This window comes from Micromonospora sp. DT41 (assembly GCF_049841715.1).
GTDB classification, from domain to species: domain Bacteria; phylum Actinomycetota; class Actinomycetes; order Mycobacteriales; family Micromonosporaceae; genus Micromonospora; species Micromonospora profundi.
Window position 1 is genome coordinate 1 of the sequence record NZ_JBNCKU010000006.1, and the last position, 56,753, is coordinate 56,753.

The following is a 56,753-nucleotide window of genomic DNA, read 5'->3' on the forward strand; positions in this document are numbered from 1 at the left end:
GCAGGCGGCCACTGCGGCTTCGGCCTGCTCCAACGCGTCAATCACAACCAAAGTTTAGAACGCATGTACGACAATTTTCCGAGCCGACCAGCCGTCGCCACTCGGTGCTTACCGCATGGCGCACACCGAGCCACCGGCCCGCCGGACCTAACAACAAGCCGATCCCGTGACCTACCGACCACCTGCTTTGGCCACAAGCCACCGAGGTGCCGAGCAGTCGAGTGCCCGACCCACCAACGACCGAGCTGCCGGACCACCGAGAGGCCGAGAGGCCGAGAGGCCGAGAGGCCGAGAGGCCGAGAGGCCGAGAGGCCGAGAGGCCGAGAGGCCGAGAGGCCGAACCACCAAGCGACAGAGAACCCGCGCCACGAGCGGCAGGGCCACCGAACCACCGACAACCGACCCGATCATGCGGCCAGAACCACAGCCGCCGACCCGCCGACGCCCACGCATTGCGGATCGCGTTGATGCTCACGGCGCAAGGTCGAGGCGGCCAGCGCAAGCCCTGCCGCCCGGTAGCGCGGCCGTCCGCTTACAGCAAGACCAGGTCAGGCGCCGTCCTCGGGGGAGCGCTTGGCGCGGCTGGGCTGCACGCGCTTGGGCTCGCCGGGCATCTTCGGGTGGTCCGGAGGGTACGGCAGGTCGCCCTGGCCGGCGGCGGCGTCTCGGTCGGCCCACTCCAGTAGCGGGGTGATGTCGTACGGGGAGTGGTCGATGCCGGCGTGTGGGTCGCCGCGCTCGACAAGCCGGGCGGGCACGCTGCGCAGGTCGAAGTCGTCCGGGTCGACGTCGGGCAGTTCGTCCCAGGTGACCGGGGTGGAGACGGTGGCTCGTGCGGTGGCTCGCAGGGAGTACGCGCAGGCGATCGTCCGGTCGCGTGCCATCTGGTTGTAGTCGACGAAGACGCGGCTGCCGCGCTCTTCCTTCCACCAGGCGGTGGTGACCAGGTCGGGCTGACGGCGTTCCACCTCCCGGGCCAGCGCGATGGTGGCCCGGCGTACCTCGGTGAAGGTCCATCGGGGCTGGATGCGCAGGTAGACGTGCACGCCCCGGCCGCCGGAGGTTTTCGGCCAGCCGGTGGCGCCCAGTTCGTCGAGGAGCGCGTGGACCTCGCCGGCGGCCCGCGCCGCGTCGGCGAAGTCGGTGCCGGGCTGTGGGTCCAGGTCGATGCGCAGCTCGTCGGGGCGGTCGGTGTCGGCGGCGCGCACCGGCCACGGGTGGAACACGATGGTGCCCATCTGCGCGGCCCAGGCCACGTGCGCCAGGTCGGCCGGGCAGAGTTCGGCCGCGCTCCGGCCGCTCGGGAAGGTGATCTGCGCGGTCGTCACCCATGGGGGGACGCCCCGGGTGGGCACCCGTTTCTGGAAGAACGCCTCGCCCTCGATGCCCTCGGGGAAACGTTGCAGCGTGGTGGGCCGGTCCCGCAGGGCGCGCATGATGCCGTCGCCGACCGCGAGGTAGTAGTGGAACACGTCCGCCTTTGTGAAACCCCGCTGCGGGAAGATCACCCGGTCCGGACTGCTCAGCCGTACGCTGTGCCCGGCCACCTCGACCTCGGTGACCGCTGCCTTGGTGCCACCCATCCCGCGACCTTATGCCACACCCCCGACGTTCGACGTACCGTTGAGGGGTGAGTCTTGACGACAGCGAGCTGCCCCAGACCGAGGACGAGTGGCGCGTCCGGTTGACCCCCGAGGAGTTCCACGTCCTGCGGGAGGCCGGCACCGAGCGCCCGTGGACCGGCGAGTACGTGGACACGAAGACCCAGGGCGTCTATCACTGCCGCGCCTGCGGGTTGGAGCTGTTCTCCAGCGACACGAAGTTCGACTCGCACTGCGGGTGGCCGAGCTTCGACGACGCCATCCCGGGCCGGGTCAAGGAGATCGAGGACCGCAGCCTCGGCATGGCCCGTACGGAGATCCGCTGCGCCCGCTGCGACAGCCACCTCGGGCACGTCTTCCACGGCGAGGGCTTCACCCCGAAGGACACCAGGCACTGCGTCAACTCGATCTCGGTCCGGCTGGAGCCGAACTGATCTGAGCCGCGTACCCCTGGAGGAGCTCGACCTCGGCGGTCCGGGACTGCTCGATGCGCCGGGCCAGGTCGCGGACCCGCTCGTCGCGGCCGACGCCGACCTGGGCCCGGGCCAGGTCGGCCGCCGCCCGCTGGTGGTCGGCGAGCACCTCGCGCAGCACCCGGTCGACGTCGGCGTCCGGGGCGGCCCGCAGCCGGTCCAGCGCGTCGTCGTCGCCGTGCCCGGCGTGGTCGTGCCCGGCCGTGCCGGCGCCCGGCCCGGCGGTTGGCAGCCAGCCGCGCATCTCCGCCAACTCGTCGGCCTCGGTCGCTTCGATGGCGGCGGCCAGGGTACGCAGCGAGTTGTCACGCAACCGGCTTCCGGCCAGCCGGACGATCTGGAGGGTGCGTTCGCTGTGCCCGACCATTGTGGTCAGGAAGACCACGTCGATGCCGCTCATGGCGTCCCCGGCGGAGGATCCCGCCGGGGACGGGGCAGCCGCAGGCTCGGGTGGTGTCGGGGCGGGCGGCCCGGCGCACGCGGCGGCGAGCAGCAGCGCGGCGACCAGGGACGCCAGCGGGGTCACGCGAGACATGGCGGGGCTCCGATCACGCGAGGGCGGCGACACGGGCGCGGCCGGGACCGCGCCCGTGCGGTCAGACCTGTTGCCAGAGCGCGGGTACGTTCGGCGGCTCCCAGCCGGGGATCGCCGTGTGCGCCTGCCGGCAGCGGTACGTGCGGCCGCCGTAGGTGACCTGGTCACCGACCTGGTACGCCCGCCCGGCCGTCCAACTGCCGCCCGGCGCGGGCGTGGTCGTCGGCGTGGCGGTGGGGGTGGGCCGCGGTGTGGGCGAGGCGGTCGGAGTGGGGGTGGGCGTGGGCGTGGTGCCGCCTCCCCCGCCGCCGATCTGCACGTCGATGCAGGAGTAGAAGGCGTTCGCGGTGTCGGAGATGTTCCACACCGCGAGGATCTTCTGCCGGCCCGAGTATCCGCCGAGGTTGACGGTGTGCGAGACGGTGGCGCCGGGCTGCTGGCCGTTGCCGTTGACCACTGCGACCCGGCTGTTGCCGAGCCAGTATTCCCAGTTGCTCGTGGCGTGGCGGGCGGTGTTGAACCAGGTGAAGGTCAGCGAGGTGCCCACCGACGTGGCCGGCCAGCCCCTGTTGTCGTCGTTGAGGACGGCGAACTGGGCGATCCCGGCGTTGCAGCTGCGCAGGCCCTTGGGCCCCTCCACGCTCTGCGGCTCGTACTTGATCTGCCCGCAGTCGGGCACCCGGCCCTGCGCGCAGAGCGCCTGCCGGCTCGGTGGGGCGGAGACGTAGCCGTGCGCGTGGGCGGGCGCGGCGACGGTGAGGGTGGCGGCGACAGCGCCCGCCGCCACCAACGGAACGGTGATTCTTCGACGCATCGGGGCAGCTCCTTCGTGACGCGTGGTGAGGTGCCCCTCAACGTAATTTAAACTTTGTTAACAGTAAAGAGACCTGTCGATAAATCCATCGATGATGGCGATTCTTCTGTCAGAGCCGGAGCAGACCGCCGTTGTCGTCGACCTGATCGGCCGACTCGTCGTCGAGCCAGACCCCGCCACTGGCGAGGTAGCGGAAGCGGTACTCCCCCGGCGCGAGCTTCACGGTCACCGTCCGGGTGCCGTCGCGGCGGGCCACCAACTCGTGCCGACCGGGCTGCCACTCGTTGAAGCAGCCCACCACGCTGACCGGACCGGGCGGGACGTCCCGGGGCAGGCAGAAGGTCACCCGGGTCAGGCTGCCGAAGAGCTTGTTGCGCTTGATCATTGCGATCCTCCGAGTGGTCACGGCGGTCTCATCCGGCATAACGGACGACACGCCGGAGCCGACACGCCGCCCGCACCGGTCGACCGGCCGCATTTGGCCCATCTGCCACCAGACAGCAGGGCAATCTGATCACACATGTCCTGATACGGGGGTTTTCGAATGGCGACCTGTGAGGTCTGCGGCAACGACTACTGGATGGCGTTCGAGGTACGCACCGTCAGCGGCGACGTCCACACCTTCGACTCGTTCGAGTGCGCGATCCACCGCATGGCACCCATCTGCGAGCACTGCGAAATCAAGATCGTCGGACACGGCGTCGAGGTCAACGGCCGGTTCTTCTGTTGCGGGCACTGCGCCCGCTCGGTCGAACGCACACAGGGTGCCGAGATCCGGGACGCCGTCGGCGCCCGCCCGGCCTGACCGCACAGCCTGACCGCACCCCGTGGCCCGCTGCGGTACGGTCGTCGTCATGCGGCCTTTGCTGGGCGTTCTTTCCCCGCCGCGCTCCTGAACGGAGCGCCGCGCCTCACGCCGACCGGGTGACCCACCCGCTCGGCCATCTCGCCGTACGCGCTCCGTCGACGTCGTCCTCGTCAACGGCTCACCTTTCGGAGCGCATCCGTGTCCACGTCCCGTACCGCGTCGCCTGCTGTCCCGGCCCCGGCCGTCCTTGCGGCCCGCACCGGCCTGATCCAGATCACCGTCACCGGAGTGCTGTGGGGCACCACCGGCGTGGCGGTGCAACTCCTGCGCGAGAGCACCGGCCTCAGCCCGGTGAGCATCGGCTTCCACCGCCTGGCGATCGCCGCGCTCGTCCTGCTGGCGTGCACCGCCGGCCGACTCGGCACGCTTGTGGGCGCCCTACGCGCGGTGCCCGTGCCGCTGCTGATCACCGGCGTCGGTCTCGGCCTCTACCAGGCGCTCTACTTTGCCGCCGTGGCGCTGGCCGGGGTCAGCGTGGCCACCGTGGTCAGCCTGGGCCTCGCCCCGGTGCTCGCCGCGGCCTGGGAGTCGGCGCGCGCCCGCCGGATCCCCGGCCCGCTGCGGCTCGGCACGCTGGCCGCCGCCGTGGCCGGCCTCGCCCTGATCACCACTGCCAGCGCGCAGCCCACCACGGCAGCGCCGGCCCCACTGCTCGGCCTGCTCGCGGCCGCCGGCTCCGGCATCGGGTACGCGGTGACGACGCTGATCAGCCGGCAGGTGTCGCAGCACACCGAACCCATGACGCTGACCACCGTCTCCACGGTCGTCGGCGCGCTCACCCTCGCCCCGTTCGCGCTGGTCGCCGGCATCGGCGTACCGGTCCGCGTCTCCACCGTGGCGCTGCTGCTGCACCTCGGCATCGTCACCACCGCCGTGGCGTACGCGCTGTTCTACGCCGGACTGCGCACCACCCCGGGCAGCGTCGCCGCCGTGCTTACCCTGCTCGAACCGCTGACCGCGGCGGCGCTGGCCGTGGCGCTGCTGCACGAGCCGCTACCACTGCCGGTGCTCGTCGGCGGCGCGCTGCTGCTCACCGCCGTGGCCGCCACCTATCTCCGCCCCCCGGAGACGCCCCGGCCGACCCCGGAGACGCCCTGACCGCCCCGGCCCGGAAGGGCCTACCATCGGTGCCGTGCCACAGCAGACCACCGAACTCCGGAATGCCTCTATCGCCGACCTGGACGCCCGCACCCTCCACGACCTGCTCAAGCTCCGCATCGACGTGTTCGTGGTGGAGCAGAACTGCCCGTACCCGGAAATCGACGGACGGGACGTGGAACCCGGCACCCGGCACCTCTGGCTTACCGACGGCGGCGCTCCCCTGGCGTACCTGCGGATCCTCGCCGACCCGGGCGGCCTCGCGCGGATCGGTCGGGTGGTGGTGGCCCCGACGGCGCGCGGCGGCGGGCACGCCGGCCGGCTGATGACCGCGGCGCTGGAGGTGGTGGGCAACCAGCCGTGCGTGCTGGAAGCCCAGTCACACCTTGTGGGTTTCTACGCCCGCCACGGCTTCGAGGTCAACGGCCCGGAGTACCTCGAGGACGGCATCCCGCACACCCCGATGCGCCGCGCTGCCATTGACGTCTGACGATCTGCCTGGCATTGTGCCGGGTAGAGCCATCGCGGGAGCCAGCGAGTAGGCACGGGAGTGGGCAACTCCCGGCAGTCCGGGTGTCGTCGTCCGTCCGACCTCATCCCCCCGGGGGCTCCATGTCCACTCTCACCCGATCACGACGTGTGCTCTGGCTGTTCGCAATCGCGACGGCCTGCACGCTCCTGTTGACCACCGTCCTGACCACGATGCAGGTCCGGTCCGCCTCCGCGCACGGCTCGGTCGTCGACCCGCCCTCCCGCAGCTACAGCTGCTGGCAGCGCTGGGGCGGCGACTTCCAGAACCCGCGGATGGCCACCGAGGACCCGATGTGCTGGCAGGCCTGGCAGGCCGACCCGAACGCCATGTGGAACTGGAACGGCCTGTTCCGCGAGGGTGTGGCCGGTAACCACCAGGGCGCCATCCCGAACGGGCAACTGTGCAGCGGCGGGCGCACCCAGAGCGGTCGCTACAACGCCATGGACACCGTCGGCGCGTGGAAGGCCACCTCGGTGGCGAACAACTTCCGGCTCCGCTTCTTCGACCAGGCCAGTCACGGCGCCGACTACATCCGGGTGTACGTGACCAAGCAGGGCTTCAACTCGTCCACGCAGCCGCTCGGCTGGAGCGACCTCGAGTTGGCCGGCCAGATCGGCAACACCCCTGCCTCGCAGTGGAACCCGGACACCGGTGGCGTCTCCATCCAGATTCCGGTGAGCGCGCCGGGACGTACGGGTCGCCACATCGTCTACACCATCTGGCAGGCCAGCCACCTGGACCAGTCGTACTACCTGTGCAGTGACGTCGACTTCGGCGGAGGCAACGGCACCCCGCCGCCCACGACCCCGCCCCCCACGACGCCGCCGCCGACCACCCCGCCGCCGACCACTCCCCCGCCGACCACCCCGCCGCCGACCACGCCTCCGCCGGCCGGAGCCTGCACGGCGACGTACCAGGTCACCGGCCAGTGGTCCGGTGGCTTCCAGGGCGAGGTGAAGGTGACCGCCGGCAGTTCAGGGACCCGCGGCTGGTCGGTGACTTGGAACTACGGCAACGGCCAGCAGGTCACGTCGTCGTGGAACGCCACAGTCAGCACGAGCGGCACGCAGGTCACGGCACGTAACGCCAACCACAACGGCACACTTGCCGCCGGAGCGAGCGCCACGTTCGGTTTCCTCGGTTCGTGGAACGGCAGCAACCCAGTTCCGCTGGTCTCCTGTACGACGACCAGTTGATCCCCGGCCGGCGCCGCACCCGGGCGGGGGTGCGGCGCCGGACGGCGGGGCTCAGACCAGGCAGTTGACGATCTCGGCGATCGACCGCCGGCGGCCCGTGTAGAAGGGGACCTCCTCGCGGACGTGCCGGCGGGCGCCGGAGGCACGCAGGTCACGCATCAGGTCGACGATGCGGTGCAGCTCGTCGGCCTCGAACGCCAGCATCCACTCGTAGTCGCCCAGCGCGAACGAGGCGACTGTGTTGGCCCGCACGTCCGGGTAGCCACGGGCCATCTTGCCGTGCTCGGCCAGCAGCTCACGGCGCTCGGCGTCGGGCAGCAGATACCACTCGTAGGACCTGACGAACGGGTAGACGCACAGGTAGGGGCGGGCCTCCTCGCCGGCGAGGAACGCCGGGATGTGGCTCTTGTTGAACTCCGCGGGCCGGTGCAGCGCCATCTGCGACCAGACCGGGGTCAGCGCCCGACCCAGAGTGGTGCGGCGGAACCGCAGGTACGCGTCCTGGAGGGCGTCGCTGGACGCGGAGTGCCACCAGACCATCACGTCGGCGTCGGCGCGCAGGCCGGCGACGTCGTACACGCCCCGGATCACCACGTCCTTGCCGGACAACTCATCGAAGAGAGCCTCGACCTCACCGGTGACGTTGTCCCGCAACGACGGCAGCGGGGCGCTGGCCCGGAACACCGACCACATCGTGTAGCGGATGCTGTCGTTCAGCTCCCGCAGCCGTGCCGCGTTTGTCTGCTCGGTCATCTCGCCGGTCCTCCCAGTGCTGTGATGATCTCGTCGGCCGCCGCCTCGCCGGAGCGGACGCAGACCGGAATGCCGACACCGTCGTAACCGGCGCCGGCCAGGGTCAGTGTGGGATGGGCGATCCGCAACGCCGTACGCGCGGCTGCCACCCGGTCGGCGTGCCCCGGGGTGTACTGCGGCAGCGAACCACCCCACCGCTGCACGTGCCCGTCGACCGGTGCGGGAAGCGGCACGCCCAGCACCGCCGACAACTCCCGGTGCACTGTCGCGGCCAGGTCCTCGTCCGGGCGTTGGAGCTGCGCCTCCTCGCCGTACCGGCCCACCGACGCGCGGACCAGCGCCAGCCCGTCCGGCCGGCGCAGGTGCCCCCACTTCGTGGTGAAGAACGTCGACGCCTTGATCAGCAGCCCTTCGGTGCTCGGCACCAGAAAACCGGACAGCGCGGGCAGCTCGGGCTGCGGCAGCGCCAGTGTGACAAGGGCGACACTGGCGTAGTCCAGCTCACCGACGGCTGCGGCGGCTGCCGGCGCCGGGCCGCTGAGCAGTCGGGCCGCCGGCCGGGCCGGCACCGCAAGCACCACGGCGTCCACGTCGATCAGCTCAGGCTCACGGGTGGGGCCGACTGTGAGTCGCCAACCCGTGGCGGTGGGCGTCACCTCACGGACGGCGGCGTCGCGTCGTACCGTGGCGCCGCTTGCCGCCGCCGCCGCGTCCACGAGGGTGCTCAGCCCGCCGGCCAGGGTGCCGAAGACCGGGGCGCCGGGGGCACGCGGCGCGGCGGCCTGCGCCGCACGGACCGCCCCGACAAGCGTGTGCTCGACCTGGGCGGTGCGCGCCAGCGCCGGCATCGTGGTGACCAGGGAGAGGTCGTCGGCCCGGCCGGCGTACACACCGCCCAGCATCGGATCGACAAGCCGCTCGACCACCTCGTCGCCGAAGCGGGCCCGGACCAGCGCGCCCACCGAGACGTCCGTGCCGGGCTCGACAAGCGGCCGGCCGTCGTCGGTGTCGGCGTCCGAGGTCGGCCGCGCGACAGAGGTCACCCGTTCCAGATCCCCGGGTACGCCCACAAGCGTGCCGCCCGGGATGGGACGCAGCATGCCGTCGACGACAAGCGCCGCCTGCCCGACGGTGGGGTGCACGATCTGGTCGGCAAGCCCGAGCCTGCGGACCAACGCCACAGCCCCGCTCTCGGCCCCGGCCGGGTCACGCAGCAGGAAGGACTCGGCCCCGAACTCCACCGGCTGACCGGCAAGCTCCCCGGTGCGCAGCTTGCCACCCAGCACGCCGGACTGCTCGTACACGGTGATCTCGGTGCCGGTCGGGGCACGGTCGCGCAACCGGACCGCGGCGGCCAACCCGGCGATCCCGCCGCCGACCACCGCCACCCGCCAGGGCTGCCGCATCGCGCGTCAGCCCTGGTCAGCCCGGCGGCTGGACAGCTCGTGCACAAGCGCGACCACCCGGGTCAGCACCTCCGGGTCGGTCTCCGGCAGCACGCCGTGACCGAGGTTGAACACGTGCCCGGGTGCGGCCCGGCCCTGGTCCAGGATGCGGCGGACCTCGGCCTCCACCACAGGCCACGGCGCGAGCAGCACGCACGGGTCCAGGTTTCCCTGCACCGCCTTGTCCGGGCCGATGCGGCCGGTGGCCACGTCAAGCGGGGTACGCCAGTCCACGCCGACCACGTCCGCGCCGGCCTCGCCCATCGCGCCGAGCAACTCGGCGGTGCCCACCCCGAAGTGGATCCGGGGCACCCCGGCGTCGGCCAGCCCGCTCAACACCTCGGTGGAGTGCGGCAGCACGTAGCGGCGGTAGTCGGCCTCGGAGAGGGTGCCCGCCCACGAGTCGAACAGTTGAACTGCCGACACGCCGGCCTCGATCTGCACCCGCAGGAAGGCGAGCGTCACAGCGGCCAGCCGGCCGGCGAGCGCGTGCCACAGCTCCGGATCGCCGTACATCAGCGCCTTGGTCTTCGCGTGGGTCCGCGACGGACCGCCCTCGACCAGGTAGCTGGCCAATGTGAACGGGGCGCCCGCGAAACCGATCAACGGGGTGTCGCCCAGCTCGACCACCAACTGCCGGACGGCCTCGTCGACGTACGGAACGTCGTCGCGGGTGATCGGGCGGATGCGCTCCACGTCGGCGGCGGTACGGATCGGCTCGGCGACCACCGGGCCGGTGCCCGGCACGATGTCCAGGTCGATTCCGGCCGCGGCAACCGGCACCACGATGTCGCTGAACAGGATTGCCGCGTCGACACCGTGCCGGCGTACCGGCTGGAGGGTGATCTCGGTAACCAGATCGGCGCGGCGGCAGGACTCCAGCATCGGCACGCTCGCCCTGATCTCCCGGTACTCCGGAAGCGAACGGCCAGCCTGGCGCATGAACCAGACCGGTGTGTGCGGGCCGGGGCGACGCCGGCAGGCCCGGATGAAGGGCGAGTCGGCCGGGCCGCCGGGGCGCGGGTCTCCGTCTCGGGCGGCAGTGCCCGTGGTTTCCGTGGTCATCGCCGCAATCCTTCCACGCCCTGCACCCCCACCCCACCTGGGGTGAAAGGAAGGGCACCTTCTTAACGCCTCCGGTAGAGCAGGGGCCCCTTGTTAACACCAGAACTCGGCGCGGGCGGGCTCTGGTGGCGATACGCACAGGCGCGCCTCGCCGCTGCCGGATCGGGTGTCGGCGCGCCGTCGAAGCGGGTGGGCCGACGGCGGCATAGGCTGCCTGCATGGCCCCCCCGATCGCGCTCCCGGAGACCTTCGTCCGCGCGGTCGCCGGGCTGCGGTCGCCGGCGCCCCGGCCGGAAATCACGCTGGAGGAGGTCGGCGCCCCCCAGCGGCTGGCGCCCTACACGTTCGCGCTCTCCGCGGCGGTGCTGCGCGACGGCGACGAGGTGGCCACCGGCCGGCTGATCCTGCTGCACGACCCGGCCGGGCACGAGGCGTGGCAGGGCACCCTGCGGCTTGTCACCTACGTGACCGCCGAGCTGGAGGTCGACCTCGCCGCCGACCCGCTGCTGCCCGGCGTCGGCTGGACCTGGCTGACCGACGCCCTGGAAACCCAGGAGGCGGCCCACCGGGCGATCGGTGGAACTGTCACCCAGACCATGTCGACCCGGTTCGGTGACCTTGCTGGCCCGCCGACCGCCGGGGACATCGAGATCCGCGCATCCTGGACACCGGTGACCGACGACCTCGCCCCGCACCTGCTCGGCTGGTGCACGCTGCTCGCCTCCACGGCCGGCCTCCCGCCGCCCGGGGTCACCGCCCTCTCCGACCGCCGGGCAGCCGGCACCGCCTGACGCCGCCCCGCCCCTTCAAAACGGGTCGGGGCGGACGTCGGTCGGGCTTACAGGTAGTTCTCCGCCTCGTCGCAGACCTTGTCGAGGCCCTTCATCGCCGCGTCGTACGCGCTCCTGTTACCAGCCGCCGCCGCGCCGAGCGCGGTGGTCAGCTTGTCCAGGCAGCTGGCGATCACCTTCTTCTGCCGGGCCTGCTCGTCGCGGTCGTTGCGGGTGCCGGTCAGGTCCTGCTGGGTGTTGTCGAGCTTGTCCTGCATGGTCTTCAGGTCGGTCTTGAGCTTGGAGATCTCGGTGGTGTTGGCCGCGATGGTGCCGTCACGCTCGCTGACCTGGCTGGTGAGGCGCTTCTCGGTGCGGTTCAGCTCGTTGTTCTTCGTCACGAACAGCCCGGTCATCACCCCGCTGACAACGAAGAGCAGCCCGGCCACCAGGGCCAGCACCAACACCATGCGGCCCTTACCGGGCGGCTGCGCGGCGGCGCCCGGTCCGTACTGCGGCGCTCCGGGCGGGCCCGACATCGGCTGCCCGTACGACGGACCGGAGACCGGCGGCGCGGACATCGGCGGGGCGGACAACGGCTGCCCGTACGCCCCACCCGAGACCGGCGGCGCAGACACCTGACCGCCGTACGGCGGGGCGCTGGCCGGGTAGCCCGGCGTCGGCTGCGGGGTGCCGTACTGCGACGGCGTGGAGGACTGGCCGCCCCCGTACTGCGGGGCAGACTGACCCGACCCGTACTGCTGCGGCGTGGGCTGGCCGGGCTGCGGCGGGGTGGCCTGACCGTGCGCGTATGGCTGCTGCGGCGGCGTGGCCTGACCGTGCGCGTACTGCTGCGGTGGGGTCGGCAGTCCGGCCGGCGAGCCCGGCGGCGTCGGTGCGGCCGGCGGGTAGCCCCCCGGCCCGGTCGGTGGCTGGGACATGATGTTCCTCCAGGTGAGCGGGTCGTCCGCCGGTAGGCGTGACGGACCAGGTGCGGCAAGGTCGTGCGGGTCCGAGGACCCGGCCGGGATCGGGGAACGGCCAACGGTGGCCGGGGGTGGCGCGGTCGGGCGGAGCCGTCCGATCAGCAGATCTTGAAGCCGTCGCAGGCGACCTTGATCGGTACGGCAAGGCCGATGCCCTCGGCGTCGCGGGCCTTGGCGGTGGCGATACCGACCACCTGCTTGCTGCCGTTGATCACCGGCCCGCCGGAGTTTCCGGGGTTGATCGGGGCATCGAACTGGATTGTCGGTCCGGAGGAACCCTGGGCGGAACGCAGGGCGCTCACCACGCCTGTGGTGACGCTGTCCTCCAGGCCGAGTGGAGCGCCGACGACGATGATCTGCTGGCCGGACTTCACGGCGGTGGGCGCGGTGACCAGGCCGGTGAACTTGCCGGTCGTCCGCAGGTGCGCCACGTCGTTCGTCTTGTCGACCTTGACGATGGTGGCCGGGAAGCGCTGGTCGGTGCGTTCCAGGAAGACCTGGCGTCCGCCGCCCTCCCAGACCGCCTCGACAACGTGGAAGTTGGTGAACAGGTTGGTCCCACCGTCGGAGGTCGGCTTGCCCACAGCGAACGCGGAGCCGGTGAACTGACCGGCCCGCACCCGGAACACGCTGGGCAGCACGGCGCTGGCCACCGCCTCCGGGTTGAACGCCGCGCCGGCCTGCTTCTCCAACTCGTCCGCGCGCTTCTCCAGGCCGTCGAGGCGGGCGGCGTCGCCGTCCTGGCCCTGCGCCAGCCGCTTGTCGGTGGCGGCGAGCCGGTCGCCGAGCCTGTCGAGTTGGTACGCCTGCACTCCGGTCACGGCCGCCAGCAGCACGACAAGTGCCGTGGCGAGGACCATCGGCCAGCGACGACGGCCGGGCCGGGCCGGTGGTGGCGGGGCGTACGGGCCGGCCGGCGCAGAGCCGTACGGCGCAGGTGGCGGGCCACCCTGGGGCGTTGCCGTGCCGTACGGAAGTGGTGCGGGGCCGGGCGGCGTGGCCTGGGGCGCCGCACTCCACTGGGCGGCGCTGGGCGGAGGTGACCAGCCGGCGCGAGGTCCCGGCACGGCCTGCTGGTGGACCCCACCGGCGGTCGGCGACGCCGACCAACTGGCGCCCGCGGGTGGGTGCGGCTCGATGCGCGGTGGCAGTGGCCCCGGTCGGCCGCCTGCTGCTCCGCTCATGTCGTGAGGCGCGGCCCCCTCCGGTCGGCCGTCCTGCGCGCCGAAGCCAGCCGTCATGATCGCCTTGCCCTCCCGTGATCTTCCTGTGCCGCCCGTCGATCTGATTGTCACCCAATCGAGGGCTCGCGGCTCGATGGACCGTACCTGCGCGAACGGGCTTTGTCTCCCCCGATGTCCGGCATCCGAATCGACATCTTGTGGACAGCTGACCGACACACGCCGGACCGGCTGCACCCGCAATATCGGCGCGCGCACTAGGGTTGGCAGGTGACCGACGAACCACCCCTGCGCCGTCGGCCCACCGAAGAACTCCCGGGACACGCACCCCACCACCCGCCGTCGGCCCAGCCGCAGCAGGCGGGCGAGGGGCCCGACCCGACCGACGGTGGGCCAGTTCCGCTGATCGCCCCGCGTGACGGCACCCCCGACCCGGTGGCCGCCCCGGCGGAGCTTGCCGAGGTCGTGGCCCGCTTCGCGGCGGGCACCGGCCCGGTTGCCCTGGACGCCGAGCGCGCCTCCGGCTACCGCTACAGCCAGCGCGCCTACCTGGTGCAGCTGCGCCGCGCGGGTGCCGGCACGGCGCTCATCGACCCACTTCCGCTGCCTGATCTCAGCACGCTGGACGCGGTGATCGGCGAGGCCGAGTGGGTGCTGCACGCCGCGAGTCAGGATCTGCCGTGCCTGGCCGAGGTCGGTTTGCGTCCGCGCCGTCTCTTCGACACGGAACTGGCCGCTCGGCTGGCCGGGTTCGAGCGGGTCGGCCTGGCCGCGCTGACCGAGCAGCTACTCGGATTCACCCTTGAGAAGCATCACTCGGCAGCCGATTGGTCAAGTCGTCCGCTGCCCGAGTCGTGGTTGACCTATGCGGCCCTCGACGTGGAGCTGCTCACCGATCTGCGGGACGCGCTCGACGCCGAGTTGACCCGGCAGGGAAAGTCGGCCTGGGCCGCTGAGGAGTTCGCCGCGCTGGTGCGTACCGGCGCCAAACCGCCCCGGGTCCGCGCCGAGCCCTGGCGGCGTACGTCCGGCATCCACCGGGTGCGGGGCGCGCGGGCCCAGGCCCGGGTGCGCTCCTTGTGGTACGCCCGGGACCAGATCGCGTCCCGGCGGGATGCCGCTCCCGGTCGGGTGCTGCCGGACTCGGCGATCGTCGCCGCCGCCGAGCTGGACCCGAAGGACGAGAAGACGCTGTTGACGCTGCCGGGCTTCGGTGGCCGGTCGGTTCGCCGACTGGCCCGCACCTGGCTGGCCGCGCTCGACGACGCCCGCCAACTGCCCGACGACGCGCTTCCGGTCACCCCCGCCGTGGAGGGTCCGCCCCCGCCGCACCGGTGGGCCGAACGGGACCCGGTGGCGGCGGGCCGGTTGGCCCGCTGCCGGGAGGTGGTGGTCCGCATCGCGGGCGAACACAACCTGCCCCCGGAGAACCTGATCACCCCCGATTCGGTACGCCGGCTGGCGTGGAGCCCGCCGGAGGAGCTCACCGAGGAGACGGTGGCGGACACCCTACGCGGCTTCAACGCCCGTGAGTGGCAGATCGGCCTGCTGACCCCTGACCTGACAGCAGCCCTGTCCCCCTCGGCCTGATCCCTGGCGTGCCGCTCCGCCGCCGGGTGGTGTGGGGTGGGCCACAGCGGGGCGTGCGGACGAGTTGGTTACTGGCGAGTAGCATTCGGGGGAAACGTGCCCGTGTCGGCGACCCTGCTTCGTTCCGAGTGCTGCCTGCCGGCGCCAAGGCCGGAACATGGTCGAATAGGAGGCTCAAGTGCCCCGTGAAGTCCGAGATGTCGTCTTTGTCGATGGCGTCCGTACCCCGTTCGGCAAGGCGGGTGGCATGTACGCCAACACCCGTGCCGACGACCTGGTGATCCGCTGCATCCGCGAACTGCTGCGCCGTAACCCGCAGCTGCCGCCGGAGCGGGTCGAGGAGGTCGCCATCGCGGCCACCACCCAGATCGGCGACCAGGGCCTCACCATCGGCCGCACCGCCGCGCTGCTGTCCGGGCTGCCCAAGACCGTTCCCGGCTTCGCCATCGACCGGATGTGCGCCGGCGCCATGACCGCGGTGACCACCGTCGCCGGTGGCATCGCCATGGGCGCGTACGACATCGCCATCGCGGGCGGCGTCGAGCACATGGGCCGCCACCCGATGGGTGAGGGCGTCGACCCCAACCCGCGGATCGTCGCGGAGAAGCTCGTCGACCCGTCCGCACTTGTCATGGGCGCCACAGCGGAGAACCTGCACGACCGGGTCCCGCACATCACCAAGGCCCGCACCGACGCGTTCGCGCTCGCCTCCCAGCAGAAGACCGCCAAGGCGTACGCCAACGGCAAGCTCCAGGACGACCTGGTGCCGGTGGCCATCCGCGACGCCGAGGGTGGCTGGGGTCTGGCCACCGCCGACGAGGCTCCCCGGGACACCTCCCTGGAGAAGCTGGCCACGCTGAAGACGCCGTTCCGCCCGCACGGCAAGGTCACCGCGGGTAACGCGGCCGGCCTGAACGACGGCGCCACCGCCAGCCTGATCGCCGACGAGGCCACCGCCCGCGAGCTGGGCCTGCCCGTCGCCATGCGGCTCGTGTCGTTCGGCTTCGTCGGCGTGGAGCCGGAGGTGATGGGCGTCGGCCCGATCCCCTCGACCGAGAAGGCCCTGCGCATCGCCGGCCTGAGCATCGACGACATCGGCCTGTTCGAGCTGAACGAGGCGTTCGCCGTGCAGGTGCTCGCCTTCCTCGATCACTTCGGCATCGCCGACGACGACCCCCGGGTCAACCCGTGGGGCGGCGCGATCGCCATCGGCCACCCCCTCGCCTCGTCCGGCGTACGGCTGATGACCCAACTGGCCCGCCAGTTCGCCGAGCACCCCGAGGTCCGCTACGGCGTGACCGCCATGTGCATCGGCATCGGCATGGGCGGCACGGTCATCTGGGAGAACCCGCACTGGACGGAGGGCAACAAGTGAAGGCACCGAACGAGGTAGTCACCAAGGCGCTGCTGCGTCAGGTGACGGTACCGGGGCTGGACCGACCCGCCGCCCTGATCACGCTCGACAACGGCTTCGACCACACCAAGCCGAACACCTTCGGCCCGGCCGGTCTGACCAGCCTCGACGAGGCGATCACCGCCGCGCTGGCCGCCGACCCGGCGTTCATCGCGGTCACCGGCAAGCCGTACATCTTCTGTGTGGGCGCGGACATCGTCGGCCTGCCGCAGCTCGCCGACCGCGAGCAGGCGCTGGAGATCGGCCGGCTCGGCCACCGGGTCTTCGCCCGGCTCAAGGAAAGCCCCGTGCCCACGTTCGCGTTCGTCAACGGCGCGGCGATGGGCGGCGGGCTGGAGCTGGCGCTGCACTGCCACTACCGGACGCTGTCCGGTGGCGCGGCTGCGCTGGCCCTGCCCGAGGTCTCCCTCGGCCTGGTCCCGGGCTGGGGCGGCACCCAGCTGCTGCCGAACCTCATCGGCATCCCGGCCGCCACCCAGGTGATCATCCAGAACCCGCTTATGCAGAACAAGATGCTCAAGCCGAAGCAGGCTGCCGAGATGGGCATCGCGGACGTACTGCTGGAGCCGGCCGACTTCCTGGAGCGGTCCCTTGAGTGGGCCGCCGGCGTCGTCCGGGGTCAGGTCACTGTGACCCGCCCCGAGGTCGACAAGGACATGTGGGGCGGCGTGCTCTACTTCGCCCGGGAGACGCTGAACCAGCGGCTGCACGGCGCGGTCCCGGCCGCGTACAAGGCGCTGGATCTGCTGGAGACGGCGAAGGACGCGGACTTCGCAACCGGCACCGCCGCCGAGGACGAGGCCCTCGCGGACCTGGTCTTCTCCGAGGAACTGCGCAGCGGCCTCTACGCCTTCGACCTGGTGCAGCGGCGGGCCAAGCGGCCTGCTGGCGCACCGGACAAGGGCCTGGCCCGCACCGTCACCAAGGTCGGCATCGTGGGCGCGGGCCTGATGGCAAGCCAGCTGGCGCTGCTGTTCGCCCGCCGCCTCCAGGTGCCGGTGGTGATGAGCGACCTCGACCAGTCCCGGGTGGACAAGGGCGTCGGGTACGTGCACACCCAGATCGAGAAGGCCGTCAGCAAGGGCCGGATGGACAAGGGTACGGCCGCCAAGCTGTACGGCCTGGTCAGCGGCACTGTCGACAAGAGCGCGTTCGCCGACGCGGACTTCGTCATCGAAGCGGTCTTCGAGGACCTGGGCGTCAAGAAGCAGGTCTGGGCCGAGCTGGAGAAGATCGTCTCCCCGGAGGCGGTGCTCGCCACCAACACCAGCTCGCTGTCCATCACCGAGATGGCAGCGGATCTGGAGCACCCGGAGCGGGTCGTCGGCTTCCACTTCTTCAACCCGGTGGCTGTCCTGCCGCTGCTGGAGATCGTCCGGGGCGAGCGCACCGACGACGCCACCCTGGCCACCGCGTTCGCTGTCAGCAAGCAGTTGAAGAAGTCCTCGGTGCTTGTCAAGGACGCACCGGCGTTCGTGGTCAACCGGCTGCTCACCCGCTTCCTGGGCACCGTGTTCGCGGCCGTCGACCAGGGCACCCCGCTGGACGTGGCGAACAGCGCACTGGACCCGCTGGGCCTGCCGATGCGCCCGCTCGCCCTGCTCCAGCTGGTCGGCCCGGCCGTGGCGTACCACGTGGGCGGGACGCTTCACGAGGCGTACCCGGACCGGTTCGGTGTCAGCGAGAACCTCAAGCGCATCGCCGATTCCGGCCAGCCGATCGTTGTCGACGACCAGATCAACGACGAGGTGGCGAAGCTGCTCGTGGTCGGCGACCAGCCGCTCACCGAGGAGCAGGTCCGCCAGAACGCGCTCGACGCGCTCGCGCAGGAGATCCGGCTGATGCTGGACGAGGGTGTCGTCGCCGAGGCGCAGGACATCGACCTGTGCATGATCCTCGGTGCCGGCTGGCCGTTCCACCTGGGCGGCGTCACGCCGTACCTGGACCGGACCGGCACCAGCGAGCGGGTCACCGGCCAGCGGTTCCTGCCGCGTGGGGCGGCGAGCCTGCCCGCCTGATCCACGTACGTCGCACCCTGCGTTCGCGGTGGTTGCCCCGTCCAGCTTGGATGGAGGTAGCCACCGCGAATGTCGTTGTGCCTGATTCCGGTCGGGCCGGGACAGTGGGACCCTCTGGTGGCTGGCTACGATCACCCGTTCGCACCCTCGCCTGGAGCTGATCAATGTCCTCACCGCCGGTCGACCCCTGGTCCGGGCAGACGGAGCCCGACGCGCGCTACGACTTCCACCCGCAGGGCCCGGAGGGCTACCAGCAGCCGCCAGCCGAGGGTTGGGTGCCGCAGCCGGGCGGGCAGCAGCCGTACGACGGCCACTGGCACGGTGCGCCGCAGCCCGCTCCGCCACCGGCGGTCCAGCAGCCGTATCCCACACAGCCATATCCCGCCCCGCCGTACTCGACGCCGCCGCACTCGACCCCGCCGCACTCGACTCCGCCGTACTCGACGCCGCCGTACTCGACTCCGCCGTACTCCAACACACCGCACGGCGGATATCCCGGCACGCCGCAGACCGGCTATCCGGCCGGTCAGTACGCCGGCTACCCGCCGCCCCATCCCGGTGGCGGACAGGGGCAGTCACGCCAACTGATCCTGATCCTGGGCATCGTCGGGCTGCTGGTGCTCTGCCTCGGCGGAGGCGGAGTCGCCTACGTTGCCTACGAGCGGGATCAGCGGGCCGACCCGACACCCACCCCTACCGCCGCCACCACCACAGCGCCAGCCAGCACTCCGAGCGCCACCGCCTCCGCGTCGGCCACTCCGTCGCCGGGGCCCAGTCCCGCTGCCCAGATCCGGGTCGTCACACCGGAGACTCTCGCGGGGCGTCCGAAGAGCACGGACGCGACGCTGAAGAAGTTGGCGGAGGACATGGTCCAGGAGCTGAGAGGCTCGGTGCGCGGCGAGAACGATGTCGTCGGCGCCTTCTACGGCAGCCCCAGCGAGCGGGACATGGTCATGGTGATCGCTGCCTCCACGTTCGTGCTCAACCCCACAAAAGAGCTCGACGACGCGGTGCGGTCGATGTCCAAGGGCCTGGCCGTGACGGGGATGACCACCATCGCCCCGGGCCCACTGGGTGGGGTGGCCAAGTGCGGCGACGGCAAGTCCGCGGAGGTGGCGCTGGGTGTCTGCGCCTGGGCCGACCACGGCAGCGTCGGGATCATCGTGATGTTCTTCTCGTCCGCGGCCGCCTCGGCGGCGGAGTTCGTCACCATCCGGGCGGAGATCGAGCAGCAGTCCTGACCACCACGGCGACGCGTGGGCGACGACTGCCCGAAACGCGGCACCATCGACGCCGTGGTCGAATCGTCGCCGTCCGATCGTGGAGTTGACTGATGTCCCAGCCGCCGGCCAACCCCTTCGGCCCGCCGCACGATCCCCCTCCGCAGCGGCCGGCACCGCAGTACCAGCCAGGGCCGCCGCAGCAGCCCGTTGGCTGGGCACCGCCGCCGCAGGGCTTCGGGCCCGCGCAGTCGGGTCAGCCGTACGGCTACCCGAACGTCGCCGTCGGCCCGCCGCCGAAGAAGTCGAACCTCGCCACGATCGTGGTGATCGCGCTGGCGGCGGTGCTGGTGCTCTGCGTCGGCGGAGCGGCGGTCACCTGGTTCGTGGTCACGGACGACAAGAACGACGCGGGCGACGTCGTTGAGACCAGCAGGATCGAGGTGGTCGCGCCCGACACCCTCGCCGGCCGACCGAAGTACACCGGGACGGACTTACAGGGCGTTTCCGAGGCGACGGTCAACGCGATCAGGCCGATGGTGCAGAACGAGACAGGCGCGGTCGGCGCCTACTACGGAGAACCGATCCTGCGGGACTTCATCCAGATCGCCGCTGTCTCCGGGCTGGTGGTCGACCCGCAGAAGAAACTGGACGACGCGGTGCGAGGGCTGTCCACGCTGAAACTCAACGACATGGCGGCGACCGAGCCCGGCCCGCTCGGCGGCGACGCCCGCTGCGGCAACGGCTGGGCCGACGGCGTACCGCTGGGTGTGTGCCTCTGGGCGGACGGGGGCAGCGTGGGTGTGGTGGTCATGCACTACAGGTCCGCCGAACAGATGATCGCCGAGTTCGTCGGCATCCGTGGTCAGATCGAACAGCGTTCGTGAGCCGTGACCGGGGCCCCGGCCGTCCGAAGGTGGCCGAAGCCCCGTGAAAGTGCAAGATCCGCGCACCTTCGCCGAAGCTGCTGCCTCCAGCGAGCCGGAGGCGACATCATCTGCGTAGTTGCGCGGATGTTGACTATTCGAGGCGGCCGGGCCGCCGGCGCCTAGGCCGTGGCGGCGTCACCCGGTGCGGCTGACGTCGCAGCCCGCTCGGGCGCGCTGCGCAGCACGCAGAACTCGTTGCCCTCCGGGTCGGCGAGCACCACCCAGCCGGCGCCGTCGGGCCGGGTCTGGTCGTCGACGAGTGTCGCGCCGATGCCGAGCAGCCGCTCGACCTCCTCGGCGCGGGTCCGGTCGGCTGGTTGCAGGTCGAGGTGCAGCCGGTTCTTCACCGTCTTGCCCTCGGGTACGGCGATGAACAGCACCACCGGGCCTCCCGGCGGCACGAGCATCGCCTCCGGGTCACCGGGGAAGTCGTCCGGCTGCCGGGGGCAGTCGAAGACCTGCGACCAGAAGCCGGCAAGGGCGTACGTGTCGCGACAGTCGATGCTGACGTTGTGGATAGTCGAACTCACAGTGGTCCTCCATGTGGCGCGTGGCGCGGCACCCGTTTCCGGGCATGGCGCAGCACGCAGAAACCGGTTTCCCTGCGGACGGGCGGTCAGCGCCCGACCCGTGCGGGGGCGCTCCGCCTCCGGGACCTCAGCCGACGCGGACCCGGGGCGCGGAGCAGACATTCGTTGACATCGACGCACCCCCTTCGCTTCCGAGCTGACAGCGCGATCTTTGCACCGGCCGCGCGCCGCGCGCAACCCCGTTCAGGCAGCGCCGGGCGCCGGGCAGGGCACCGAAGGCGCGTCCGCCGTCGGGAGGGTGACAGTCACCTCCAGGCCGCCGCCGGGCTGGGCGATCACCTTGACGGTGCCTCCGTGCGCCTGGCAGACCGCCCGCACGATCGACAGTCCCAGACCCGAGCCGCGCGCGCCGGTGCGTTCCCGCCCACCACGCCGGAACGGCTCGAACAGCCCCGGCACGTCGGCCTGGTCCACCTCGAACCCGGTGTTGCCCACCACGAGCCAGGAGCGCTGGCCGTCGGTGCCGGTACGCACCCAGAGCCGGCCGTGCAGATGGTTGTAGCGGACGGCGTTCTCGATGAGGTTGCCGGCCAGCCGGTCGAGCAGCCCGGGGTCTCCGACCACTGGCGCGGACTCCAGCGACGTCTGCACGCGCAGGCCGATCCGTTCCACCTCACGGCGCATCGCGGACAACGCGTTGGCGGTGCCCGCGGCGAGGTCGCACTCGGTGCGTCGACCGAGCCGCCGCCCGGCCTGCGCCTCGCTGCGCGCCAGCACCAGCAGCGCGTCCACAAGGCCATTGGCCCGCTCGGAGGCGTCGCGCACCACTGTCGCCATCCGGCGGTATTCGGCGGTGTCGGCGTCGTCGTCGCTGAGCGTCACGTCGATCTCGGTCCGCATGACGGCAAGCGGGGTGCGCAGCTCGTGCGAGGCGTTCGCCACGAAGCGCTTCTGCGCCTCGAACGCCGACGCGATCCGGTCCAGCATCGCGTCGAAGGTCTTGGCCAGCTCCGCCACCTCGTCGTCGGCGCCCGAGTAGCCGATCCGCTGGTCCAGGGTGGCCTCGCCGAGCCGCTGCGCGGTAGCGGTGACCTGGTGCAGCGGGCGCAGCGCCCGGCCGGCCACGGCGTACGCGCCGGCCACCCCGACGACGCTGATCGCCAGCAGCGCGACGAGGCCCTTGGCCAGCAGCTCCCCCGAGGCGGCGTCGACAAGTTGACGCTGCCACTGGGCGGCGTCCATCGACCGGCCGTCGGAGAGAAGCACCGTCGTGCCGGGCAGCAGCTCGTCGGTGGGTCGCAGCGCGTCCCGGACCAGCAGCCAGGCCAGCAGCACCAGGATCGCGCCCGCGCCGACCAGCAGCACGCCGTTGAGCAGTGTCAGCCGCAAGCGCAGTGTGGGCCGCAACCGGCGGCTCACGCGCCCACCTCCGAGGTGCGGTAACCCGCGCCCACCACGGTCTCGATGAGCGGCGGATCGCCGAGCTTCTTGCGCAGCGTCATCACCGTGACCCGCACGATTGTGGTGAACGGGTCGGTGTTGGCGTCCCAGACCCGCTCCAGCAGCTCCTCGCTGGAGACCACCGCTCCGCGCGCCTTGAGCAGCTCGCTGAGCACCCCGAACTCCTTGTTCGTCAGGTCGATCGGCACACCGGCCCGGGTGGCGACGCGGCGGGCCGGGTCGAGCACGAGGTCGGCGAGTTCGAGCACCGGCGGCGCGGCCGGGGTGGCCCGCCGGCCGAGCGCCTGCACCCGGGCGACCAGCTCGTCGAAGGCGAAGGGCTTCGGCAGGTAATCGTCCGCGCCGAGCTGCAACCCCTCCACCCGGTCGGCCACCGTGCCGCTCGCCGTCAGCATCAGCACCCGGGTCAGCGCGCCGGACGCGGCGAGCTCGGCGCAGATCTGGTCGCCGTGCACGCCGGGCAGGTCGCGGTCGAGCACCACCACGTCGTACCGGGTCACGAACGCCGCCTCGTGGCCGGCGTCGCCGTCGTACGCCACGTCGACCGCCATGCCCCGCTTGCGCAACCCGCGCGCGATCGCGTCGGCGAGGTTGCGCTCGTCCTCCACCACCAGTACCCGCATCCCCGGCCTCCTCGCTGCTGACCACCGACAACCTAGTGCCGGCCGGCAAACAATCGTCCCTCGACGCCCGCGTCGGTCGCCGTCGCGGGCCACTGCGGCGGTACGGGCTGCTCGTCCATCCGGCCGACCGGTGATCAGTCGGGCAGGTTCCACAGCTGGTACGAACTGTTAGCTGTGGCGCACAGCACGTGACCCGTGATGGCCTGACAATCCCCTGTGGCGTCCGGCAGGACGTCCAGGACGCGTACCTTGCCGGCACGGGCATCCAACTCTCCGACGAGCAGCCCGCCGCCGGGATACCCACGTAAGCCGACCATCCGGCGGGCGTCGCCGACCTGGTACAGCTCCCATCTGCCCAGGTCGGCCAGCTCCTCGCCGGTAAGTGCATCGACAACGAGGTACCGCACCATCGGACCGGGACCGCTGACGCTCACCATCAGCCTGCCGTCGTACGGCCAGCCCCACGACCAGCGGTCGGTACGCCAGCGCAGCCCGCCGGTCTCGGGGTCGATCGCCAGTAGTTCGCCCCCACCGGTGCGTATACACAGAACGGGGCCACAGTTCGCCGCGAACTCGACCGGGCCGGTCGTACGTGTCCAGCGCCGGTCCAGCCGATCCAGCCCGTACGCGGTGACAGTGGCCGAGCCTCTGTCGACGGCAAGCAGCAGGTCTTCCATCACCTCGAGCCCGAGCGGCCCGTCGTCGGGTGGGAGCAGGCTGGCACTGGCCAGCACCGCGCCGGTGCTCGCCTCGCGTACCTCGACCGGCGCGTTCACCGGGTTGAGCACCACCCGGTCCACCCCGTGCCCGGTGTCGCGGAAGCTGATCTGGGCACTTGTGGGCGGCAACTGCCAGCGCACGGTGCCGCAGCAGGGATCGACAGCACGCAGGCTGCTCACTTCGGTCTGGCCGCCGGAGTGCAGCAGCAGGTTGCCGTCAGCCAACGCGATGGCCCTGCCCGGCTGCTGCCACCGCAGCGCCCCGGTTGCCCGGTCCAGCGCCACAGTGAGCGTTTCCCGGCCCACCGGCCCGATCTCGTAGCCGGTGACCAGCAGCATCCCGGCCAGCGGGGTGATGCGCCAGGACCGGGCCTCGGCCGACAACGGCGCCTGCCAGGCCGGCGCGCCGCCGGGCAGCCGGTACGCGGCCAACCGCCCCTGCCGCGCCGATGTGTTTGCCGGCTCGACGATCAGGAAGAGGTCATCGTCGACAAGCGCATCGGCGCCGAGCCGAGCAGGCAGCGTCACCACGGTCCGTCGAGGCGGTAGCGCGGCACCGGCGGTGACGGTGACCAAGACGAGCAACAGGAGCAGCGCGCAGCGCAGCCGCCGGTCGTTGGCACGGGGTGGGCGGGGCAACAGGTCCGGGTCCGGACCGTGCCGTAACTCGCCGAGGTCGATCACCGGACCGGTCACGGCCGAGACCGCCAGAACGCGGTCGAGCCGTCAGGTCGCTGGTCCTTCACCACCAGTAACCGCCTCCCGCCCTCCTCGCCGCCGACCGCCGGCAATCCCTTGCCAGCCGACAACCATCGTCCCCCGTCGATCGGCTCGCCGCTTGTCAGCCGGGCAACCGCCACAGCGCGAAGGAGGCATCCTGCCGACGGCAGAGCATCTGTCCGGTGACCACCGCCTGGCACTCGCCGGCCGTGTCCGGCAGCACGTCCAGCAACCGGACCGTGCCCGCCCGGACGTCCAGCTCAGCGACGAGCAGACCGCCGTCGGGATGACTGCGTACGCCGATCGTCGGGCCGCCCCACGGGAACTGGGCCAGCTCCCAGCGACCCAGATCGGCGAGCACCCGGCCGGTCTGCGGGTCGAGCACGGAGAGCTGCTCCGCACCCGGCCCGGCGCTGCTCACACTGGTGGCCAGCAGCCGGCCTGCCGACGGCCAGACCCACGCCCAGCGGTCGCTGCCCCAGAGCGGCCGACCGGTCGCGGCGTCGACGACCCGCAGCCCACCGGAGCGGTTCTGGAGGCAGACGGTCGTGCCGCAGTCCGACGCGTACAGCGCCTCGTCGGCGGGTGTACGCCAGCGCTGGTCCAGCCCGTCGAGCCCGTACGCGGTGATCATCGTCGGGGACCCGCCGAAGGTGAGCAGCAGGTCGTCCACTATCTGCACACCCGTGCGCGCCCCACTGACGGGTGCCGCCAGCCCGGTGCGCGCCAGCACGGCACCCGTGGTCCCGTCGAGGACCTCGATGGGCCCGTTCGCGTGGCTGAGCACCACCCGGTCCACGCCGTGCTCGCCGTCGCGGAAGCTGAAATCGCCGCCCGCGACGATGGGCACCTGCCAGCGCACTGTGCCGCAGCACGGGTCGACAGCCCGTAGGGTGCCCCCCTGGTCGCCGACGGAGTGCAGCAGCAAATTGCCGTCGGCGAGCAGGCTGGGGCTGCCGGGCTGCTGCCAGCGGTACGCCCCGGTCCGGCGGTCCAGCGCCACGGTGAGCGTGCCCTGCCGGTCCGGGCCGGTCTCGTGCCCGGTGGCCAGCAGCATGTCGCCCTGCTGGGCGATGCCCCAGTATCGGCCCTCCGCCGGCAGCGAAGCCTGCCAGGCCGGCTCGCCGCCGGGCAGCCGGATGGCTGTCAACCGCCGCTGCGCCGCCGGTCCGCTGAGCGGCTCGACGAGCACGAAGAGGTCACTGGTGACCAGGGCGTCGGCGCCGAGGCGGCCCGGCAGCGCCAACACCTCACGCCGGGGGTGCGGCCCCGCGCCGGCCAGGCTGACAAGCACGAGCAGCAGGACCAATGCGCAGCGCAGGGGCCGCCCCTTGGCCAGTGGCGGGCGAGGCAGCCGGTCGGCTTCCGGCCCATGCCGCAGCTCGCCGAGGTCAATCAGCGGGCCGGTCACTGGTGTAACCGCCACAGCGCCGTCGAGCCGTCGAGGCGCCGGCAGAGCAGCACCGGCAGCGCCGCCTGGCACCCGCCTGCCACACCCGGCAGGATGTCCAGGGTCCGCGCCCGGCCGGCGGCCAGGTCCAGTTCGGCGACCACGAGCCGACCGTCGACCGTCGACCGTACGCCAATCAGGTCGTCGCCCCTGCGCATCCGGCTCACAAGCCCCCACCGACCCAGATCCGCCCTCTCCTGCCCGGTCTTCGCGTCGCGTACCGCGTACCGCTGGTCGTGCCCCATCATCAACAGCCGGTCCTGCCGGACGTCGGCGAGCATGTCCGGACCGGGATTGGCCCATCGGACGGCACCGGTGGTGGCGTCGATGGCCTGCAGGCCGCCGGTCTGCAGGCCTGCGCAGAGCAGATCCGCACAAGCCACCGACCAGGCCACCAGCGGCACCGGGGACGTCCACATCGGTGCGATGTCGGGCAGGCTGTAGGCGACCAGCCGGGTGCTGCCCGGCGGGACGAGCAGCACCAGGTCGCCGACGACCTGCACCCGCTGGAACGCCGACCGGTCGCCGGGCAGCGTGTCCACGCTCCGCAGCAGCTTGCCGGTGCCGGCGTCGTACACCTGTAGTTCGCCGGTCGGCTGGACGACAACGACCTGGTCGACCTGGCCGGCGCGCTCGTGGTAGTCAGGGCTGCCGGGTGGGACGGGCACCGACCAGAGCACCCGACCGGTGTCGGGCGCCACCCTGCTCACCGTGCCCGGCGCGTCGTCCGCGTCGTCCACGAGAAGCAGGCCGCCGTCGACAGTCCACTGGACGAGCCCCGGATGGTGCCAGCGCCGCTGCCCCGTGGCGGCGTCGAAGGCGGTGGTCTCCAGCACCTCAGCGGTGGTGGCCGCGACGGCCAGCAGCAACCCGCGCTCGGCCCACACGGCCAGATAGTCACCGCTTCGCGCCAGCGGCACCCGCCACCGGCGGCGCAGGTCCTGCTCTCCGGTCGCCGAGGGCAGGGTGTACGCCGTGAGGTACCGCTCGCCGTCAGGTGTGGTCGGGTCGACAACGACGACGCCGGCGGCGGTGAGGTACGCCGAGGCGTCCGGCACGGTCGGCACCGGCGTCACCGCCCGGCGGGGCGCCGGTGCCCCGCCGGCGAGCACGAGCAGGGTCAGCAGCAGTACGCCGGTGCTGCGCAGCGGTCGGCCGGCGGCGCGCGGCCGGCGGGGCGGCGGTGCCGATACCGGCTCGTCCCGGACCTCGCCCAGCTCGATAATCGACAACGACAGTCCCTCCGTGGCGGGGTGCGACCTACCGGGCTGCCCCGGCAAACCGGCCGCTGCCGTACCGGCCCGGCAAATGCGACGCAACCTCGCCTGTACGATGGCGCGTCGTGGCTGTGCCGGTGGTAGACCCCTCGCTGAATCCCGTGACCGACGCCGACCCGGCCGAGGTCGAGCCGACACGGCGGCCTCGACGCCGCCCGGCCCGAACCGACCTGTTGGCCCTCGGAGCCTATGTGCTGCTGGGTGTCTTCGTCTGCCTCAACTACTGGGGTGACGTGACCGGTCGGGTCTCCTCGCACCTGCCGACCGACCACAGTTGGTTCGAGTGGCTGTTCGCCCACGGCGCCTACTCGGTACGGCACCTGGAGAACCCGCTGTTCACGGCCCGGCAGAACGCCCCGGACGGGGTGAACATGATGGCCAACACCTCGCTGCTCGGGGTGACCCTGCCGCTGTCGCCGCTGACAATGCTGTTCGGCCCGCAGGTCACGTACGCGCTCTACCTGGGCGGCGCCCTGGCGGCCACTGCGGGCACGGCGTACTGGATGCTCTCGCGGCACCTGGTGAAGTCCCGAGCTGCCGCATTCGTCGGTGGCGCGTTCCTCGGTTTCGCGCCGGGCGTCGTCCACCACGCGAACGGTCAGCCCAACTTCGTGTCCAACTTCCTGTTGCCGCTGATCGTCGTGCGGGTGCTGCGGCTTGGCGAGTCGGGTCGGTGGCGGCGCAACGGGCTGGTGCTCGGCGCGCTTGTGGCGTACCAGATCTTCATCAACGAGGAGATGCTGCTCCTCACCGCGCTTGCCTGCCTGGTCGTCGTGCTCGCGTACGTCGTGCAGCGCCCGGCGGCGGCGCGGCGCGCGGCCGGCTCGTTCCTGGCCGGGCTCGGCGTCGCCGGTGGCCTGGCGCTACTGCTGACGGCGTACCCGATCTGGTTCCAGTTCAACGGCCCGCAGTCCTACCGCGGCCTGCAGGGCGGTGTCTTCCACAACTGGGGCGAGGACCTGGTCGCCTTCGTCACCTTCGCCCGGGACACCTGGGCCGGTAACCCGGAGGTGGAGAAGACGATCGGGTTGACCGAGCAGAACACCTGGTTCGGGTGGCCACTGGTGCTGCTGTCGGTGGTGGCGCTCGTGCTGCTGGTGCGCCGCTCGTTGGCCGCCCGGATCATCGCGGTGCTGGTCGTGGTCTTCACGGTGGCCTCGATCGGGCCGTGGGTGCGCTTCAACGGCGTCGAGACCACGGTGCCCGGCCCGTGGTCGTACGTGTCGGACGACCTGCCGCTTGTCGAGATGATGATGCCGACCCGGTTGGCGCTTGTGGTGGCCGCCGCGTTGGGCGTACTGCTGGCGCTGACCTGGGACGCGGCGGCCCGGCAGGGGCGTCCGGTGGCCGACCGGCCCGAGGTGCCGGCCCAGCGCACCGGCGAGCCGGCGGAGTCCGACGTGCCGTCCATGCCCGCGCCGGTCGTGTCGCGTCGACGCTGGCTGCGCCCGGTGGGGTACGCGGCGGTCGCGCTGGCGGTGCTGCCGCTGTTCCCCCGGCCGCTGCCGGCGCAGCAGGTGGACCCGCCGCCGAACTTCATCACCGCCGGCGGCTGGCGCCCCTACGTGCCGGAGGGCCGGACCCTCGTGCCGGTGCCGATCCCGAGCAACGTGCACGGCCTGTCGACGCTGCGGTGGAGCGCGCTGACCGGGCACGAGTTCCCCATCCCGGGTGGCTACTTCATCGGCCCGAACGAGCTGGGCGAGGGCGTCTTCGGCGCTCCGAACCGGCCCACCAGCACCCTCATCTACTCCACGATGGACGCTGGTGCGGTTCCGGCGATCACCGACGAGAACCGCCGTCAGGCCGTCGAGGACCTGCGGTTCTGGCGGGCGTCGGTGGTGGTGCTCGGGGCGCATCCGCGCGAGGCGGTGCTGCGTGAGCTGGTCACCGCCCTGATCGGGCCGCCGCAGCGGGTCGACGACGTCTGGGTGTGGGACGTCCGCGCGCTCGTGGACTGACGCGCTGCCCGACGGTCAGCCGACCCGGTCCCGGACGTCCCAGACCCACGCGCCGTCGACCTGGCGTCCGGGGCCGAGCAGCGCCTCGACGGTCCGGCGCACCGGCTCGTCCTGCGCGAGCCGGCCGAGCACGACGATCGCGGCCCGCCAGTGCCGCAGGTCCTCGACGGCCTGACGGCGGTCGTCGTCGGTGAGCGCCGGCACCGCGCCGGTCTGCGCGACCCGCCGGAGCAGCACGGAGGTGGGTCGGTCCGGCGCACCCCAGCGCGCCGCCGGGTCGTCCGGGCCGCTCGGGCCGATGAAATAGCCGCCCGGCGCTTCGAATGCCAGCCCGGTGCGGGCGGACCAGAGCATCACCGGGCTCAGCGCGGCGCCGGTGACCGGGGGCACCGCCACCACTGTCCGGCCCGCTGGCACCAACGGCCGCCACCGGCCGTCGGCGACGAACGCCGGCACAGGCGCCACCGGGATCGCCCGGATCGGCGTCGGCACCAGCGGAAGCAACGCGGCTACCACCGCGCCACCCCACAGCAGGCGTACCGGCAGTCCTTGCACGGCCGCCGCCCGGACCCGGTCCAGCGACAGCGCCACGAGCACGCCGAGCACCGGTACGCACACCAGCGCGAACCGGGCCGGCACCGCGAGGTCGAGCAGCGGCAGCCCGGCGACCAGGCGGTACGGCCCGGGGATGCCGGTGGCGGTGCTGTCGATCCGCAGCTCGGTGCCGAGCGAGAGCAGGGCGAAGACGATGCCGCAGCCGGCCAGCGCGCGGACCAGCGGGCGTCGCCACAGCCAGATCACGATGACCACGGCGAGCACCAGCAGCCCGGGGCCGAAGAACGAGTTCTCCTCGGTCGGGTTGGGCGACAGCAGTCCCGGCAGCCAGTTGTCACCGAACACTGTCTGCCGGGCCGAGGCGGTGAACGACGCCGCGTCGAGCTGGAAACCGTGCGCGGCGAAGGCCATCCCGTCGTAGTGCTGCGGGCCGTGGAACTGGAACCACAACGGGTACGCCAGCGGCACCACCGCTACGACGGCCGCCACAGCGAGCCTGCCGAACAGGGTCGGGGCGTGTCGCCGGGCCGCCGCCCGGTCGGCGAGCGCGTAGCCCACCGCGAACACCCCGGAGGCGAGGGCCAGGAAGACAAGCGTCTCCTCCCCGATGAACACCTGCCAGACGACAAGCAGCCCCAGGCCGACGCCGGATCGCCACACGGCGCGCTGCCACGCCTCGCCGGGTCCTGGTGCGGGGCGGAACACCAGGGCGAGGATCGCCGGCACGAGGAACTGGGCGGCCATGTGCAGGTGTGCCCCCGCCTGGGCGATCATGCCGGGGGCGAAGCCGCAGATCAGCCCACCGACCGCCGCCGCCGACCGGGCGGTGACCAGGCGGCGGCGCAGCAGCGCGTACCAGGCCGTTGCCGTGCCGGCGAGGCAGCAGACGACAGCAACGCAGAACGCCACCTGCGAGCCGAACAGCAGCGTGACCGGGGCCAGCGGGACACCCAGGCCGAGCACCGACGTGTTCGCCATCAGGTTGACGCCGTCCGGTGCGTTCAACGCCGTGCTGTAGAGCGGGTTCCCGCCCTCGCTGACCGCACGCGCCGCGTGGGCCAGCATCCACTCGAAGAGGACCTGGTCGCCGGCCTGGTGGAACAGCCGCCCGGGGTGGCCCCACTGGCCGCTGGTCAGCAGCAGCGCCAGGCCGACGTAGCCGGCGACCACGAACGCGTCCGGCAGCCACGCCGGTCGGGGCCGGCGCGTGGACGCCGATCCGGCCGTCGCCGTCGTCACCGACGACGACGACGCTCCGGCGGCCATCAGACCGAGCGGTCCGTCAGCGCCCGGACATCCCACACCCAGACGTCCAGCTCCTGCCGGCCCGGACCGACAAGCTCCTCGACGGTACGCCGCAGCGGCTCGACGTTCTGCTGACGCAACGGGAGCACCAGGATCGCCGCCTGCCAGTGCCGCAGCTCGTCCTGGAAGCGTCGACGCTGCCTGTCGTCGAGCTTCGGTGCCCGGCCGGTGGTCGCCACCTCCTCCAACAGTTGACCCACCCCGCTGGGCCGGCCGCCGAACCGGCCCGGGTCACCGGTATTGCCGTTGCGGGGGGCCAGGAAGTAGCCGCCCGGGATCTTGAAGTCGAGGTTTGTGGCCGCCGCCCAGCGCATGCCGTGCGTGTTGCCCATACTGGGCACCGGGATCGGCACCAGCGTCTGGTCCGGGCCGACGTACGTCCGCCAGCGGTCGGCGGTGATGAAGTCCGGCACCGGCGGTCGGGAGACCATCCGCAGCGGCATCGGTGCGATCGGCAGCAGCGCGAACGCCAGGCCGGCGGCGGTGAGCGTGCGCACCGTACGCCGCTCGACCGAGCGCAGCGCCCAGGCCCGCTCGACGGCCAGCGCGAGCAGCAGCCCGACCACCACCGTGGTGATCAGGCCGAACCGGGTCGGCACCACAGCGTCCAGCAGTGGCAGGTGCACCAGCAGCTGCCACGGCCCGGTGATCAGCTCCCGGTCCCACCAGGAGATCCGCTCACCGAGGGACAGCACAGCGAACAGGCCGCCGGTCACCGCGAGCGCCCGGACGATCATCTCCCGGCGCAGCCACACCACGATGGCGATGGCGAGCAGCGAGAGGCTCCAGCCGAAGAAGGCGTTCTCCTCGGAGTAGTTCGGCGCCAGGTTGGCGTTTGCCCGCTGGTTGCCTCCGAGCGTGGGGGAACCGGGCGCGAAGAACGCGGCGATGTCGTTGCCGTAGTCCTGGACCGCATCGCTGAGACCGTGGTACGCCATCGGCCCGGCGAACTGCACGTACAGGGGGTACGCCAGCAGCGAACCGGCCAGCAGCGTGCACGCCGCGACACCGATGCCCAGGGGCCGCCACGCCGCCCACCAGCGGGCCGGCTCCTGGGCGAGCACCGCGAGCAGGAAGACCCCGCAGGCCATCGCCGTGAAGAGCAGGATCTCCTCGTTGATGAACGCCTGCGCGGTGACGAGCACCGCGAGCAGCAACCCGTCGCGTACCGGCCGGCGGGACCGGGTGAGCACCAGCACCCGCCACACGATGAACGGCAGCAGGAACTGGCTGATGATGTTCGGATGCCAGCTGGCGTGCGAGAGCATCGCCGGAGAGAAGCCACAGAACCAGCCGCCGGCCGCCGCCGCGAGCGGGGTCCTTACGACGTGGCGGGACAGCACGAGATACCAGGCCGTGGCCGTGCCGGCGAGGCCGAGCGTCACGAGCACCACGAAGGACACCGCGGGCCCGAACAGCACTGTCACCGGCACCATCGGGATGCCCAGCGCCAGCACTGCCGTGTTGGCCATCAGGTTGACGCCGTCGGGGTAGTTGAACTGCTCGGTGAAGAACGGGTACTCGCCGTGCAGCACCACGCGTACCGAGTGGGCGAGGAAGAACTGCACCTGGGCCGGGTCGCCGGTGTAGAGCGACGCCACCCGACCGGCCGGGTCCAGCCAGATCCGGCTTGTCACCCAGAGCGCGGCGAGCAGGAACAGCCCGCCCACCGCCAGGTGCTGGCGGCGGCGCGTCCAGCGGGTCCACCACCGTCGGCGCGGTCCGGCCGGCGCCGCCACGGCGTCATCCGCAGCAGCGGCATCGTCGGGTACGTCGGCCGGCGGCGCTTCGGCCGGCGAGGGCTCGACGGTGTCGGTGCGGGACGGGGCGGCGGCCGGAGCGGGAGCACTGGCCACAGGGGTCGTGCTGGCCACGGGAGTCTTGCTGGCCGTGGTGGTCTCGCGTGCTGTGGTGGTCTTGCTTGCTGTGGTTGTCGGGGAGGCGCGGCGGGTGTGCTGGCTCACAGACTCGTCGGGACCCACTGCCGCCTCCGGGTGCGGCGCGGACAGGGCGCGGGACTCGGCAGGCGTCACAGTCGGCGGAGTCTACCCGAGCGACGAAACGGCACTAAAAGCCCCAGGGCTCCGTCCACTATGGTTCGTCAGTCGCCGGCCAGCGAAAGCGCTGCACCGGACATCTCGTACTATGGCGCTTTCCGTAAACGACGGCGAGGCGATCGGGGGCGGGTCTCAGGTGACTCCAGGCCGCCAGCACGGCACGACGCTCGCCGTCCTGCTGACAGCACTGTTGGCCGCCACCGCCTGCGGTCCGGTGGCCGACCGGGCACCGCGCGACCTGCGGGTGGGCTACGACAGCCTCGACGGCACGCTGAAGGTGTGGCCGCCACGGGGCGATCTGGCCGCTGACGCCGCGGCGACGACGGCGATCACCGACGCGGTCCGCGCCTGGCGCTCACCGATCGACGACCGGGCGCACCTGCCCTCGTCGGGCATCCTGTTCTCCGGCCGGGTCGACGACACGCCCATCGCGCTGGTGGCGGCCGACGTGCCCGGCGAGAGCGCGTCCTGGCTGCTGCAACTCACCGGCGACGGCGGCCGGTACGCGGTGACCCGGGCCACCGAGTACACCGACCCGGGCTACCTGGTCTACTCCGACGTGCTGCCGGTGCACACAGCCGACGGCCGGCGCTACCTGGTCTCCGCCCGGGTGCAGCAACTCCTCGGGCCGCAGGACCGGGCGCTGCCCCTCACCGACGGGCTCAGCGCCCCTGCCGACGTACCGGCCTGCACGGCCGTGGGGGTGACCGCGACGCTGCGGGCCACCGAATCGCTGCCGCGAGGGCGGGCCGCCGACCGGCTGCTCGACCTGGGCACCGGCACGACCGACCCGCGCTATCCCCTGGTACGCGACGAGTCCGGCGCCGGCCGGCGGGCGCTGACCGGCCTGGACACCTGTGTGCTGGCCGGTGAGCGGGGTCCTTTCGGCAGCATTCCGCGTCGGATCGGCGACCGGGACGCCCCTCGTGCGGTGCCGACGTCCTGGCCGATGGCGAAGCTCACGGTCCGTTCGCTCGGCGAGGTGGCCCTCGGCGGCGGCGAGCCCGCCGAGTTGCAGCAGCTCAGCTGGGACACCGACGCCGGCACGATGACCTCTGTCGTCTACCGGCCGGCGGACGGGAGCGCGCCGGTGGTCTCGCCTGCCGACCGGGCCACCCCGTTGCAGACGTACCACCTGCCGATGCCCGGCCAGCCGCTTGTGGTGCTCAGTTGGCGGGCCACCCGGGACAGCTCCCTCTCGGTACCGCCGGGAACTCCCCAACTCGTGGAGCGCCCCGGCCTGGTGGTCATCCCCGAGCCGACCCGCACCCAGACCTACAGCCTGGCAAACACCGACAAAACCCACTACCGCTCAGTAAGCCCCCGCCGCCCCCGCTAACCCCCGCCGCCCCCGCTAACCCCCGCCGCCCCACCCTCCCCCGCGCGCGCCCTGCCCTGCCCTGCCCTGCCCTGCCCGCGCGCGCCCGCGCCACCCCGTCCCACCCACCTCCTCGTCGATCATGGACTTGTGGTGGGCAATGACTGGCGATTCACCCCTTTTGCGGGGCACCACAACTCCATGATCGACGCGTGCGGGTGGCGCGGGGTCAGAGGCGCGGGGTCAGAGGCGCGGGGTCAGAGGCGCGAGGTCAGAGGCGCGGGGTCAGAGGCGCGGGGTCAGAGGCGCGGGGTCAGAGGCGCGAACGACGACGGCGGGCTCCCCTGCAGGGGAGCCCGCCGTCGTCGTTGTCGCGGATTTAGTTTTGGGCTGAGGTGCTGGTGGGGGTCAGGCGGTCCGGGGTGGCGTCCAGGCCGGAGATCCAGCCGGTGACGTTCCGGGCGACGTCCTGCGCGGTCAGGCCGAGGTCGGCGAGGATCTGCGCGCGGGTGCCGTGCGGGTGCCAGTCGGCCGGTACGCCCAGGTCCTTGAGCGGCACCCGGACGTCGGCGTCCCGCATCGCCTGGCCGAGGGCGTCGCCGACGCCACCGACCCGGACGCCGTCCTCGACGCTGACGACGAGCCGGTGGCCGGCGGCCAACTCGACCAGCTCGGCCGGCACCGGACGAACCCAGCGGGGGTCGACGACGGTGACCCCGTAGCCGTGCTCGGCGACCCGGGCGGCGACCTCCATGCCCAGCTGACCGAAGGAGCCCACAGCCACCAGCAGCACGTCGGTACGCGCCGACTCGGCCAGCACGTCGACAGGGCCGACCCGGCGTACGGCCGGCAGGTCCGCGGCCACCGTGCCGGTGGGGAAGCGCACGACTGTCGGGCCGTCGTCGACGGCCAGCGCCTCGCGCAGCTCCTCACGCAGCGTGGTGGCGTCGCGGGGAGCGGCGATCCGCAGCCCAGGCACCACACCGAAGACCGACATGTCCCAGATGCCGTAGTGGCTGGGGCCGTCCGGGCCGGTGATGCCGGCGCGGTCAAGCACGAATGTCACAGGCAGCTTGTGCATCGCCACGTCCAGCAGGACCTGGTCGAAGGCACGGTTGAGGAAGGTGGCGTAGACGGCGACCACCGGGTGCAGGCCGCCCAGCGCCAGCCCGGCCGCCGAGGTGGCGGCGTGCTGCTCGGCGATGCCCACGTCGTACACCCGCTCGGGGTATTTGCGGGCCAGCTTGGCGATGCCTGTGGGCTCGGCCATAGCGGCGGTGATGCCCACGACGTCCGGCCGCTCGTCGGCGACGGCAAGCAGCTCGTCGGCGAAGACATGCGTCCACTTCACCGCCGGGGCGGCCAGCAGCGCGCCGGTCTCCACGTCGAAGGCGCCGCCGGGGCCGTGCAGACAGTCGGCCTCGTCCTCCTCGGCGGGGCGGTAGCCGTAGCCCTTACGGGTGACCGCGTGCACGATCACCGGGCCGCCGAAGTTCTTCGCCGCGCGCAGCGCCGACTCGACCGCCGCCACGTCGTGCCCGTCCACCGGGCCGACGTACTTGATGCCGAGGTCCTCGAACATGGCCTGCGGGGCGACGGCGTCCTTGATGCCCTTCTTGACCGCGTGCAGCACCTCGTACATCGGCTTGCCGACGAGCGGGGTGGAGCCGAGGGCGTCCTTGACCGTGTCGAGGACCTTCTCGTAGCCCGGGTTGAGCCGCAGCGAGGAGAGGTGGTCGGCCAGGCCGCCGATCGTCGGCGAGTAGGACCGACCGTTGTCGTTGACGACGATGACAAGGGAGTTGCCGGCGGTGGCGATGTTGTTCAGCGCCTCCCAGCACATGCCGCCGGTGAGCGCGCCGTCGCCGACCACTGCCACGACGCTGCGCGCCTCGCCCCGCAGGGCGTACGCCTTGGCCAGACCGTCGGCGTAGGAGAGCGCTGTGGAGGCGTGCGAGTTCTCGATCAGGTCGTGCTCGCTCTCGGCCTGGCTGGGGTAGCCGGAGAGGCCACCGCGCTGGCGGAGCTTGTCGAAGCCGGACTGCCGCCCGGTGAGGATCTTGTGTACGTACGCCTGGTGGCCGGTGTCGAACAGCAGCCGATCACGGGGGGAGTCGAAGACGCGGTGCATGGCCAGCGTCAGCTCGACCACACCGAGGTTGGGCCCGACGTGGCCGCCGGTGCGGGAGACCTTGGCGATCAGAAAGTCCCGGATCTCGGCGGCGAGCACGTCCAGTTCCTCGCCCGACATCCGCTTGACGTCCTGCGGACCGCGAACCGTCCCCAGCAGCCGGCCGTGGTTGGCCGTGTCCTCTTCAACACTCATGACCGCAGAGTCTATCGGCCGGGCGGTACTTCGCAGCCCGGCCGGAGCCCGGCACACCCGCACCCTCCGGCCGAACCCCTGCTCAGAGCCGGATCCGCAGCCGGCGCGGCCTGTCGGTCGGTGCACCGCCGTGCGCCGGGCCGGCAGGTGTCCAGGAGCCCAGGACCGTGCCCCGGGTGGCGCCGGTCACGGACGGGATCGATCCGGGCAGGCCGTGCCAGGACAGCCAGCCGAGCAGCGCGAACGCGTACGCCTCCTTGGCCTGCGCGGGTACGCCCCACTCGTCGATGCCGCGCAGCGTCCACCGGCCGGCGCCCAGGGCGGCGAGCCGGCCCAGCAGGGTGGGGTTGCGCACACCGCCTCCTGCGGCGATGACCTCGACCACACGGTGCCTGTCGCACTCGGCGGCCACCACCCGCGCGGTCAGCTCGGTGAGCGTGGCCAGCAGGTCGTCCACGGGCACGGGTTCGCCGAGCGCGGCCAGGTGGCGGTCCAGGTAGCCGGCGTGGAACAGCTCCTTGCCCGTGGACTTGGGCGGTGGTGCCGCGTAGTACGGCTCGGCCAGCAGGTCGGCAAGCAGCCGCTCGTGCGCCCGGCCGGCCGCCGCCCGCGCGCCGTCGATGTCGCACGGCTGGTCCAGGAAGCGCCGGGCCGCCGCGTCCAGCAGAGCGTTGGCAGGGCCGACGTCGTACCCCAGGATCGGGGCTTCCGGCGCGACCACTGTGAGGTTGGCGATGCCGCCCAGGTTCAGGGCCGCACGCGGTCCGGCGGCGCCGTCGAGCAGCAGCGAGTCGAACGCCGGCACCAGCGGCGCGCCCTGGCCGCCGGCGGCGATGTCCGCCGAGCGCAGGTCACTGAGCACCGGTACGCCGACCCGGGCCGCCACCCGCGCCACCGCGCCGAGTTGCAGCGTGCCCCGGGCCACCCCGTCGGCGATCCAGTGGAACACCGTCTGGCCGGGCGAGACCACCGCGTCGGCCGTGCCACCGGCAAGTTCGAGGCCGACCGCCGCCGCATCGGCGAACACCTCGCCGAGGCGGTTGTCGAGCTGGCACACGGCCTCGATGGTGGTGGCCCCGGGCGGCAGCAGCGCGGCGATCTGGGCACGCAGGGCTTCGTCGTACTCCAGCTCGCGATGCCCCAACGGCCGCAGCCAGAGGGTGTCCCCCTCGGTGGTGAACTCCGCCGCCACCACGTCCACGCCGTCGTACGACGTCCCCGACATCAACCCGACGATCTTCACGGCGTCAGGCTAGCGGCGGTGCCGTGCCCTCGCGACGCCTCGTCCGCGCCGGAGCGAGGGCGGCCTACCGTCCTGCCGTAGCGTTGAGGGGTGACTGAGCCTGAACGGCTGAACGATCGTGAGCAGCGCGCCTGGTTCGGCTTCCTGGTCATGCAGGAGGACGTCCGGCGGCACATGAACCGCCAGTTGCTCCGCGACGCGGGGATCTCCCTCGCGGATTTCGCCGTTCTGAGCGGTCTGCGGCTTCACGGGGACGGACCGATGCGGGTCTTCGAGCTGCGGGAGGTCCTGCGGTGGGAGAAGACGCGCCTCACCCACCAGGTGTCCCGCATGATCCGCCGGGGCCTGCTGGAGCGCCGCAGCTCCGACGATGATGCTCGGGGGACCTACATCGCGCTCACCGGGGAAGGGCGCACGGTGATCGACCGGGCGACTCCCCTGCACCTGCGGTACGTGCGGGAGGTTTTCCTCGACGTGCTGAGCCCTCGGCAGCTCGACACCCTGGCCGTGATGTCCGAGGCGGTGTTGGACAACCTCAAGGACGACCCCTTCGAGGAGTGAGGGTCGACCCTCACTGAGGTGACTCATCACCCGAACCGTCTTCCTCGATTATTGAGGTATCACCACCTCACCGCCCTATTGACCCCAAGCCAGTGCGGGGAATCGGGTTTCTGATAGGAACAGCCATCCAACCTGGGTGATGTGTCACCCGCCACTAGAGGGTGACGAGTCACCCCCTGCTGGCTATCGTTGGCCCCACGGCCGCTGGCCGCGTCGAGCGGTCCGGTTCCCAGCGAAAGGAACTCATCATGGGACGAGTAGCAGGAAAGACGGCAGTGGTAACCGGCGGAGCGATGGGAATGGGCGCGGCCACCGTACGGCGGCTCGTCGGCGAGGGCGCCAACGTGGTCATCGCCGACGTGAACGTCGCGGAGGCCGAGGCCCTTGCCGCCGAACTCGGGCCGACGGCAGTGGTCGAGAAGCTCGATGTCCGCTCCCCGCAGCAGTGGACCGACCTCGTTCAACGGACGGAGGAGCGGTTCGGCAGCGTCGACATCCTCGTCAACAACGCAGGCATCGTCGATCCCGCCCCCCTGGAGCAGTGGGACGTGGCGCAGCTACAGCGCGTGCTGGACGTGAATCTCATCGGCGTCTTCAACGGCATCCAGGCCGTGACCCCGGCGATGAAGCGGGCCGGCGGCGGCTCGATCGTCAACATGGGCTCCGTGGCCGCCTTAATCGGAATCATCCAGATGGCCGGGTACGTCGCGTCCAAGTGGGCTGTACGCGGTCTCACGAAGAACGCCGCCCTGGAGTTGGGCGCGTACGGGATCCGGGTGAACGCGGTTCACCCGGGTCAGATCAACACCCCGATGACGAAGGGAGTCACCTTCGAGACCAGCAGTGTCGCGCTGGGGCGTGTCGGGGAACCCGACGACGTCGCCCGTACGGTGCTCTTTCTCGCCAGCGACGACGCGCAGTTTGTCACCGGCAGCGACCTGGTCGCCGACGGCGGGCAGATCGCCGGCCAGGCCGACTACCCGGGCGTACCCCGGTAGGCAGCGGAGTCGACCCACCCCGAACGTCGGGAGTGATGATCTACGGCCCGGGGACCAGCAGCCCGACCAGCTCGACGTGCTGGGTCATCGGGAACAGGTCGAATCCGCGCAGCTCCGCCAACCGCCAGCCCAACCCGGCGAAGGTACGCACGTCCCTGGCGAACGCCGCCGGGTCGCAGGCCACGTACGCGATCGCGCGCGGGCCGGCGGCGGCCAGGGCGCGGACCACCGGGGCGCCGGCCCCGGCGCGCGGCGGGTCGAGCACCACCACGTCGACCGGGCCGGTGATCCGCCGGCGGGCCAGCGCGGTCTCCACCCGGGCCGACACGACCTCGACGCGGGGCAGGTCGGCCAGGTTACGTCGGGCGGCGGAGACGCCCTGCGGCGCCGCCTCCACCACTGTCACCCGGCCGCCGGCACCGACCTTTGCGGCCAGTCCGGCGGCGAACAGTCCGGCCCCGCCGTACAGGTCCCAGGCCACCTCGCCCGGACGCGGGTCGAGCAGCTCCAGCACGGCCGTGGACAGCGTGTCGGCCGCCGCCGGGTGCACCTGCCAGAAGGCGGACGCGGGCAGCGTCCACTCCCGGTCGGCCGCCACCTCACGGACCACTGCCGGCCCGCTCACCTGCATGGAGATCCCGTCGCGGACCTCCACGACTGTCACGTCCCCGCCGGTGCTGGCCACGGTCTCCACCGCGTCGGCGGCAGGCCAGGACGCGCCGGTCGGGGTGAGCACCGGCAGCTCCTGGATCGCCGGGTGCGCGATCAGGCATCTGTCGATCGGCACCACCTCGTGCGAGCGGTGCTTGAGCAGGCCGGCCCGGTCGGCGGCGTCCACCGCGTAGCGGACCCGCGAGCGCCAGCCCAGCAGCCCGCCGGGCAGCGCCTCGACCCGTACGCCGAGCTCGTCGAGTTCGGCGTCGGTGAGCCCGCCGAGGCGTGTCAACTGCTCGCGCACCACAGCTGTCTTCCAGGCAAGCTGCGCCTCCGGGGCGACGTGTTGCAGGTCGCAGCCACCGCAGGCGCCCGGCTTCGCGTACGGGCAGGGCGGCTCGACCCGGTCCGGCGAGGCGTCCAGCACTGTCACCGCGTCGGCCCGGACGAACCCCTTGTGCACCTCGGTGACCTCGGCGATCACCCGCTCACCGGGCAGCGCGTGCCGGACGAATACCACCTGCCCGTCCACCCGGGCCACGCAGTGCCCGCCGGGAGCGACCGCGTCGACGGTCAGCTCGACCCGATCCGCCTCGGCAATGCCGCTCTCGGACTCCGCAGTTGCCGCTGTCGACTCAGTCACGGCTGTTACCGACCGTTCCGCTGTCCACCGGACCGCCCTCGGCGGACGACGCGGACATGACGTCCGGCGGCACGGTGCCCCGCGGCCCACGCGCCGGGGTACGGGACAGCGTGGCGTCCAGCCGGTCCAGGTTCTTGCTCGCCGTCGACGCGAGCTGCCACGGCACGCTCACCACCATCACCCCCGGTTCGAAGAGCAGCCGGCCCTTGAGGCGCAACGCGCTCTGGTTGTGCAGAAGGTTCTCCCACCAGCGCCCCACGACGTACTCGGGGATGAAGACGGTGACCACGTCGCGGGGTGACTTGCGGCGGGTGGAGGCGACGAAGTCGAGGATCGGACGGGTGATCTCCCGGTACGGCGAGTCGACAACTGTGAGCGGGATGGCCATCTCCCGCCGTTCCCAGTCGGCCTGAAGATCGCGGGTGTCCTTCTCGTCCACGTTCACGGTCACGGCGGTCAGTGTGTCCGGCCGGGTGGCGCGCGCGTAGGCGATGGCCCGCAGTGTCGGCTGATGCAACTTGCTGACCAGCACGATCGCGTGGTTTCGGGCGGGCAGCACGGCCCGGCCCTCGTCGGGCGGGGTCAGCTCGACGGCGACCCGGTCGTAGTGCCTGCGGATGGCCAGCATCAACAGGTAGATCACCGCCATCGCGGCGATCGCGATCCAGGCGCCGAGCAGGAACTTGGTCACCAGCACGATCACCAGCACCGCGCCGGTCAGGCCCATGCCGAACGTGTTGATCGCCCGCGAGCGGTGGATCCGGCGACGCGCCTCCGGGTCCCGCTCGGTGCGCAGGTGCCGGTTCCAGTGCCGGATCATGCCGGCCTGGGAGACGGTGAACGAGACGAAGACGCCGACGATGTAGAGCTGGATGAGTCGGGTCACCTCGGCCTGGAAGCCGACGATCAGCACGATCGCGAAGAGTGCGAGGAAGACGATGCCGTTGGAGAACGCCAGCCGGTCGCCCCGCGTGTGGAACTGCCGGGGCAGGTAGCGGTCCTGGGCGAGGATCGAGCCGAGCACCGGGAAGCCGTTGAACGCGGTGTTCGCGGCCAGGAACAGGATCAGGGCGGTCACCCCGGCCACCACGTAGAGCAGGATCGACCCGGAGCCGAACACCGTCTCGCCGAGCTGGGTGGTGACGGTCTTCTGCACGTAGCCCTCGGGGCCGGAGACGATCTGGAGCGCCGGATCCTCGACGAACTGGAGGTGGGTCAGCCGGGCCAGCCAGATGATCCCGACCAGCATGCTCACCGAGATGGTGCCGAGCAGCAGCAGGGTGGTGGCGGCGTTACGGCTCTTCGGCGCCTTGAACGCCGGCACCCCGTTGGAGATCGCCTCGACGCCGGTGAGCGCTGCCGCGCCCGAGCTGAACGTCCGCAGCAGCAGGAAGACGAGCGCGAAACCGGTCACGCTGTGCTCGGCCTGGATCACCAGGTCGGCGCTCGGCGCGCGCAGGTCGTCACCCAGCACGAACACACGGACCAGCCCGGTGAGCAGCATCCCGAGCATCACGATCACGAAGCCGTAGGTGGGAATGGCGAACGCGGTGCCCGACTCGCGCAGACCGCGCAGGTTCACCGCGCTCAGCAGCACCACCGCCAACACCGCGATCATCACCTTGTGGGTGGCCACGAACGGCACCACCGAGCCGAGGTTCGCCACCCCGGACGAGACCGACACCGCCACGGTGAGCACGTAGTCGACGAGCAGGGCGCTTGCCACGCCGACGCCGAACTTCGGGCCCAGGTTGACGGTGGCCACCTCGTAGTCGCCGCCACCGGACGGGTAGGCGTACACGTTCTGCCGGTAGCTGGCCACCACTGTCAGCATGACCACTACCACCGCGAGCGCGATCCACGGCGAGAAGACGTACGCGGAGGCTCCCGCGATGGAGAGGGTCAGCAGGATCTCGTCGGGTGCGTACGCGACGCTGGACAGCGCGTCGGAGGCGAACACGGGTAGCGCGATGCGCTTCGGCAGGAGGGTGTGCTGCAGGCGGTCGGACCGGAACGGTCGACCGAGGAGCAGCCGCTTCAGCAGCGAGGTGGGACTGGCCACGAACGCCAAGGGTACGACCACCATGGCGATCACGCGGGGGTGGGCGATCACGGCGGTCCGGCGAGACGGGGTACGGTCGGTCCCCGCTGCCGACCGGTACGTGGCAGGCTCGCAGTCGAAGGCCGCCGTCCATGCGTACGGAAGGGCCAGCGGCAGCGGTACGCACCTTGGGAGGGACAGCGTGCACGTCGTGATCATGGGATGTGGCCGGGTCGGTTCGACCCTCGCCCACAGCCTGGAGTCCCGAGGGCACTCGGTGGCGGTGATCGACCAGGACGCCGACGCCTTCCGTCGGCTCGGCCCCGACTTCGGCGGCATCACCGTGACCGGCGCGGGCTTCGACGGCGACGTGCTGCGGCAGGCCGGCATCGAGCGGGCGGACGCCTTCGCGGCGGTCTCCAGCGGCGACAACTCCAACATCATCTCGGCGCGGCTGGCCCGGGAGACGTTCGGGGTGTCCCGGGTCGCGGCACGGATCTACGACCAGCGTCGGGCGCAGGTCTACGAGCGGCTGGGCATTCCCACAGTGGCGACAGTGCGCTGGACCGCCGACCGGATGCTGCGGCACCTGGTGCCGGAGGGCAACGTGGAGATCTTCCGCGACCCCACGAGCACCGTGTCGATCGTCGAGGTGCCTGTGCACAAGGACTGGATCGGCCGTCCGGTGCGCAAGCTGGAGGAGGCGTCCGGAGCGCGGGTGGCCTACCTGATCCGCTTCGGCATCGGCACGCTGCCCACCGCCTCCACCGTCATACAGGAGGGCGACCAGGCGTTCATGCTGGTCAGCGACGACATTGTGGGGTCGGTCACGTCGGTGGCGGCGGCGCCGCCGGAAGGGGGGCACTGAGCCATGCGGATCGCCATCGCGGGCGCCGGCAACGTGGGCCGCTCGATCGCCCAGGAACTGATCGACAACGGCCACCAGGTGATGCTGATCGAGCGGCAGCCCCGGATGCTGCGCCCGGACCGGGTGGCGGACGCCGAGTGGGTGCTGGCCGACGCCTGCGAGCTTGCCAGCCTGGAGGAGGCCAACCTCGCCGGCTGTGACGTGGTGGTCGCCGCCACCGGCGACGACAAGGCAAACCTTGTGGTGTCGCTGCTGGCCAAGACCGAGTTCGCGGTGCCCCGCGTGGTCGCCCGGGTCAACCGGGCCGAGAACGAGTGGCTCTTCACCGAGCAGTGGGGCGTGGACGTCGCGGTGAGCAAGCCCCGGGTCATGGCCGCGCTTGTCGAGGAAGCCGTCACCGTCGGCGACCTTGTGCGGCTGATGACGTTCCGTCAGGGCGAGGCGAACCTCGTCGAGATCACCCTGCCGCCCACCGCTCCGTACGTCGGCCGGCCCATCCACGCCGTGCCGCTGCCTCGCGACACCGCGCTGGTGGCGATCCTGCGGGGCAAGCGGGTCCTGGTGCCCAGCCCGGACGACCCCATCGAGGCCGGCGACGAGCTGATCTTCGTCTGCACCGCCGAGGTGGAGGACGACGTCCGCGCGGTGATCCTCGGCCCGGACAGCGTCGAACGGACCCGCGGCTCGCGCTGAGCCGCCCCGGACGGACGGCCGGGCGCGCTCAGGCGCCGGGCAGCGGGGACGGCTCCGGCACCCGGGTGACCCGGCGCACCGTCCAGACCGTGATGAGCAGCAGCAGCACGTACGGCGGGTAGCCCAGCGCCAACCGGGCCACGCCCAGCGCCGTGTCCTGGTGGGCCAGGTAGAGCCCTGCCTGCACACCCACCTTGGCCAGCCAGACCACGCCCCAGAGCACTGTCAGCTGGGTGAAGGTGCGCACCAGTTTCGGGTCGTCTCGCCACTCGGAGCGGCCCTTGGCCACGAGCACCGACCAGATCCAGCCGACCAGCGGCTGCCGGATGGCCGCCGAGATCAGCAGGGCGACGCCGTAGCCGATGCCGTAGAGGATGCCGGGGAGGTAGAAATCCCGCTCGTTGCCGGTCCGCCAGGCGATGGCGGCACCGATGCCGACGCCGAACAGGCCGTTGACGGCGTGTCGGATCGGCCTGCGCTGGGCCAGTCGCAGCCCGGCGATCAGCACCGCGACGGCCACCGACGCGATCACGGCGGGCCGCAGCTCACCGATGATGTTGGCGACGACGAAGACCACCACCGGGATGCTGGACTCGACGAGCCCCCGCCAGCCGCCGAGCTGGTCGGCCATCTGCTCCGCCACCGTTGGCAGCGGCGCGTCGTCCTCAGGCCCCGTCTCCGGCTGTGCCGCCCGGTGCTGTCCCGTCGTCATTGCCGGCCTTCCGTCCGCAGCGCCGTCACTTCGGCGAGTCCAGCTCGTAGTAGGGGTTGTAGATGACCTTGCGGTCGTCGCGCATCGCCACCCGGCCGCGCGCCGTCAGGTGTCGCCCCGGCTCGATCCCGGCGATGTGCCGCCGACCCAGCCAGACCAGCGTGACGACGTCGCTGCCGTCGTACAGGTCGGCCTCGAGGGTGGGCAGGTTGGTGCGCGGCGTGTAGACCACCGTGCGCAGCCGCCCGGCCACCGAGACCACCTGGCCACGGGAGCACTGCTGGGCCAGGACACCGCCGCACTCGGCGCTCTCCTGACGTAGCTCCTGCGCGTCGATCTCGGCCTCGCTCGCGGTGAGCCGTTGCAGGATGCGCCGCAGCGACACCCGGCTCTCGTCGGTCATCATGACCTCCGCGTCACCCTCTCCACGCTCACCGGCCCGCAGTGGGCACCGCCCCGGCGACGCCGGAACCGTTCCGCCAGCGTACGCCGACGGGGCCGGTTCCGGCGGATCGGTGCGCGGCGGTCAGGCCTGGCGCGACTCGGACGCGGCGGACGCCTCCTCGGCCTGGTCGGCGACCTCCCGGGGCAGCCGCAGCGGCAGCGGCTCACGGACCGGCTTCGCCTCCTGCCCCCTGTCGACCACCAGGCCGTCCAGGCACTCGGCGAGCGGCCCGGCGCTGGCCGGGTCGACGGCCACCGGCCCCTGGAAGACGCCCCGGACCATCCAGCGCGGCCCGTCGACGCCGACGAACCGCAGGTGGGTGGGGCCGTCCGGGGTGGTCACCTGGGCGTGCAGCTCCGGGCCGTACTCGCCGTCGACCTCCGCGGCGGTGGCGCCGTCGCGCAGCAGCGACTGCCGGATCTCCTCGCGTACCTCGTCCCAGATCCCCTCCGAGCGGGGGGCGGCGAAGACGCCGAGTTGCAGCGCGTTGTCGCCGTGGACCAGCACCACCTGCTGGATCACGCCCTGCGGGTCGGCCTGCACCCGCACCTCGACCTCGGCGACCGCCGGGATGTGCAGGCTGCCCAGGTCGAGCCGCTGCACCTCGTCGTCGACCTCGGAGATGTCGTACGGCCCGCGCACAAGCGCCGGCGTCGACCCACCGGTGCCCTCGTCGAGGACCTCGGTGCTCCGCTCGTCACGGGTGTGCCTCCCGGCACCGGCCCGCTTTCGGGAGAAGATCACTGCGCCCACCCTCCGCTGTTCGCACTCACCCTGCCACCTCTTCCGTCCGCCCGCGGCCCAGCTCGTCCCGCTGCGCGACCCGATCCTGCCCGGTCGGCGCCGGTACGAGCCCGGCGTGTCCGCCGGTCGAGCCGTGCCCACCGGTCCCCCGCTGGGATCCGGGCAGCTCGGCCACCGGTTCGAACCGCGCCCGGGCGACCTGCTGGACCACGAGCTGCGCGATCCGGTCACCGCGGGAGATCTTCGCCGGCGTCTCCCGATCATGGTTGATCAGGTTGACCAGGATCTCACCCCGGTAGCCGGCGTCGACCGTACCGGGCGCGTTGAGCACCGTCACGCCGAGCCTGGCCGCCAGGCCGGACCGGGGGTGGACCAGGCCCACGTACCCCGGCGGCAGGGCGATGGCCACGCCGGTGGGCACCAGGGCGCGGCCGCCGGGCGGCAACTCCACGTCCGCGGCGGCCACCAGGTCGGCACCGGCGTCGCCGGGATGGGCGTACGCGGGCAGCGGCAGCTCCGCATCGAGCAGCCGCACGGGCACGGGTACGACGTCGGTCACGAGACCCTCTTCCGTCCGATTGTCGGGGTGACCCTGCCATCCTGCCGGTTACCCGGGCCGCCGTGCGCCGTACCCTCGCAGGAGTGAGCATGTCGCCCTCCCCGAGTGCCGGTCGGCCATCGGCCGCGGCCCGTCCGGCGTACGCCGAACGGCTGGATCTGCCCTGGTGGCTGTGGCTGGCCGGGTTGCTTGCCGCGGCCCTGCTTGCCGTCGAGATCTGGATGGGTGGCTCCGGCGTACGCGCCTGGATGCCGTTCGCGGTGCTGCTGCCGGTCACGGCGGCCGGGCTGTGGTGGCTGGGCCGGATCCGCGTCGCGGTCACCGACTCCGAGCTGCGGGTGGACGACGCCCGGCTGCCGGTGCGCTTCGTCGCCGACGTCATTCCGCTTGACGCCGAAGGCCGCCGTGAGGTGCTCGGTGTGGGCGCGGACCCGCTCGCCTTCGTGGTGCAGCGGCCGTGGATCAGCGGCGCCGTGCAGGTGGTGCTCAACGACCCGGCCGACCCGACGCCGTTCTGGGTGGTCAGCAGCAGACGCCCGGTGGAGCTTGCCGAGGCGCTGTTGGCGGCCCGGGACGCCCGGGTGCCAGCCGACCGTCGGGCCGGCGAGCAGGGCTGACCCCGCCGGCCGGCGCGCGCGTCGTCCCGAGGCGTACAGCCGGCTTCAGGTGCCCGTCGGCGGGCCGGGCAGGGCCGATGGTGGCGCTGGCCGGGCGATGCCGCGTCGGCGCAGGTCAGCCTGGAGCTGCTCGGCCATCTGTCGGGTTGCCCGCCGGTTGAGGAAACTGGCCACCGCAGCACCGGTGAGGAACGGCCCGAGCGTGGTGAGGTTACGCCCGAAGCGCCGCAGCAGCGTGTCCCGCAGCTCCTTGCGGGCGGCCGTGCCGAGCACCGCGCCCACCCCGACACCGGGCACCATCGGGTTGACCCCGCGCTGGGTGGACCACGAGTGCACCAGGGCGACAGTCCGCTGACTGCCGCTCTCGGCCAGCGGCACGCCGTAGACCTCGTGCAACTCGCCGACCAGCTTCAGCTCCACCGCCACCACGGCGACCGTCTCGGCGGCGAGCAGCACCGGCGCGGAGAGCAGGGTCGGCGCGACAGTCCACTCGACGGCGGCTACTCCCCCGCCGGCCGCGCCGACCCCGGCGGTCGTCCGGGCCGCGTTGCGGATCAGGCGGTCGGCCAGGGCGGCGTCGTCCAGGCCGGGGAAGTGCCGGCGCAGGGTGGCCAGGTCCCGCACTTGGATGTGCGGGGCGATCTCGGTAACCGTGTCGACCATCCATCGGATGGCCGCACGGGGCTTGAACAGGTCGGCGATGCCCCGGCTGCGGGCCTGCCCGACCATCCGGGTGAGAAGTTGACGTCGCCGGGCCGGCTCGATGTCGTCGGCGGTCAGTGCCGCGACGGTGGCGCCGAGTTCGTCCGCGCCGCCGGTGGTGTCGGCTTGATCGCTCATCGCTCGGGCCTCCCGCTGCTGTGGCATCCGCTACGAGTCAAGCAGGTACCCACGGGAGTCGCATGCCTACACCGGTAGCGGCGGCCCCGTTCAGGAGGCCGCCGCCGGTGTCCTGCGTGTCAGACGCACTCGCGGCAGATCAGCTCGCCGTTCCGCTCGACCGCCAGCTGGCTGCGGTGGTGGACCAGGAAGCAGCGGGCGCACCTGAACTCGTCCTGCTGCATCGGTAGCACCTTGACAGTGAGCTCCTCGTCGGCCAGATCGGCACCGGGCAGCTCAAAACTCTCGGCGACCTCGGCCTCGTCGACGTCCACTGCGCCCGACTGTGAGTCGACGCGCCGGGCCTTGAGCTCTTCCAGGCTGTCCTCGCCGAGGTCGACCTCGTCGCGACGCGGGGCGTCGTAGTCGGTGGCCATCGGTTTCACTCTCCCATATCGATGTTGTCGCTTCCGGTTGTAACGCCGGACGACGCTGTTTCGGTTCCGCTGGCCAGCCACCACTTGTGTCGGGCTCCCGACCCGCAGACCGCACGGATCGAGTTGCCGGGGCAACACCCCTGCGAGCGCGGAACCTTACCCCCCCTTAGGCGAGGCATGTATACCGCCCTTGTGGCTGAGATGTACGCCCCCGCACGCCAAGTTGTTCCCAATGTGATTCAGGCGACACGAAGATAGGGGTAGTAGTACCCGGTTCGCGGTCGCCGCGCCGGTATGTCGGGCTGTTTCCACGCGACGGCCGGACAACCGTTAACCTCAGCGGCGTATTCGACGGCCGGCGGTCAGTGCGATCGATGACGGCCGCCGTCACCCACCTGAGGTCCGGGGAGCCCCCAGATGAGCTTTGCGCGAGTGCGAGCACTCGTCGTCGTCGGTCTGCTGGCGGTCCTGGCCCTGACCTTCGTGGTCGTCGCGGTCGTCCGCGACAGCCAGAGTGGTGTGGGCGCGGCCAAGGGCTGCCCGGACGGCTGGCCGCTGGCCGACGTCACGCTGCACGAGCCCAAGGACGTCAAGATCAATGTGTTGAACGCGACCGACGAGCCGGGCCGGGCCGGCACCGTGGCCGACGACTTCCGCAATCGCAAGTTCCAGGTCCAGAAGGTCGGCAACGCGCCGAAGGGCATCGACGACGTGGCAGTGCTCCAGTACGGCCCCAAGGGCGTCGGCTCGGCGCACCTGCTGCGCGCGTACTTCCTCGACAACGCCGAGTCCAAGTACGACGAGAAGCGCACCGACGACGTCGTCGACGTCGTGCTCGGCAACGGCTTCCAGCAGCTCGCCACCACCACCGAGGTGAACCAGTCCCTCGGTGACCTGGGCGCTCCGGTGGCGCCTCCGGGATCCTGCCCGGCCCCCGCCGCCGACAAATGACCCGACCGACCGGTCGCGTGACCGGGCGATCGGCGGGTCGCGTGACCCGGTGACGGGCCGTCGGCCGGCTCCGTCACGGTGGGCGGGCCGGTCAGGGGCCGCCTGCGGCGTCCAGGTCGGCCAGCCGGTCGTGCAGCGGCGTGAAGAGCGCGGGCGGGGCCGCGATCACCAGGTCGGGGCCGGCCGGGCTGCCCGCCAGCCCGGCGACCCGCACGCCGGCCTCCGCGGCCACCAGCCCGCCGGCGGCCAGGTCCCAGGGCGACAGACCCTTCTCGAAGTACGCGTCAAGCCGCCCCTCCGCCACCAGGCAGAGGTCCAGCGCGGCGGCGCCCATGCGGCGGATGTCGCGCACGTGCCGGATCAGCCCGGCCACCACCGATGCCTGGTGCTCCCGCCGACCGGCGTCGTAGCCGAAGCCGGTGCCGAGCAGCGCCTGCCCCAGATCCGTCTCGCCGGAACAGCGAAGCCGGACACCGTCGCGCCAGGCGCCGCCCCCGGCCGTGGCGGTCCACTCCTCGCCGGTGCTCACGTTGCGCACCACGCCGGCGACCACCACACCGTCGACCTCGGCGGCCAGCGACACCGCGCTGTACGGCAACCCGTAAAGATAGTTGACGGTTCCGTCGATCGGATCGATGATCCACCGCACGCCGCCCGGCTCGCCCGGCCCGGTGTCCTGCGTGCCGTACTCCTCACCCAGGACGGCGTCGCCCGGCCGCAACCGCCGCAGCGCGTCGAGCACCTGCCGCTCGACCGCCCGGTCCGCCGCGGTGACCACGTCGGTGACCGTGCTCTTGGTCGCCGCGACCGAAACGCCCTCGGCCCGCATCCGGTGCGCGGTGGCCGCGGCGTCCCGTGCCACATCGAGCGCGATGGCCAGCAGTTCCCGCGCTGGCGGTGCCGATCGGTGCATCCCAAGGCCCCCCTTCCCGTACGACCGGGGTGTTCCGGGCCGTGCGCGAGTATCATCCTTACAAAGTCCACATCTGCGCCGAATCGGCGGTCCCGCCGCCGTTACGCAGTGCGGCGCAGGATGATCGCCGCAGACGGCGTTACAATTCACCCCTGCCCACGCGCCACGGACCACCGACCACCGGCCGGCCCGGGACACGGGGGTCCCTCAACCACATCGTCCGGCCCGGTTGACCCACACTGTGTCGGACGACCCGGCCGTGCCCGCTCTTCGCCTCCGGAAGGTCATTCGTGACAGAACCCCGCCAGCCCGGCGCCGACGTACGCTCGCTCACCGACACGCTGATCGCGCACGCGCAGAGCGCCGGTGGTCAGCTCACGTCGGCTCAGCTCGCGCGCACCGTCGAGTCCGCCGAGGTGACTCCGGCCCAGGCCAAGAAGATCCTTCGGGCGCTCTCCGAGGCGGGAGTGACCGTGGTGGTGGACGGCTCGGCGAGCACCCGTCGCCGGGTCGCCGCGGCCCGCTCGACCACGCCGGCGTCCCGCGCCACCACCGCCAAGACCACCAAGAAGGCTGCCGCGCCGGCCCCGAAGCAGGCGCCCGCCTCCGACGAGGCGGCGCCGACCGCGCCCGCCCCGCGGAAGGTGGCCGCCCGCAAGGCCACCGGCAGCACCGCCGAGGTGGCCGCCGCCGCGGCCACGCCGGCGAAGGCCACCAAGTCGACCCGGGCCACCAAGGCGACGGTGGCCGCGGCCGCCGGCGCCAAGCCGGTCAAGGCCGGCGCCAAGGCCAAGGGCGAGGGCGGCGAGGGCGAGATCGACCCCGAGGAACTCGCGGCCGCCATCGAGGACGTCGTGGTGGAGGAGCCGGCCGAGCTGGCCCAGGCCGCCGAGACCGACGCCGCGGCGTCGGCCACCGACAACGACTTCGAGTGGGACGACGAGGAGTCCGAGGCCCTCAAGCAGGCCCGGCGTGACGCCGAGCTGACCGCCTCCGCCGACTCGGTCCGTGCGTACCTGAAGCAGATCGGCAAGGTCCCGCTGCTCAACGCCGAGCAGGAGGTCGAGCTGGCCAAGCGCATCGAGGCGGGGCTCTACGCCGCCGAGCAGCTGCGCGCGGCCGACGAGAGCGAGGACAACAAGCTCCCCCGGGAGATGGTCCGCGACCTGGGCTGGATCTCCCGCGACGGCGAGCGGGCCAAGAACCACCTGCTCGAGGCCAACCTCCGTCTTGTGGTGTCGCTGGCCAAGCGGTACACGGGACGTGGAATGGCTTTCCTGGATCTGATCCAGGAGGGCAACCTCGGTCTGATCCGCGCGGTGGAGAAGTTCGACTACACAAAGGGCTACAAGTTCTCCACGTACGCCACCTGGTGGATCCGCCAGGCGATCACCCGCGCCATGGCCGACCAGGCCCGCACCATCCGCATCCCGGTGCACATGGTCGAGGTCATCAACAAGCTCGGCCGCATACAGCGCGAGCTGCTCCAGGACCTGGGCCGTGAGCCCACTCCGGAGGAGCTGGCCAAGGAGATGGACATCACACCCGAGAAGGTGCTGGAGATCCAGCAGTACGCTCGGGAGCCCATCTCGCTGGACCAGACCATCGGCGACGAGGGCGACAGCCAGCTCGGTGACTTCATCGAGGACTCCGAGGCCGTCGTCGCTGTCGACGCGGTGTCGTTCTCGCTCCTGCAGGATCAGCTCCAGCAGGTGCTGCAGACGCTCTCCGAGCGTGAGGCGGGCGTGGTACGGCTGCGGTTCGGCCTGACCGACGGTCAGCCACGGACTCTCGACGAGATCGGTCAGGTCTACGGGGTGACCCGGGAGCGGATCCGGCAGATCGAGTCCAAGACGATGTCGAAGCTGCGCCACCCGTCCCGATCGCAGGTTCTCCGGGATTATCTGGACTGAGCCGGTTTCGTCAACCGAACGTGTCGCTTTGATCACCTGGCGTGCAACACCAGATGGAGATCGTCCGGATGCACGAATGTGATCGTTGACGTGGCACCCTTGGTGCACGGCACACTGTCCCTGCCAGGTGTGACCTCGGTCCCCCGCGGGCACACAGGGAAGGCAAGGCCCGGCATGGGTGTTGCACGATAGGTGAGCAACGACCGAAGAGATTGTTCATCGGTGACGACCAGAGGAGGAAGGCGATGAACTCGACCCTCACGCCGCCGCCCGAGACGGTGGCGCCCCCAGCCGCCGATGAACGGTGCGACCGCTGCAACGCTGCCGGGAAACTCCGGATCACCCTGGCGGGTGGGAGCGAACTGGTGTTCTGCGGGCACCACGCGAACAAGTACGCGGAGGATCTCGTGAAGATCACCGAGCGGTTCGCGACGGAGCCCGATTTCACCTGGCGTGGCGCCGATTTGATGGCGAACTAACCGCAAACGACATAACCGGCCGGAGGCACCCCGAGGGTGCCTCCGGCCGGCTTTTCGCTACCCAACCCCACTCGCGCCCCGCGCCCCGCGCCCCGCGCCCCGCGCCCCGCGCCCCGCGCCCCGCGCCCCGCGCCCCGCGCCGAAGACCGTGCTCGAGCCAGGATGTAGTGGCCTCACGCCGCGCCGACACCACTGCATCCACGATCCAGCGTGAACTTGCCCGGGGCGCCCCAGCCACACCATCCGTTACGGGCGGGAAAGGTGAGCGTCAGAGGGTCTGGACTGTGGCTATGCGTTCCTCTAGCTGCTCGATCGTTGCCTGTGCGCTCGGCGGTCCCCCGCAGAGCCGCCGCAACTCCGCATGGATCTTGCCGTGGGGCTGGCCGGTGCGGTGGTGCCGAGCGGCCACCAGAGCGTTCAGTTGCCGCCTCAGGGCCACGCGACGCTGGGCGGCGCTCATGGGTGCCGGGGGCGCTGCCGTGGGCGCAGCGGCCGGCTGAGCGGCCCGCTCGGCGGTACGACGGCGCTGGGCGGCCAGTTGCTCGGTCTGCCGCTTGGTGAGCAGCAGCGAGACCTGGTCGGCGGTGAGCAGACCGGGCAGGCCGAGGTATTCCTCCTCCTCGGGGGTTCCCGCCTGCGCCGCGGTGCCGAAGGACGCGCCGTCGAAGATCACCTGGTCCAGTTCGGCGGTGGCCGAGAGGGCGGCGAACCGCTTCTCCAGCTCACCGCTTGCCTGGTCGTCACGCTGCGCGCGTTCCAGCAGGTCGTCGTCGAGGCCGTCGGCTTCCTTGGGCTTGCCGAGCACGTGGTCCCGCTCGGTCTCCATCTCGCTTGCCAGCCCGAGCAGGTGCGGCACGCTGGGCAGGAAGACCGAGGCGGTCTCGCCGGGCCGGCGGGCCCGGACGAACCGGCCGATGGCCTGCGCGAAGTAGAGCGGGGTGCTGGCGCTTGTGGCGTACACGCCGACCGCGAGTCGGGGGATGTCGACGCCCTCGGACACCATCCGCACCGCGACCAGCCACCGTTGCTCGGACGCCGCGAACGTCGCGATCCGCGCGGACGCGCCCTGGTCGTCGGAGAGCACCACGGCGGCCTTCTCGCCGGTCACCTGCTCGATGAGCTTCGCGTACGAACGGGCGGTCTGCTGGTCGGTGGCGATGATCAGGCCACCGGCGTCGGGCATGCCCGCGTTGCGGAGCACTGTGAGCCGGGCGTCGGCGGCGCGCAGCACCTGCGGCATCCAGTCCCCGGCCGGGTCCAGCGCGGTACGCCATGCCTGCGCCACCAGGTCCTGCGTCATGGGCTCACCGAGCCGGGCCGCCAGTTCCTCCCCCGCGTTGGTGCGCCAACGGGTCTCCCCGGAGTACGCGAGGAAGAGCACCGGCCGTACGACGCCGTCGCGCAGGGCGTCGGAGTAGCCGTACACCGAGTCGGCGCGGGAGCGCAGCAGCCCGTCCCCGCCCCGCTCGTAGCTGACGAACGGGATCGGGTTGTCGTCGGAGCGGAACGGGGTCCCGGTGAGCATCAGCCGGCGTACGGCAGGTTCGAAGGCGTTCTTCACCCCGTCGCCCCAGGACCGGGAGTCGCCGGCGTGGTGGATCTCGTCGAGGATGACGAGGGTGCGTCGGGTCATTGTGCGCCGCCTGTGCACCTGCGGGGCCATTCCCACCTGGGCGTAGGTGACCACCGCGCCGTGGAAGTCGGCAGCGGAGTGCAGGTCGGCGTTGCGGAACGCGGCGTCGAGTTGGATGCCGACCCGGGCGGCGGCGTCCGCCCACTGGTTCTTCAGATGCTCGGTGGGCGCGACAACTGTGACGGCCTCGACGGTGCCGTCGGCGAGGAGTTCGGCGGCGATCCGCAGGGCGAATGTGGTCTTTCCGGCACCGGGGGTGGCGACCGCTGTGAAGTCCTCGGTGCGGCGGCGCAGGTACTCCACGAGGGCTTTGCGCTGCCATGCGCGCAGTGCCGGGAACGTCTCGAGCACCGGCGTCCGGGCTGCCACGCGAAGCTCCTCTCCGACCGCACGACGGCGGATCCGGGGCGAGGGCCACGAGTACCGCCGCCCATGAAAACGCCTCCGCGCAGAAGCTGCCGCGAAGGCCGACTCAGCATAACCAGCGCGGGCCGCACAGCCCAGGCGACGCCACGCTGGTCACATCCGTCACTCCGGCCTGCGGTGTCACCACTCCCGGTCGGTACGCGGATCAGCCCCGCCGGTGCGTGGCGGTCGCAGTGTCGCCACAGGGGCGGACCAGCGTCGGCGCAGCGCGATGAGGCGCAGCCCGAAGACCAGCACGACGGCGGCGGTGAGCGGCGCGGGGCCAGTCTGCCCGGTGACGTACAGCAGCACCACTGTCACCGATCCGGCGAGGGCGGCCAGCGCGTAGATCTCCCGGCGCAGCACCACAGGGATCTCGGCGGTGAGCAGGTCCCGGCAGAGCCCACCGCCGATTGCGGTGAGCATGCCGATCAGGCAGGCGCCGACCGCCGGCACGCCGGCGTCGAGCGCCTTGAGCGTGCCGGTGACTGTGAAAAGGCCGAGGCCCGCAGCGTCCAGCACCAGCACTGTGGTGCGCAGTCGGGCGAGTTGGGGATGCAGCCAGAAGACGGCGAGGGCGGTGATCGCGGCGGTGGCCGCGTACCGCCAGTCGGCGAAGGCCAGTGGCGGGACCTCGTCGATGACCAGGTCGCGGAAGATTCCGCCGCCGAGGGCGGCCACGAACCCGACGAACGCGACACCGAACAGGTCGAGTCGCTTGGCCACCGCCGCAGAGGCCCCGGAGGCGGCGAAGACGGCCACTCCGGTCAGGTCGGCAAGGAGCAGGCCGGTGGAGGTGGTCACCGCCGCAGGCTACGTCGCCGGCCCGAAGACCTGCCTCAGTTCACTCCCGGTACGAGTCGTAGATCTCCTTGCACTTGGGGCAGACCGGCGAGCCCGGCTTTGCCGCCTTGGTGACCGGGAAGGTCTCCCCGCAGAGAGCGACGACGAAGGTGCCCATGACGGCACTCTCGGCGATCTTCTCCTTGCGGACGTAGTGGAACATCTCGGGACCGGTGTCGGCGTCCTTCAGTTCCGGACGCTCGAGAACCTCTGTGCTCACGTTGGCACCTCCGGCCGTCAAGTTTGGCAGGTCAAAACGGATGGGTCCACTTGAGGTCTGTCCGGAACCGACCCGTACCGTGCCCGATGTGACTGACTTTCGCATCAGCTACGGCACCGAAGTGGCCGAAGCCCTGCACGACGGGCGGCCCGTTGTCGCCCTGGAGAGCACAATCGTCTCGCACGGCCTGCCCCGCCCGGAAAACCTCCGGGTGGCGCGGGAGATCGAGCTTGCGGTCCGGGACGCCGGGGCGGTGCCGGCGACGATCGGCATGATCCGTGGCGAGCTTGTGGTCGGCCTCGATGACGCGCAGCTCACAAGGCTCGCGACCGTCGATGGTGTGGCCAAGCTCTCGGTCCGTGACCTGGCGGTGGGTGCGGCGACGGGCGCGGACGGAGCGACCACGGTGGCCGCGACCAGCGCGGTCGCTGCGGCGGCCGGCATCGAGGTGTTCGCCACCGGTGGGCTGGGCGGCGTGCACCGGGAGGCGGCGCACACCTTCGACGAGTCCGCCGACCTCATCACGCTGGCCCGGACCCCGATCACCGTGGTCTGCGCCGGCGTCAAGTCGA

General features: G+C 71.8%; 53 protein-coding genes (1 of these 53 running past the window's edge). 22 read left to right on the forward strand and 31 right to left on the reverse strand.

Annotated features, from left to right (window positions below):
* Positions 1-548 precede the first annotated feature (548 nt).
* The gene (gene ligD / locus ACLQ23_RS12895) at positions 549-1,583 is read right to left on the reverse strand and encodes a non-homologous end-joining DNA ligase (RefSeq protein ID WP_425735647.1); all 1,035 of its coding nucleotides are present in this window, start codon (positions 1,581-1,583) and stop codon (positions 549-551) included.
* A 47-nt stretch (positions 1,584-1,630) separates the two neighbouring features.
* Here ligD and msrB point away from each other — a divergent pair, with 47 nt between their 5' ends.
* Positions 1,631-2,035 (forward strand): peptide-methionine (R)-S-oxide reductase MsrB, encoded by a 405-nt coding sequence (gene msrB, locus ACLQ23_RS12900; protein ID WP_355597991.1) that lies wholly within the window; start codon positions 1,631-1,633, stop codon positions 2,033-2,035.
* On the opposite strand, the gene ACLQ23_RS12905 is transcribed toward msrB, so the two are convergent.
* The 3 genes from ACLQ23_RS12905 to ACLQ23_RS12915 form a co-directional block, all read right to left on the reverse strand.
* Positions 2,001-2,609 (reverse strand): DUF305 domain-containing protein, encoded by a 609-nt coding sequence (locus ACLQ23_RS12905; RefSeq protein ID WP_355631335.1) that lies wholly within the window; start codon positions 2,607-2,609, stop codon positions 2,001-2,003. The genes msrB and ACLQ23_RS12905 overlap by 35 nt on opposite strands.
* Positions 2,610-2,670: 61 nt before the next feature.
* Positions 2,671-3,423, reverse strand: a complete 753-nt coding sequence (locus ACLQ23_RS12910) for a lytic polysaccharide monooxygenase (protein ID WP_425880688.1) — start codon at positions 3,421-3,423, stop codon at positions 2,671-2,673.
* Positions 3,424-3,532: 109 nt separating this feature from the next.
* A complete protein-coding gene (locus tag ACLQ23_RS12915; protein ID WP_355597985.1) occupies positions 3,533-3,808 on the reverse strand; it encodes an isoamylase early set domain-containing protein in 276 nt (91 codons plus the stop codon).
* A 159-nt stretch (positions 3,809-3,967) separates the two neighbouring features.
* On the opposite strand from ACLQ23_RS12915, the gene ACLQ23_RS12920 reads away from it, so the two are divergent.
* The 4 genes from ACLQ23_RS12920 to ACLQ23_RS12935 all read left to right on the forward strand — a co-directional run bounded on the left by ACLQ23_RS12920 (position 3,968) and on the right by ACLQ23_RS12935 (position 7,117).
* Complete coding sequence (locus tag ACLQ23_RS12920; protein WP_355597983.1) at positions 3,968-4,228, forward strand: Prokaryotic metallothionein; 261 nt, start codon at positions 3,968-3,970, stop codon at positions 4,226-4,228.
* A gap of 201 nt (positions 4,229-4,429) precedes the next feature.
* Positions 4,430-5,389: a DMT family transporter gene (locus tag ACLQ23_RS12925; protein WP_355597981.1), complete on the forward strand. Its 960-nt coding sequence runs from the start codon at positions 4,430-4,432 to the stop codon at positions 5,387-5,389.
* 34 nt (positions 5,390-5,423) lie between these two features.
* Positions 5,424-5,879: a GNAT family N-acetyltransferase gene (locus ACLQ23_RS12930; protein WP_355597979.1), complete on the forward strand. Its 456-nt coding sequence runs from the start codon at positions 5,424-5,426 to the stop codon at positions 5,877-5,879.
* Positions 5,880-6,001: 122 nt separating this feature from the next.
* Positions 6,002-7,117, forward strand: a complete 1,116-nt coding sequence (locus tag ACLQ23_RS12935) for a lytic polysaccharide monooxygenase auxiliary activity family 9 protein (RefSeq protein WP_425880689.1) — start codon at positions 6,002-6,004, stop codon at positions 7,115-7,117.
* Between the two features lie 51 nt (positions 7,118-7,168).
* Here the strand turns inward: ACLQ23_RS12935 and hemQ are convergent, their stop codons facing one another.
* From hemQ to hemE, 3 genes are read right to left on the reverse strand one after another with little or no spacing between them, the layout of a single operon-like run.
* Positions 7,169-7,870, reverse strand: a complete 702-nt coding sequence (gene hemQ, locus ACLQ23_RS12940; RefSeq protein ID WP_355597975.1) for a hydrogen peroxide-dependent heme synthase — start codon at positions 7,868-7,870, stop codon at positions 7,169-7,171.
* Positions 7,867-9,276, reverse strand: coding sequence for a protoporphyrinogen oxidase (gene hemG / locus ACLQ23_RS12945; RefSeq protein ID WP_425880690.1), 1,410 nt, complete (start codon positions 9,274-9,276; stop codon positions 7,867-7,869). The genes hemQ and hemG overlap by 4 nt, the downstream gene beginning before the upstream one ends.
* Before the next feature lie 6 nt (positions 9,277-9,282).
* A complete protein-coding gene (hemE, locus tag ACLQ23_RS12950) occupies positions 9,283-10,380 on the reverse strand; it encodes a uroporphyrinogen decarboxylase (RefSeq protein ID WP_355597971.1) in 1,098 nt (365 codons plus the stop codon).
* 218 nt (positions 10,381-10,598) lie between these two features.
* Between hemE and ACLQ23_RS12955 the strand changes: the two genes are divergently transcribed.
* Positions 10,599-11,171, forward strand: a complete 573-nt coding sequence (locus ACLQ23_RS12955; protein WP_053657378.1) for a DUF3000 domain-containing protein — start codon at positions 10,599-10,601, stop codon at positions 11,169-11,171.
* Positions 11,172-11,218: 47 nt separating this feature from the next.
* Here ACLQ23_RS12955 and ACLQ23_RS12960 read toward each other — a convergent pair whose 3' ends face one another.
* Both ACLQ23_RS12960 and ACLQ23_RS12965 read right to left on the reverse strand, forming a co-directional pair.
* Entirely contained in the window at positions 11,219-12,091 is an 873-nt protein-coding gene (locus tag ACLQ23_RS12960) for a hypothetical protein (protein ID WP_355597969.1), read from the reverse strand.
* Positions 12,092-12,234: 143 nt separating this feature from the next.
* Positions 12,235-13,377, reverse strand: a complete 1,143-nt coding sequence (locus ACLQ23_RS12965; protein WP_425880691.1) for a trypsin-like peptidase domain-containing protein — start codon at positions 13,375-13,377, stop codon at positions 12,235-12,237.
* 210 nt (positions 13,378-13,587) lie between these two features.
* Here ACLQ23_RS12965 and ACLQ23_RS12970 point away from each other — a divergent pair, with 210 nt between their 5' ends.
* The 5 genes from ACLQ23_RS12970 to ACLQ23_RS12990 all read left to right on the forward strand — a co-directional run bounded on the left by ACLQ23_RS12970 (position 13,588) and on the right by ACLQ23_RS12990 (position 20,446).
* Positions 13,588-14,907: a ribonuclease D gene (locus ACLQ23_RS12970; protein ID WP_355597965.1), complete on the forward strand. Its 1,320-nt coding sequence runs from the start codon at positions 13,588-13,590 to the stop codon at positions 14,905-14,907.
* Between the two features lie 178 nt (positions 14,908-15,085).
* Positions 15,086-16,282 (forward strand): thiolase family protein, encoded by a 1,197-nt coding sequence (locus ACLQ23_RS12975; protein WP_053657386.1) that lies wholly within the window; start codon positions 15,086-15,088, stop codon positions 16,280-16,282.
* Entirely contained in the window at positions 16,279-18,339 is a 2,061-nt protein-coding gene (locus tag ACLQ23_RS12980) for a 3-hydroxyacyl-CoA dehydrogenase NAD-binding domain-containing protein (protein ID WP_425880692.1), read from the forward strand. The genes ACLQ23_RS12975 and ACLQ23_RS12980 overlap by 4 nt, the downstream gene beginning before the upstream one ends.
* Positions 18,340-18,503: 164 nt before the next feature.
* Positions 18,504-19,580 carry a hypothetical protein gene (locus tag ACLQ23_RS12985; RefSeq protein ID WP_425880693.1) on the forward strand — a complete coding sequence of 359 codons (1,077 nt, stop codon included), beginning with the start codon at positions 18,504-18,506 and terminating at the stop codon, positions 19,578-19,580.
* Positions 19,581-19,672: 92 nt separating this feature from the next.
* Entirely contained in the window at positions 19,673-20,446 is a 774-nt protein-coding gene (locus tag ACLQ23_RS12990) for a hypothetical protein (protein ID WP_355597959.1), read from the forward strand.
* Positions 20,447-20,607: 161 nt separating this feature from the next.
* Here the strand turns inward: ACLQ23_RS12990 and ACLQ23_RS12995 are convergent, their stop codons facing one another.
* From ACLQ23_RS12995 to ACLQ23_RS13020, 6 genes are all read right to left on the reverse strand, one after another.
* Positions 20,608-21,018: a VOC family protein gene (locus ACLQ23_RS12995; protein ID WP_355597957.1), complete on the reverse strand. Its 411-nt coding sequence runs from the start codon at positions 21,016-21,018 to the stop codon at positions 20,608-20,610.
* Positions 21,019-21,261: 243 nt separating this feature from the next.
* Positions 21,262-22,437 carry a sensor histidine kinase gene (locus ACLQ23_RS13000; protein WP_355597955.1) on the reverse strand — a complete coding sequence of 392 codons (1,176 nt, stop codon included), beginning with the start codon at positions 22,435-22,437 and terminating at the stop codon, positions 21,262-21,264.
* Positions 22,434-23,102, reverse strand: coding sequence for a response regulator transcription factor (locus ACLQ23_RS13005; protein ID WP_355597953.1), 669 nt, complete (start codon positions 23,100-23,102; stop codon positions 22,434-22,436). The genes ACLQ23_RS13000 and ACLQ23_RS13005 overlap by 4 nt, the downstream gene beginning before the upstream one ends.
* 134 nt (positions 23,103-23,236) lie before the next feature.
* Positions 23,237-24,517, reverse strand: coding sequence for a PQQ-binding-like beta-propeller repeat protein (locus ACLQ23_RS13010; protein WP_355597951.1), 1,281 nt, complete (start codon positions 24,515-24,517; stop codon positions 23,237-23,239).
* A gap of 145 nt (positions 24,518-24,662) precedes the next feature.
* Complete coding sequence (locus ACLQ23_RS13015; protein ID WP_425880694.1) at positions 24,663-25,952, reverse strand: PQQ-binding-like beta-propeller repeat protein; 1,290 nt, start codon at positions 25,950-25,952, stop codon at positions 24,663-24,665.
* Positions 25,949-27,223, reverse strand: a complete 1,275-nt coding sequence (locus tag ACLQ23_RS13020; RefSeq protein WP_355597947.1) for a PQQ-binding-like beta-propeller repeat protein — start codon at positions 27,221-27,223, stop codon at positions 25,949-25,951. Before ACLQ23_RS13020 ends, ACLQ23_RS13015 begins: the two co-directional genes overlap by 4 nt.
* Before the next feature lie 116 nt (positions 27,224-27,339).
* Between ACLQ23_RS13020 and ACLQ23_RS13025 the strand changes: the two genes are divergently transcribed.
* Positions 27,340-29,229, forward strand: a complete 1,890-nt coding sequence (locus tag ACLQ23_RS13025; protein WP_355631347.1) for a hypothetical protein — start codon at positions 27,340-27,342, stop codon at positions 29,227-29,229.
* 15 nt (positions 29,230-29,244) lie between these two features.
* Here the strand turns inward: ACLQ23_RS13025 and ACLQ23_RS13030 are convergent, their stop codons facing one another.
* Both ACLQ23_RS13030 and ACLQ23_RS13035 read right to left on the reverse strand, forming a co-directional pair.
* Positions 29,245-31,050, reverse strand: a complete 1,806-nt coding sequence (locus ACLQ23_RS13030; protein ID WP_355631344.1) for a hypothetical protein — start codon at positions 31,048-31,050, stop codon at positions 29,245-29,247.
* Positions 31,050-33,122 (reverse strand): hypothetical protein, encoded by a 2,073-nt coding sequence (locus ACLQ23_RS13035; protein ID WP_425880695.1) that lies wholly within the window; start codon positions 33,120-33,122, stop codon positions 31,050-31,052. The genes ACLQ23_RS13030 and ACLQ23_RS13035 overlap by 1 nt, the downstream gene beginning before the upstream one ends.
* A 160-nt stretch (positions 33,123-33,282) precedes the next feature.
* Between ACLQ23_RS13035 and ACLQ23_RS13040 the strand changes: the two genes are divergently transcribed.
* A complete protein-coding gene (locus ACLQ23_RS13040) occupies positions 33,283-34,485 on the forward strand; it encodes a hypothetical protein (protein WP_425735635.1) in 1,203 nt (400 codons plus the stop codon).
* Positions 34,486-34,843: 358 nt separating this feature from the next.
* Here ACLQ23_RS13040 and dxs read toward each other — a convergent pair whose 3' ends face one another.
* Both dxs and ACLQ23_RS13050 read right to left on the reverse strand, forming a co-directional pair.
* Positions 34,844-36,790 (reverse strand): 1-deoxy-D-xylulose-5-phosphate synthase, encoded by a 1,947-nt coding sequence (dxs, locus tag ACLQ23_RS13045; RefSeq protein WP_355597943.1) that lies wholly within the window; start codon positions 36,788-36,790, stop codon positions 34,844-34,846.
* Positions 36,791-36,872: 82 nt separating this feature from the next.
* Entirely contained in the window at positions 36,873-38,033 is a 1,161-nt protein-coding gene (locus ACLQ23_RS13050) for an anhydro-N-acetylmuramic acid kinase (RefSeq protein ID WP_425735634.1), read from the reverse strand.
* A 90-nt stretch (positions 38,034-38,123) separates the two neighbouring features.
* Between ACLQ23_RS13050 and ACLQ23_RS13055 the strand changes: the two genes are divergently transcribed.
* Together ACLQ23_RS13055 and ACLQ23_RS13060 are read left to right on the forward strand one after the other, a co-directional pair.
* Positions 38,124-38,594, forward strand: coding sequence for a MarR family winged helix-turn-helix transcriptional regulator (locus ACLQ23_RS13055; protein ID WP_355597939.1), 471 nt, complete (start codon positions 38,124-38,126; stop codon positions 38,592-38,594).
* 248 nt (positions 38,595-38,842) lie between these two features.
* Positions 38,843-39,592, forward strand: coding sequence for an SDR family NAD(P)-dependent oxidoreductase (locus ACLQ23_RS13060; protein WP_425735633.1), 750 nt, complete (start codon positions 38,843-38,845; stop codon positions 39,590-39,592).
* A gap of 40 nt (positions 39,593-39,632) precedes the next feature.
* Here ACLQ23_RS13060 and ACLQ23_RS13065 read toward each other — a convergent pair whose 3' ends face one another.
* Complete coding sequence (locus ACLQ23_RS13065; RefSeq protein WP_425880696.1) at positions 39,633-40,889, reverse strand: class I SAM-dependent RNA methyltransferase; 1,257 nt, start codon at positions 40,887-40,889, stop codon at positions 39,633-39,635.
* Positions 40,882-42,951 (reverse strand): APC family permease, encoded by a 2,070-nt coding sequence (locus ACLQ23_RS13070; RefSeq protein ID WP_355597933.1) that lies wholly within the window; start codon positions 42,949-42,951, stop codon positions 40,882-40,884. Before ACLQ23_RS13070 ends, ACLQ23_RS13065 begins: the two co-directional genes overlap by 8 nt.
* 181 nt (positions 42,952-43,132) lie before the next feature.
* On the opposite strand from ACLQ23_RS13070, the gene ACLQ23_RS13075 reads away from it, so the two are divergent.
* Positions 43,133-43,798, forward strand: a complete 666-nt coding sequence (locus ACLQ23_RS13075; RefSeq protein WP_355597931.1) for a potassium channel family protein — start codon at positions 43,133-43,135, stop codon at positions 43,796-43,798.
* Positions 43,799-43,801: 3 nt separating this feature from the next.
* On the forward strand, positions 43,802-44,491 hold the full coding sequence (locus ACLQ23_RS13080) for a potassium channel family protein (protein WP_355597929.1): 690 nt from the start codon (positions 43,802-43,804) through the stop codon (positions 44,489-44,491).
* A 28-nt stretch (positions 44,492-44,519) separates the two neighbouring features.
* Here ACLQ23_RS13080 and ACLQ23_RS13085 read toward each other — a convergent pair whose 3' ends face one another.
* The 4 genes from ACLQ23_RS13085 to dut form a co-directional block, all read right to left on the reverse strand.
* Entirely contained in the window at positions 44,520-45,203 is a 684-nt protein-coding gene (locus ACLQ23_RS13085; RefSeq protein WP_355597927.1) for a DUF3159 domain-containing protein, read from the reverse strand.
* Positions 45,204-45,228: 25 nt separating this feature from the next.
* Positions 45,229-45,609, reverse strand: a complete 381-nt coding sequence (locus ACLQ23_RS13090) for an OB-fold nucleic acid binding domain-containing protein (protein ID WP_355597925.1) — start codon at positions 45,607-45,609, stop codon at positions 45,229-45,231.
* Positions 45,610-45,729: 120 nt separating this feature from the next.
* Positions 45,730-46,392 carry a DUF3710 domain-containing protein gene (locus ACLQ23_RS13095; RefSeq protein ID WP_425880697.1) on the reverse strand — a complete coding sequence of 221 codons (663 nt, stop codon included), beginning with the start codon at positions 46,390-46,392 and terminating at the stop codon, positions 45,730-45,732.
* A 25-nt stretch (positions 46,393-46,417) separates the two neighbouring features.
* Entirely contained in the window at positions 46,418-46,951 is a 534-nt protein-coding gene (dut, locus tag ACLQ23_RS13100; protein WP_053657431.1) for a dUTP diphosphatase, read from the reverse strand.
* An 89-nt stretch (positions 46,952-47,040) separates the two neighbouring features.
* Here dut and ACLQ23_RS13105 point away from each other — a divergent pair, with 89 nt between their 5' ends.
* On the forward strand, positions 47,041-47,568 hold the full coding sequence (locus tag ACLQ23_RS13105; protein ID WP_053657433.1) for a DUF3093 domain-containing protein: 528 nt from the start codon (positions 47,041-47,043) through the stop codon (positions 47,566-47,568).
* A gap of 45 nt (positions 47,569-47,613) precedes the next feature.
* Here ACLQ23_RS13105 and ACLQ23_RS13110 read toward each other — a convergent pair whose 3' ends face one another.
* On the reverse strand, positions 47,614-48,408 hold the full coding sequence (locus ACLQ23_RS13110; RefSeq protein ID WP_400277719.1) for a hypothetical protein: 795 nt from the start codon (positions 48,406-48,408) through the stop codon (positions 47,614-47,616).
* 119 nt (positions 48,409-48,527) lie between these two features.
* Positions 48,528-48,824, reverse strand: coding sequence for a DUF4193 domain-containing protein (locus ACLQ23_RS13115; RefSeq protein WP_007075406.1), 297 nt, complete (start codon positions 48,822-48,824; stop codon positions 48,528-48,530).
* Positions 48,825-49,256: 432 nt separating this feature from the next.
* Between ACLQ23_RS13115 and ACLQ23_RS13120 the strand changes: the two genes are divergently transcribed.
* Positions 49,257-49,775: a LytR C-terminal domain-containing protein gene (locus ACLQ23_RS13120; RefSeq protein ID WP_197281584.1), complete on the forward strand. Its 519-nt coding sequence runs from the start codon at positions 49,257-49,259 to the stop codon at positions 49,773-49,775.
* A 91-nt stretch (positions 49,776-49,866) separates the two neighbouring features.
* Here ACLQ23_RS13120 and ACLQ23_RS13125 read toward each other — a convergent pair whose 3' ends face one another.
* Positions 49,867-50,688: an inositol monophosphatase family protein gene (locus tag ACLQ23_RS13125; RefSeq protein ID WP_425880698.1), complete on the reverse strand. Its 822-nt coding sequence runs from the start codon at positions 50,686-50,688 to the stop codon at positions 49,867-49,869.
* 290 nt (positions 50,689-50,978) lie between these two features.
* On the opposite strand from ACLQ23_RS13125, the gene ACLQ23_RS13130 reads away from it, so the two are divergent.
* Together ACLQ23_RS13130 and ACLQ23_RS13135 are read left to right on the forward strand one after the other, a co-directional pair.
* Positions 50,979-52,601 carry an RNA polymerase sigma factor gene (locus tag ACLQ23_RS13130; RefSeq protein ID WP_167945356.1) on the forward strand — a complete coding sequence of 541 codons (1,623 nt, stop codon included), beginning with the start codon at positions 50,979-50,981 and terminating at the stop codon, positions 52,599-52,601.
* A gap of 245 nt (positions 52,602-52,846) precedes the next feature.
* On the forward strand, positions 52,847-53,080 hold the full coding sequence (locus ACLQ23_RS13135) for a DUF7455 domain-containing protein (protein ID WP_053657441.1): 234 nt from the start codon (positions 52,847-52,849) through the stop codon (positions 53,078-53,080).
* Between the two features lie 268 nt (positions 53,081-53,348).
* Here ACLQ23_RS13135 and ACLQ23_RS13140 read toward each other — a convergent pair whose 3' ends face one another.
* The 3 genes from ACLQ23_RS13140 to ACLQ23_RS13150 all read right to left on the reverse strand — a co-directional run bounded on the left by ACLQ23_RS13140 (position 53,349) and on the right by ACLQ23_RS13150 (position 56,181).
* A complete protein-coding gene (locus ACLQ23_RS13140; RefSeq protein WP_053657443.1) occupies positions 53,349-55,082 on the reverse strand; it encodes a DEAD/DEAH box helicase in 1,734 nt (577 codons plus the stop codon).
* A 177-nt stretch (positions 55,083-55,259) separates the two neighbouring features.
* Positions 55,260-55,922 (reverse strand): trimeric intracellular cation channel family protein, encoded by a 663-nt coding sequence (locus tag ACLQ23_RS13145; RefSeq protein ID WP_053657445.1) that lies wholly within the window; start codon positions 55,920-55,922, stop codon positions 55,260-55,262.
* 40 nt (positions 55,923-55,962) lie between these two features.
* Positions 55,963-56,181: a DUF3039 domain-containing protein gene (locus ACLQ23_RS13150; RefSeq protein WP_007456912.1), complete on the reverse strand. Its 219-nt coding sequence runs from the start codon at positions 56,179-56,181 to the stop codon at positions 55,963-55,965.
* An 88-nt stretch (positions 56,182-56,269) separates the two neighbouring features.
* Between ACLQ23_RS13150 and ACLQ23_RS13155 the strand changes: the two genes are divergently transcribed.
* A protein-coding gene (locus tag ACLQ23_RS13155; protein WP_167945358.1) for a pseudouridine-5'-phosphate glycosidase crosses the window boundary here: on the forward strand, positions 56,270-56,753 show its 5' portion. It continues 449 nt past the right edge of the window; 484 of the gene's 933 nt are visible here — the first part of the coding sequence; the start codon lies at positions 56,270-56,272; its stop codon lies off the right edge, out of view.

What these genes read in the sequence shown, in the direction of transcription:
- ligD (WP_425735647.1), bottom strand. Translation starts at nt 1,583, where the DNA reads ATGGGTGGCACCAAGGCAGCGGTCACCGAGGTCGAGGTGGCCGGGCAC.
- ACLQ23_RS12905 (WP_355631335.1), bottom strand. Translation starts at nt 2,609, where the DNA reads ATGTCTCGCGTGACCCCGCTGGCGTCCCTGGTCGCCGCGCTGCTGCTC.
- ACLQ23_RS12910 (WP_425880688.1), bottom strand. Translation starts at nt 3,423, where the DNA reads ATGCGTCGAAGAATCACCGTTCCGTTGGTGGCGGCGGGCGCTGTCGCC.
- ACLQ23_RS12915 (WP_355597985.1), bottom strand. Translation starts at nt 3,808, where the DNA reads ATGATCAAGCGCAACAAGCTCTTCGGCAGCCTGACCCGGGTGACCTTC.
- ACLQ23_RS12920 (WP_355597983.1), top strand. Translation starts at nt 3,968, where the DNA reads ATGGCGACCTGTGAGGTCTGCGGCAACGACTACTGGATGGCGTTCGAG.
- ACLQ23_RS12935 (WP_425880689.1), top strand. Translation starts at nt 6,002, where the DNA reads ATGTCCACTCTCACCCGATCACGACGTGTGCTCTGGCTGTTCGCAATC.
- hemQ (WP_355597975.1), bottom strand. Translation starts at nt 7,870, where the DNA reads ATGACCGAGCAGACAAACGCGGCACGGCTGCGGGAGCTGAACGACAGC.
- hemG (WP_425880690.1), bottom strand. Translation starts at nt 9,276, where the DNA reads ATGCGGCAGCCCTGGCGGGTGGCGGTGGTCGGCGGCGGGATCGCCGGG.
- hemE (WP_355597971.1), bottom strand. Translation starts at nt 10,380, where the DNA reads ATGACCACGGAAACCACGGGCACTGCCGCCCGAGACGGAGACCCGCGC.
- ACLQ23_RS12955 (WP_053657378.1), top strand. Translation starts at nt 10,599, where the DNA reads ATGGCCCCCCCGATCGCGCTCCCGGAGACCTTCGTCCGCGCGGTCGCC.
- ACLQ23_RS12960 (WP_355597969.1), bottom strand. Translation starts at nt 12,091, where the DNA reads ATGTCCCAGCCACCGACCGGGCCGGGGGGCTACCCGCCGGCCGCACCG.
- ACLQ23_RS12965 (WP_425880691.1), bottom strand. Translation starts at nt 13,377, where the DNA reads ATGACGGCTGGCTTCGGCGCGCAGGACGGCCGACCGGAGGGGGCCGCG.
- ACLQ23_RS12985 (WP_425880693.1), top strand. Translation starts at nt 18,504, where the DNA reads ATGTCCTCACCGCCGGTCGACCCCTGGTCCGGGCAGACGGAGCCCGAC.
- ACLQ23_RS12990 (WP_355597959.1), top strand. Translation starts at nt 19,673, where the DNA reads ATGTCCCAGCCGCCGGCCAACCCCTTCGGCCCGCCGCACGATCCCCCT.
- ACLQ23_RS13005 (WP_355597953.1), bottom strand. Translation starts at nt 23,102, where the DNA reads ATGCGGGTACTGGTGGTGGAGGACGAGCGCAACCTCGCCGACGCGATC.
- ACLQ23_RS13030 (WP_355631344.1), bottom strand. Translation starts at nt 31,050, where the DNA reads ATGGCCGCCGGAGCGTCGTCGTCGTCGGTGACGACGGCGACGGCCGGA.
- dxs (WP_355597943.1), bottom strand. Translation starts at nt 36,790, where the DNA reads ATGAGTGTTGAAGAGGACACGGCCAACCACGGCCGGCTGCTGGGGACG.
- ACLQ23_RS13060 (WP_425735633.1), top strand. Translation starts at nt 38,843, where the DNA reads ATGGGACGAGTAGCAGGAAAGACGGCAGTGGTAACCGGCGGAGCGATG.
- ACLQ23_RS13080 (WP_355597929.1), top strand. Translation starts at nt 43,802, where the DNA reads ATGCGGATCGCCATCGCGGGCGCCGGCAACGTGGGCCGCTCGATCGCC.
- ACLQ23_RS13085 (WP_355597927.1), bottom strand. Translation starts at nt 45,203, where the DNA reads ATGACGACGGGACAGCACCGGGCGGCACAGCCGGAGACGGGGCCTGAG.
- ACLQ23_RS13090 (WP_355597925.1), bottom strand. Translation starts at nt 45,609, where the DNA reads ATGATGACCGACGAGAGCCGGGTGTCGCTGCGGCGCATCCTGCAACGG.
- ACLQ23_RS13105 (WP_053657433.1), top strand. Translation starts at nt 47,041, where the DNA reads ATGTCGCCCTCCCCGAGTGCCGGTCGGCCATCGGCCGCGGCCCGTCCG.
- ACLQ23_RS13110 (WP_400277719.1), bottom strand. Translation starts at nt 48,408, where the DNA reads ATGAGCGATCAAGCCGACACCACCGGCGGCGCGGACGAACTCGGCGCC.
- ACLQ23_RS13115 (WP_007075406.1), bottom strand. Translation starts at nt 48,824, where the DNA reads ATGGCCACCGACTACGACGCCCCGCGTCGCGACGAGGTCGACCTCGGC.
- ACLQ23_RS13125 (WP_425880698.1), bottom strand. Translation starts at nt 50,688, where the DNA reads ATGCACCGATCGGCACCGCCAGCGCGGGAACTGCTGGCCATCGCGCTC.
- ACLQ23_RS13135 (WP_053657441.1), top strand. Translation starts at nt 52,847, where the DNA reads ATGAACTCGACCCTCACGCCGCCGCCCGAGACGGTGGCGCCCCCAGCC.